The sequence below is a fragment of the Klebsiella sp. A-Nf5 genome, from assembly GCF_002810545.1.
Classification (GTDB): domain Bacteria; phylum Pseudomonadota; class Gammaproteobacteria; order Enterobacterales; family Enterobacteriaceae; genus Klebsiella; species Klebsiella variicola.
The window spans coordinates 1-51,952 of the sequence record NZ_PIOG01000094.1 but is presented as its reverse complement, the minus strand read 5'-3'; the positions used below and the strand labels follow the sequence as shown (position 1 = coordinate 51,952).

At 56.9% G+C, this 51,952-nt stretch carries 48 protein-coding genes; 17 read left to right on the top strand and 31 right to left on the bottom strand.

The window, feature by feature from the left end; translation table 11 throughout:
- Positions 1–426: 426 nt before the first annotated feature.
- Positions 427–993: a D-glycero-beta-D-manno-heptose 1,7-bisphosphate 7-phosphatase gene (gene gmhB / locus CWM53_RS10400; protein WP_074386821.1), complete on the bottom strand. Its 567-nt coding sequence runs from the start codon at positions 991–993 to the stop codon at positions 427–429.
- Positions 994–1,181: 188 nt separating this feature from the next.
- Between gmhB and metN the strand changes: the two genes are divergently transcribed.
- The 7 genes from metN to CWM53_RS10365 all read left to right on the top strand — a co-directional run bounded on the left by metN (position 1,182) and on the right by CWM53_RS10365 (position 7,670).
- Positions 1,182–2,213 carry a methionine ABC transporter ATP-binding protein MetN gene (gene metN, locus CWM53_RS10395; protein ID WP_008807334.1) on the top strand — a complete coding sequence of 344 codons (1,032 nt, stop codon included), beginning with the start codon at positions 1,182–1,184 and terminating at the stop codon, positions 2,211–2,213.
- On the top strand, positions 2,206–2,859 hold the full coding sequence (locus CWM53_RS10390) for a methionine ABC transporter permease MetI (protein ID WP_061155684.1): 654 nt from the start codon (positions 2,206–2,208) through the stop codon (positions 2,857–2,859). The genes metN and CWM53_RS10390 overlap by 8 nt, the downstream gene beginning before the upstream one ends.
- Positions 2,860–2,902: 43 nt before the next feature.
- Positions 2,903–3,718 carry a methionine ABC transporter substrate-binding lipoprotein MetQ gene (metQ, locus tag CWM53_RS10385; protein ID WP_074386822.1) on the top strand — a complete coding sequence of 272 codons (816 nt, stop codon included), beginning with the start codon at positions 2,903–2,905 and terminating at the stop codon, positions 3,716–3,718.
- Between the two features lie 107 nt (positions 3,719–3,825).
- Positions 3,826–4,233 (top strand): Rcs stress response system protein RcsF, encoded by a 408-nt coding sequence (gene rcsF, locus CWM53_RS10380; protein WP_061155686.1) that lies wholly within the window; start codon positions 3,826–3,828, stop codon positions 4,231–4,233.
- On the top strand, positions 4,230–4,937 hold the full coding sequence (gene tsaA / locus CWM53_RS10375) for a tRNA (N6-threonylcarbamoyladenosine(37)-N6)-methyltransferase TrmO (RefSeq protein WP_100631599.1): 708 nt from the start codon (positions 4,230–4,232) through the stop codon (positions 4,935–4,937). The genes rcsF and tsaA overlap by 4 nt, the downstream gene beginning before the upstream one ends.
- A gap of 112 nt (positions 4,938–5,049) precedes the next feature.
- Complete coding sequence (gene proS / locus CWM53_RS10370) at positions 5,050–6,768, top strand: proline--tRNA ligase (protein WP_074386824.1); 1,719 nt, start codon at positions 5,050–5,052, stop codon at positions 6,766–6,768.
- Between the two features lie 59 nt (positions 6,769–6,827).
- Positions 6,828–7,670, top strand: coding sequence for a YaeF family permuted papain-like enzyme (locus CWM53_RS10365; RefSeq protein ID WP_100729965.1), 843 nt, complete (start codon positions 6,828–6,830; stop codon positions 7,668–7,670).
- 130 nt (positions 7,671–7,800) lie between these two features.
- On the opposite strand, the gene nlpE is transcribed toward CWM53_RS10365, so the two are convergent.
- The 3 genes from nlpE to CWM53_RS10350 are packed head-to-tail and all read right to left on the bottom strand — an operon-like array spanning position 7,801 to position 9,497.
- Positions 7,801–8,499 carry an envelope stress response activation lipoprotein NlpE gene (nlpE, locus tag CWM53_RS10360; RefSeq protein WP_074386889.1) on the bottom strand — a complete coding sequence of 233 codons (699 nt, stop codon included), beginning with the start codon at positions 8,497–8,499 and terminating at the stop codon, positions 7,801–7,803.
- Between the two features lie 42 nt (positions 8,500–8,541).
- Positions 8,542–8,955 carry an alternative ribosome rescue aminoacyl-tRNA hydrolase ArfB gene (arfB, locus tag CWM53_RS10355; protein WP_074386826.1) on the bottom strand — a complete coding sequence of 138 codons (414 nt, stop codon included), beginning with the start codon at positions 8,953–8,955 and terminating at the stop codon, positions 8,542–8,544.
- Positions 8,952–9,497: a YaeQ family protein gene (locus CWM53_RS10350; protein WP_074386827.1), complete on the bottom strand. Its 546-nt coding sequence runs from the start codon at positions 9,495–9,497 to the stop codon at positions 8,952–8,954. The genes arfB and CWM53_RS10350 overlap by 4 nt, the downstream gene beginning before the upstream one ends.
- A 196-nt stretch (positions 9,498–9,693) precedes the next feature.
- On the opposite strand from CWM53_RS10350, the gene CWM53_RS10345 reads away from it, so the two are divergent.
- Positions 9,694–9,894, top strand: a complete 201-nt coding sequence (locus tag CWM53_RS10345; RefSeq protein WP_002889429.1) for a YaeP family protein — start codon at positions 9,694–9,696, stop codon at positions 9,892–9,894.
- Positions 9,881–10,141, top strand: coding sequence for a Rho-binding antiterminator (rof, locus tag CWM53_RS10340; RefSeq protein WP_002889424.1), 261 nt, complete (start codon positions 9,881–9,883; stop codon positions 10,139–10,141). Before CWM53_RS10345 ends, rof begins: the two co-directional genes overlap by 14 nt.
- Before the next feature lie 12 nt (positions 10,142–10,153).
- On the opposite strand, the gene tilS is transcribed toward rof, so the two are convergent.
- From tilS to rpsB, 20 genes are all read right to left on the bottom strand, one after another.
- Complete coding sequence (gene tilS / locus CWM53_RS10335; protein ID WP_165785064.1) at positions 10,154–11,479, bottom strand: tRNA lysidine(34) synthetase TilS; 1,326 nt, start codon at positions 11,477–11,479, stop codon at positions 10,154–10,156.
- Positions 11,480–11,532: 53 nt separating this feature from the next.
- Positions 11,533–11,922, bottom strand: a complete 390-nt coding sequence (locus CWM53_RS10330; protein ID WP_002889387.1) for a VOC family protein — start codon at positions 11,920–11,922, stop codon at positions 11,533–11,535.
- A gap of 46 nt (positions 11,923–11,968) precedes the next feature.
- A complete protein-coding gene (locus CWM53_RS10325; protein WP_061156413.1) occupies positions 11,969–14,122 on the bottom strand; it encodes a lysine decarboxylase LdcC in 2,154 nt (717 codons plus the stop codon).
- 113 nt (positions 14,123–14,235) lie between these two features.
- Complete coding sequence (accA, locus tag CWM53_RS10320) at positions 14,236–15,195, bottom strand: acetyl-CoA carboxylase carboxyl transferase subunit alpha (protein ID WP_061155694.1); 960 nt, start codon at positions 15,193–15,195, stop codon at positions 14,236–14,238.
- Between the two features lie 12 nt (positions 15,196–15,207).
- Entirely contained in the window at positions 15,208–18,690 is a 3,483-nt protein-coding gene (gene dnaE / locus CWM53_RS10315) for a DNA polymerase III subunit alpha (protein WP_061155695.1), read from the bottom strand.
- Positions 18,691–18,707: 17 nt separating this feature from the next.
- Positions 18,708–19,307, bottom strand: a complete 600-nt coding sequence (rnhB, locus tag CWM53_RS10310; protein ID WP_012542806.1) for a ribonuclease HII — start codon at positions 19,305–19,307, stop codon at positions 18,708–18,710.
- Entirely contained in the window at positions 19,304–20,455 is a 1,152-nt protein-coding gene (lpxB, locus tag CWM53_RS10305) for a lipid-A-disaccharide synthase (protein ID WP_074386828.1), read from the bottom strand. The genes rnhB and lpxB overlap by 4 nt, the downstream gene beginning before the upstream one ends.
- Positions 20,455–21,243: an acyl-ACP--UDP-N-acetylglucosamine O-acyltransferase gene (lpxA, locus tag CWM53_RS10300; RefSeq protein ID WP_061155697.1), complete on the bottom strand. Its 789-nt coding sequence runs from the start codon at positions 21,241–21,243 to the stop codon at positions 20,455–20,457. The genes lpxB and lpxA overlap by 1 nt, the downstream gene beginning before the upstream one ends.
- Positions 21,244–21,246: 3 nt before the next feature.
- Entirely contained in the window at positions 21,247–21,702 is a 456-nt protein-coding gene (fabZ, locus tag CWM53_RS10295; protein ID WP_061155698.1) for a 3-hydroxyacyl-ACP dehydratase FabZ, read from the bottom strand.
- 105 nt (positions 21,703–21,807) lie between these two features.
- A complete protein-coding gene (lpxD, locus tag CWM53_RS10290; protein ID WP_008807350.1) occupies positions 21,808–22,833 on the bottom strand; it encodes a UDP-3-O-(3-hydroxymyristoyl)glucosamine N-acyltransferase in 1,026 nt (341 codons plus the stop codon).
- A 3-nt stretch (positions 22,834–22,836) separates the two neighbouring features.
- On the bottom strand, positions 22,837–23,322 hold the full coding sequence (gene skp / locus CWM53_RS10285; RefSeq protein ID WP_061155699.1) for a molecular chaperone Skp: 486 nt from the start codon (positions 23,320–23,322) through the stop codon (positions 22,837–22,839).
- A gap of 121 nt (positions 23,323–23,443) precedes the next feature.
- Positions 23,444–25,873, bottom strand: a complete 2,430-nt coding sequence (gene bamA, locus CWM53_RS10280; protein ID WP_061155700.1) for an outer membrane protein assembly factor BamA — start codon at positions 25,871–25,873, stop codon at positions 23,444–23,446.
- A gap of 31 nt (positions 25,874–25,904) precedes the next feature.
- Entirely contained in the window at positions 25,905–27,257 is a 1,353-nt protein-coding gene (rseP, locus tag CWM53_RS10275) for a sigma E protease regulator RseP (protein ID WP_061155701.1), read from the bottom strand.
- Between the two features lie 11 nt (positions 27,258–27,268).
- The gene (cdsA, locus tag CWM53_RS10270) at positions 27,269–28,126 is read right to left on the bottom strand and encodes a phosphatidate cytidylyltransferase (RefSeq protein WP_061155702.1); all 858 of its coding nucleotides are present in this window, start codon (positions 28,124–28,126) and stop codon (positions 27,269–27,271) included.
- A gap of 12 nt (positions 28,127–28,138) precedes the next feature.
- Positions 28,139–28,897: a (2E,6E)-farnesyl-diphosphate-specific ditrans,polycis-undecaprenyl-diphosphate synthase gene (gene ispU, locus CWM53_RS10265; protein WP_012968905.1), complete on the bottom strand. Its 759-nt coding sequence runs from the start codon at positions 28,895–28,897 to the stop codon at positions 28,139–28,141.
- Positions 28,898–29,134: 237 nt separating this feature from the next.
- Positions 29,135–30,337 (bottom strand): 1-deoxy-D-xylulose-5-phosphate reductoisomerase, encoded by a 1,203-nt coding sequence (ispC, locus tag CWM53_RS10255; RefSeq protein ID WP_074386829.1) that lies wholly within the window; start codon positions 30,335–30,337, stop codon positions 29,135–29,137.
- Positions 30,338–30,564: 227 nt separating this feature from the next.
- Complete coding sequence (gene frr / locus CWM53_RS10250) at positions 30,565–31,122, bottom strand: ribosome recycling factor (protein ID WP_061155704.1); 558 nt, start codon at positions 31,120–31,122, stop codon at positions 30,565–30,567.
- Positions 31,123–31,272: 150 nt separating this feature from the next.
- On the bottom strand, positions 31,273–31,998 hold the full coding sequence (pyrH, locus tag CWM53_RS10245; protein WP_004098747.1) for a UMP kinase: 726 nt from the start codon (positions 31,996–31,998) through the stop codon (positions 31,273–31,275).
- A 147-nt stretch (positions 31,999–32,145) separates the two neighbouring features.
- Positions 32,146–32,997 carry a translation elongation factor Ts gene (tsf, locus tag CWM53_RS10240; RefSeq protein ID WP_004151930.1) on the bottom strand — a complete coding sequence of 284 codons (852 nt, stop codon included), beginning with the start codon at positions 32,995–32,997 and terminating at the stop codon, positions 32,146–32,148.
- A gap of 119 nt (positions 32,998–33,116) precedes the next feature.
- Positions 33,117–33,842, bottom strand: a complete 726-nt coding sequence (gene rpsB, locus CWM53_RS10235; RefSeq protein ID WP_061155705.1) for a 30S ribosomal protein S2 — start codon at positions 33,840–33,842, stop codon at positions 33,117–33,119.
- 322 nt (positions 33,843–34,164) lie between these two features.
- Between rpsB and map the strand changes: the two genes are divergently transcribed.
- From map to CWM53_RS10215, 4 genes are all read left to right on the top strand, one after another.
- Positions 34,165–34,959 carry a type I methionyl aminopeptidase gene (gene map, locus CWM53_RS10230; protein ID WP_004204446.1) on the top strand — a complete coding sequence of 265 codons (795 nt, stop codon included), beginning with the start codon at positions 34,165–34,167 and terminating at the stop codon, positions 34,957–34,959.
- Positions 34,960–35,016: 57 nt separating this feature from the next.
- Positions 35,017–37,680 carry a bifunctional uridylyltransferase/uridylyl-removing protein GlnD gene (gene glnD, locus CWM53_RS10225; RefSeq protein WP_100729966.1) on the top strand — a complete coding sequence of 888 codons (2,664 nt, stop codon included), beginning with the start codon at positions 35,017–35,019 and terminating at the stop codon, positions 37,678–37,680.
- Between the two features lie 30 nt (positions 37,681–37,710).
- Complete coding sequence (gene dapD, locus CWM53_RS10220; RefSeq protein ID WP_085551393.1) at positions 37,711–38,535, top strand: 2,3,4,5-tetrahydropyridine-2,6-dicarboxylate N-succinyltransferase; 825 nt, start codon at positions 37,711–37,713, stop codon at positions 38,533–38,535.
- A 107-nt stretch (positions 38,536–38,642) separates the two neighbouring features.
- A complete protein-coding gene (locus CWM53_RS10215; RefSeq protein ID WP_002889292.1) occupies positions 38,643–39,029 on the top strand; it encodes a DUF3461 family protein in 387 nt (128 codons plus the stop codon).
- Between the two features lie 117 nt (positions 39,030–39,146).
- Here CWM53_RS10215 and cdaR read toward each other — a convergent pair whose 3' ends face one another.
- The 3 genes from cdaR to dgt form a co-directional block, all read right to left on the bottom strand.
- Complete coding sequence (gene cdaR, locus CWM53_RS10210) at positions 39,147–40,304, bottom strand: DNA-binding transcriptional regulator CdaR (protein ID WP_100729993.1); 1,158 nt, start codon at positions 40,302–40,304, stop codon at positions 39,147–39,149.
- A gap of 167 nt (positions 40,305–40,471) precedes the next feature.
- Positions 40,472–41,905, bottom strand: coding sequence for a serine endoprotease DegP (degP, locus tag CWM53_RS10205; protein ID WP_008807359.1), 1,434 nt, complete (start codon positions 41,903–41,905; stop codon positions 40,472–40,474).
- Positions 41,906–42,039: 134 nt separating this feature from the next.
- Positions 42,040–43,554: a dGTPase gene (dgt, locus tag CWM53_RS10200; protein WP_100729967.1), complete on the bottom strand. Its 1,515-nt coding sequence runs from the start codon at positions 43,552–43,554 to the stop codon at positions 42,040–42,042.
- Positions 43,555–43,637: 83 nt separating this feature from the next.
- On the opposite strand from dgt, the gene mtnN reads away from it, so the two are divergent.
- Genes mtnN through CWM53_RS10185 form a run of 3 tightly spaced genes read left to right on the top strand, consistent with a single transcriptional unit; the run spans position 43,638 to position 45,789 of the window.
- Positions 43,638–44,336 (top strand): 5'-methylthioadenosine/S-adenosylhomocysteine nucleosidase, encoded by a 699-nt coding sequence (gene mtnN / locus CWM53_RS10195; protein ID WP_008807361.1) that lies wholly within the window; start codon positions 43,638–43,640, stop codon positions 44,334–44,336.
- The gene (btuF, locus tag CWM53_RS10190) at positions 44,329–45,129 is read left to right on the top strand and encodes a vitamin B12 ABC transporter substrate-binding protein BtuF (RefSeq protein WP_061155709.1); all 801 of its coding nucleotides are present in this window, start codon (positions 44,329–44,331) and stop codon (positions 45,127–45,129) included. The genes mtnN and btuF overlap by 8 nt, the downstream gene beginning before the upstream one ends.
- 36 nt (positions 45,130–45,165) lie before the next feature.
- Positions 45,166–45,789 carry a TRIC cation channel family protein gene (locus CWM53_RS10185; RefSeq protein WP_002889277.1) on the top strand — a complete coding sequence of 208 codons (624 nt, stop codon included), beginning with the start codon at positions 45,166–45,168 and terminating at the stop codon, positions 45,787–45,789.
- Between the two features lie 85 nt (positions 45,790–45,874).
- Here the strand turns inward: CWM53_RS10185 and erpA are convergent, their stop codons facing one another.
- Both erpA and clcA read right to left on the bottom strand, forming a co-directional pair.
- Positions 45,875–46,219 (bottom strand): iron-sulfur cluster insertion protein ErpA, encoded by a 345-nt coding sequence (gene erpA, locus CWM53_RS10180; RefSeq protein WP_008807363.1) that lies wholly within the window; start codon positions 46,217–46,219, stop codon positions 45,875–45,877.
- 81 nt (positions 46,220–46,300) lie between these two features.
- A complete protein-coding gene (gene clcA, locus CWM53_RS10175; protein ID WP_100729968.1) occupies positions 46,301–47,719 on the bottom strand; it encodes a H(+)/Cl(-) exchange transporter ClcA in 1,419 nt (472 codons plus the stop codon).
- Positions 47,720–47,899: 180 nt separating this feature from the next.
- On the opposite strand from clcA, the gene hemL reads away from it, so the two are divergent.
- On the top strand, positions 47,900–49,180 hold the full coding sequence (gene hemL, locus CWM53_RS10170) for a glutamate-1-semialdehyde 2,1-aminomutase (RefSeq protein ID WP_016160319.1): 1,281 nt from the start codon (positions 47,900–47,902) through the stop codon (positions 49,178–49,180).
- A gap of 136 nt (positions 49,181–49,316) precedes the next feature.
- Here the strand turns inward: hemL and fhuB are convergent, their stop codons facing one another.
- The gene (gene fhuB, locus CWM53_RS10165) at positions 49,317–51,299 is read right to left on the bottom strand and encodes a Fe(3+)-hydroxamate ABC transporter permease FhuB (RefSeq protein WP_100729969.1); all 1,983 of its coding nucleotides are present in this window, start codon (positions 51,297–51,299) and stop codon (positions 49,317–49,319) included.
- Positions 51,296–51,952: Fe(3+)-hydroxamate ABC transporter substrate-binding protein FhuD (gene fhuD, locus CWM53_RS10160; protein WP_100750783.1), on the bottom strand; the 657-nt coding region annotated here is incomplete at its 5' end. The genes fhuD and fhuB, both read right to left, overlap by 4 nt.

The window sequence follows — 51,952 nt, the reverse complement described above, 5'->3', positions numbered from 1 at the left end:
CATGTGTTAGGCCTGCCGCCAGCGTTCAATCTGAGCCATGATCAAACTCTTCAATTTAAGTTTGATGCTCGTGAATTAAACTTCGTAATGAATTACGTATGTTCACTCAGAGACTTGGTATTCATTTATTGTCCGAAGACATTAAGAATCCATGTCACTTTGAGTGCCCACACAGATTGTCTGATAAATTGTTAAAGAGCAGTTGCGACGCGCTTTAGCGCTCTGTCGCGAGGTGGCGTATATTACGCTTTCCTCTTTCAGAGTCAACCCTGAATTTCAGGATTTTTCTCTTCAACCGAACCGGCTGTTTGTGTGAAGTGATTCACATCTGCCGTGTCGATGGAGGCGCATTATAGGGAGCTCTCCGGGAATGACAAGCGGAAAAATACAATTTTATTTCAACCGCTCATCTTTTAAACGCAACGCTTATTTTTGCTGCTTTTTAATCGCCGCGGGCAGCTCTGCCAGGCTATTTAGCACCCAGTCAGCCACTTTTTCCGCTTCTTCAGTAAGGGGCTTACCGGTACGCACCAACACTTTAGTACCGACATCTGCCGCCGCAGCAGCCTGCATATCTTCCAGTTTGTCCCCTACCATATAGGAAGAAGCCATATCGATATGCAGATAATCGCGGGCGGAGATCAGCATCCCCGGATGCGGTTTACGACAATCACAGGTCTGACGGTACTCCTCCACCGCACCCTGCGGGTGATGCGGGCAATAGTAGATACCGTCCAGGTCGACGCCACGATCGGCCAGAGACCAGTCCATCCATTCGGTCAGCGTTTCAAACTGGGCTTCGGTAAATTTACCGCGAGCAATACCGGACTGGTTAGTGACCAGCACCAGCGCATAGCCCATCTCTTTTAGTTCGCGCATCGCGTCAATGACGCCATCGATAAATTCAAAATTGTCGATTTCGTGGACGTAGCCATGATCGACATTAATAGTGCCGTCACGGTCGAGAAAAATTGCGGGTACTGACTTTGCCACCGGTTTGCTCCTGAAAAAGGCTAGTGCCGTTAGTATCGCATGTTTCAGCATGCAAGAAAGTGCTCATTATAAAGAGTCAGATTGATTTAGACGTCTGGATGCCTTAACATCCATTTCATTGCCAGGCATCGCCTGGATACGGCAGAAGAAAATGCCACGGCAAACGGCTAAACGATAATAAATAACTGATGATTAAACTTTCCAATATCACCAAAGTGTTCCAGCAGGGGAATCGCAGCATTCAGGCGCTGAATAACGTCAGCCTGCATGTCCCTGCCGGACAAATTTATGGCGTCATCGGAGCCTCCGGCGCCGGTAAAAGCACGCTGATTCGCTGCGTCAACCTGCTGGAGCGCCCGACCGAGGGCAGCGTACAGGTTGACGGTCAGGAATTGACTGCACTGTCGGAAAAAGAGCTAACCCGTGCGCGCCGTCAGATTGGCATGATTTTCCAGCATTTTAACCTGCTGGCCTCCCGGACCGTTTTCGGCAACGTCGCGTTGCCCCTGGAACTGGATAACACCCCGCAGGCAGAAATCAAACGCCGTGTGACGGAGCTGCTGGATCTCGTCGGCCTGGGTGATAAGCACGACAGCTACCCAGCTAATCTCTCCGGCGGCCAGAAACAGCGCGTCGCCATTGCCCGCGCACTGGCCAGCAATCCTAAGGTATTGCTGTGCGATGAAGCCACCAGCGCTCTCGACCCGGCCACGACCCGTTCCATTCTCGAACTGCTGAAAGACATTAACCGGCGTCTGGGATTGACCATTCTGCTGATCACCCATGAAATGGATGTGGTGAAGCGCATCTGCGACTGCGTGGCGGTGATTAGCAACGGCCAGCTTATTGAGCAGGACACGGTGAGCGAAGTCTTCTCCCATCCGAAGACGCCGCTGGCCCAGCAGTTCATTCAGTCGACTCTGCACCTGGATATTCCGGATGACTACCAGGCACGCCTGAAACCTACCGCCGCAGCGGACAGTGTACCGATGCTGCGCATGGAATTTACCGGCCACTCCGTCGATGCGCCGCTGCTCTCTGAAACCGCGCGTCGCTTCAATGTGAATAACAACATTATTAGTGCGCAGATGGATTACGCCGGTGGCGTGAAGTTCGGCATCATGCTGACCGAAATGCACGGTACACAGGAAGACACTCAGGCGGCCATCGCCTGGCTGCAGGAACACCATGTAAAAGTAGAGGTATTGGGATATGTCTGAGCCAATGATGTGGCTGCTGTTGCGCGGCGTATGGGAAACGCTGGCAATGACCTTTGTCTCCGGCTTCTTCGGTTTTGTCCTTGGTCTGCCGGTGGGCGTGCTGCTGTATGTCACGCGCCCTGGGCAAATTGCCGCCAATGCCAAACTGTATCGTACCTTGTCGGCGGTGGTGAATATTTTCCGTTCCATCCCGTTCATTATCCTGCTGGTCTGGATGATCCCGTTTACTCGCATAATCGTCGGCACCTCGATCGGCCTGCAGGCGGCGATCGTGCCGTTAACAGTCGGCGCCGCGCCGTTTATCGCCCGCATGGTGGAGAACGCCCTACTGGAGATCCCGACCGGGCTTATCGAAGCTTCCCGCGCGATGGGCGCCACACCGCTGCAGATTGTCCGCAAGGTCCTGCTGCCTGAGGCGCTGCCGGGTCTGGTCAACGCCGCCACCATCACCCTCATTACTCTCGTGGGCTATTCCGCCATGGGCGGTGCGGTGGGCGCCGGTGGTCTGGGGCAGATTGGTTATCAGTACGGTTATATCGGCTACAACGCCACCGTGATGAATACCGTACTGGTATTACTGGTTATTCTGGTTTATCTAATTCAATTCTCTGGCGATCGTATCGTCCGGGCTGTGACTCATAAATAACGTTATTGGCAGACAACACTCATTCTTACAGGAAGGAAATAACATGGCCTTTAATTTCAAAACCTTTGCGGCAGTTGGCGCGTTAATCGGTTCTCTTGCGCTGGTGGGTTGCGGTCAGGATGAAAAAGATCCGAATCATATTAAAGTCGGCGTTATCGTCGGGGCGGAACAGCAGGTCGCTGAAGTTGCGCAGAAAGTGGCAAAAGAGAAGTATGGCCTCGACGTTGAGCTGGTCACCTTTAACGATTATGTGCTGCCAAACGAAGCGCTGAGCAAAGGCGATATCGACGTGAACGCCTTCCAGCATAAACCGTATCTCGACCAGCAGATTAAAGACCGTGGCTATAAGCTGGTCTCCGTTGGCAACACCTTCGTTTATCCGATCGCGGGTTACTCGAAGAAAATCAAATCGCTGGACGAACTGCAGCCGGGCTCGCAGATCGCCGTCCCTAACGATCCGACCAACCTCGGTCGTTCCCTGCTGCTGCTGCAGCAAGTGGGTCTGATTAAACTGAAAGAAGGTGTAGGCCTGCTGCCAACCTCTCTGGATGTGGTAGAGAATCCGAAAAACCTGAAGATTGTTGAGCTGGAAGCGCCGCAGCTGCCGCGTTCTCTGGACGATGCACAGATTGCGCTGGCCGTCATCAACACCACTTACGCCAGCCAGATTGGCCTGACCCCGGCGAAAGACGGTATCTTTGTTGAAGGCAAAGAGTCTCCTTACGTGAACCTGATTGTGGCGCGCGAAGACAATAAAGATGCTGAGAATGTGAAGAAATTCGTTCAGGCTTACCAGAGCGATGAAGTTTACGAAGCGGCGAACAAGATCTTTAACGGTGGCGCAGTGAAAGGCTGGTAATCTTTTCTCACCGTAATATCATTCAGGACGGGCTTCACGCCCGTCTTGTCATTTATGCAAGCACCTGATTCAATAACGCCCTGTTTTTTATTCATTGAGGAAATACTATGCGTGCTTTACCGGTCTGTTTGTTAGCACTCATGTTAAGCGGTTGTTCCATGCTAAGCAGATCCCCTGTTGAACCTGTTCAAAGCACTGCAACCCCCCCGGTTAAATCTGAGCCGAGCAAACCACGCGTAACCCGTCCGGCGCCGGTACGTATTTATACCGATGCGTCAGAGTTGGTGGGAAAACCGTTCCGCGATCTGGGTGAAGTGACTGGTGAGTCATGCCAGGCCTCAAATCAGGATTCCCCACCGAACATCCCAACCGCCCGCAAGCGTCTGCAGGTGAATGCGGCACGCATGAAAGCCAATGCCGTCCTGCTTCACCGCTGCGAAGTGACCAGCGGCACGCCAGGCTGCTACCGTCAGGCGGTTTGTCTGGGCTCGGCGCTTAACGTTTCGGCACAATGAGTGCATTCCAGTTCGCGCAGATAGGCGTTATCCGCTCGCCGTATAAAGAGAAATTTGCCGTTCCTCGCCAGCCTGGGCTGGTTAAGCACGGCGGCGGAGAACTGCATCTGGTCGCGCCCTACAATCAGGCCGACGCCGTGCGTGGCCTGGAAAACTTCAGCCATCTGTGGGTCCTGTTTGTGTTTCATCAGACCATGGAAGGCGGCTGGCGTCCGACGGTGCGCCCTCCCCGACTGGGAGGCAATGCACGGATGGGCGTCTTTGCCACCCGTTCGACGTTTCGCCCTAACCCCATCGGCATGTCGCTGGTTGAGCTGAAAGGCATTCGTTGTCAGAAGGATCAGGTGATCCTGGAACTCGGTAGCCTCGATCTCGTCGACGGGACGCCGGTGGTTGATATCAAACCGTATCTTCCTTTCGCCGAAGCCCTGCCGGATGCCAGCGCCAGCTATGCGCAACAGGCGCCGCTGGCGGGTATGAACGTCAGTTTTACACCGGAAACAGAAGCGCAGTTACTGACCCTGGAAAAACGCTACCCGCATATCAAAGCGTTTATTCGCGAAGTATTGGCACAGGATCCGCGCCCAGCCTACCGTAAAGAGGAAGAAGCAGGAAAAAATTATGCCGTCTGGTTGCTGGATTTCAACGTCCGCTGGCGGGTGATCGCCTCTGGTTTTGAAGTCTTTGCCCTCGAAGCGCGCTAATTTTATTTTCCTCTCTTTTGGCATCTTTGCCACACTGGTAAACTAAACCACTTTTTTTGTTTCAGGCTGGGCAACCAGCCTGTTCCGCTCGTTTAACTGGAACCGTTACAACATGCGTACTAGCCAATATCTGCTCTCCACTCTGAAGGAGACACCTGCCGACGCCGAGGTCATCAGCCACCAGCTGATGCTGCGCGCCGGGATGATCCGCAAGCTGGCCTCCGGGTTATACACCTGGCTGCCGACCGGCGTGCGCGTCCTGAAAAAAGTCGAAAACATCGTGCGTGAAGAAATGAACAACGCCGGTGCGATCGAGGTGTTAATGCCGGTCGTTCAGCCCTCTGAACTGTGGCAGGAGAGCGGTCGCTGGGAGCAGTATGGCCCGGAACTACTGCGCATTGCCGATCGTGGCGATCGCCCGTTCGTCCTCGGTCCAACCCACGAAGAGGTCATTACCGATCTGATTCGCAACGAGCTGAATTCTTATAAGCAGCTGCCGCTGAACTTCTATCAGATTCAGACCAAGTTCCGCGACGAAGTGCGCCCGCGTTTCGGCGTGATGCGCTCCCGTGAATTCCTGATGAAAGATGCTTACTCTTTCCATACCTCTCAGGAATCGCTGCAGGAAACCTACGACGCGATGTATACCGCTTACAGCAAAATCTTCAGTCGTATGGGGCTGGATTTCCGTGCGGTACAGGCTGATACCGGTTCTATCGGCGGCAGCGCCTCTCATGAATTCCAGGTGCTGGCGCAGAGCGGCGAAGACGATGTGATCTTCTCCGACAGCTCCGACTACGCGGCAAACATCGAGTTTGCCGAAGCCGTTGCGCCAAAAGCGCCGCGCGCAGCCGCCACCCAGGAGATGACCCTGGTTGATACGCCGAACGCCAAAACCATCGCCGAACTGGTTGAGCAGTTCAACCTGCCGATCGAAAAAACCGTGAAGACCCTGCTGGTGAAAGCGGTTGAAGGTAGCGCCTTCCCGCTGGTTGCCCTGCTGGTGCGCGGCGATCACGAGCTGAACGAAGTGAAAGCGGAAAAACTGCCGCAGGTCGCCAGCCCGCTGACCTTCGCCACCGAAGAGGAGATCCGCGCTCTGGTGAAAGCCGGTCCGGGCTCCCTGGGTCCGGTGAACCTGCCGATCCCGGTGGTTATCGACCGTACCGTTGCGGTGATGAGCGATTTCGCCGCTGGCGCCAACATCGATGGCAAACACTACTTCGGCATCAACTGGGATCGCGACGTTGCCACGCCGGAAGTCGCCGATATTCGTAACGTCGTCGCTGGCGATCCGAGCCCGGACGGCAAAGGTACCCTGCTTATCAAGCGCGGTATCGAAGTGGGTCACATCTTCCAGTTGGGTACTAAGTACTCTCAGGCGATGAATGCCGCCGTACAGGGCGAAGATGGCCGTAACCAGATCCTGACCATGGGCTGCTACGGTATTGGGGTGACCCGCGTGGTGGCCGCTGCTATCGAGCAGAACTTCGACGATCGCGGGATTATCTGGCCAGACGCCATCGCGCCGTTCCAGGTGGCGATTCTGCCGATGAATATGCACAAGTCCTATCGCGTGCAGGAGCTGGCCGAGAAGCTGTACGCCGAGTTGCGTGCGCATGGCATCGATGTGCTGATGGACGACCGTAAAGAGCGTCCTGGCGTGATGTTCGCTGATATGGAGCTGATCGGTATCCCGCACACTATCGTGCTGGGCGATCGGAACCTCGATAACGATGATATTGAATACAAGTATCGTCGTAACGGTGAGAAGCAGCTGATTAAAACCGGTGATATCGTGGAATATCTGGTTAAAGCGATAAAAGGCTAAGCACCCACCTCAGGGCCCTGAACGGATGTCAGGGCCTTTTTTTTACAAGGACAGTACCCATGACTGCACCTATCCTGAGCAGCGGACTGCTTACTTACGCCCTGCTACTGCTTACCGCCTGCACCGTAGACGTCGGCCGCAGCGCCCCTTCCGTATCCGCTACCGAGGGCCGCTCCCCGCCATGGGCTGTCACCCTCCAGCGTCAAAGCTCGATTGCCGGCAGCGGGCTCCTCGAAATTGGCGAAAGCGACCTCCGTTCCGGCGACCTGCTCTTCTCGTCCAGCCTGGGTATCACTTCGTTTGGGATCCGCGCCTTCAGCGCCTCTTCCGTTAGCCACGTCGCACTGTATCTTGGCGAGGGTCAGATCGCGGAAGCCACCGGCGCCGGTGTGCAGGTGATTTCTGTTCAGCAGGCGCTGGCGCACAGCGATAAACTCTTTGCCCTCAGGGTGCCCGACCTGACGCCGGACCAGGCAACGGCGATGAAAAGTTTTGCCTGGCAGGTCAAAGACAGCGGGTATAACTATCGCGGCATTATTCAGTTTATCCCTTATATGGTCACCAAACCGCTCTGCTCGCTCAACCCTTTCTCGCGGAACTTTCGTCAGCAGTGCGTGAGCGGCCTGGCCAAAGCGCAACTGGGCGATGCGGCAAGCGCCGACAAGAAAGCGTGGTTTTGCTCGGAGTTTGTCAGCGAGGCCTTCGTCAGAGCCGGGCATCCACTGACCCTGGCGCAGGCGGCGTGGATCAGTCCTTCTGATTTGCTGCACATGCGGGAAGGAGACGTCGCCACGTTTAAACCCGAAACGCAGTTGCAGTATGTCGGGCATCTGAAACCAGGCGTTTATCTTCAGGCCGGGAAGCTGGTGGGGCTGAATAAACCGAAGACAGATGTGAAGTGAAAAAACGATTTGCGCTTTTCCGCCAGCCAGACCCACGCTCACTGTTGATGTGACAGGGCGAATCGCAGGAGCAAGCTGGTGGTAGCTGGGGGGATCATCCCCTGCCCGGTCCCGGGCAGGGGCCTGACAATCAGTGGCTGCAGTCTTTTCCTGGGATAAATTTGCCGTCTTTATCTGTCATCAGCGTCTTCATCATTTCGCCGGTGTCCGGGTTCGCCTCGAGGGTAAAGTGCCCCTCCACCACCAGCAGCACCGGTCGTGAATCATTGCCGCGGGCAGCGGCATAATCCCGCTCAAGCTGGGCATTGTTCGCCACCGCGACGCGTTTACCGGTCGCGCAATCGGTAAAGGTTGCCGCATCGGCCATATAGAAATACATGCCGCGCATCGCCATCGGCGTGACCGGCAGGCTGGCCTTCACCGGCTCCAGGGTATAATTGAGAGGAGACTGAACGGGGCTCCCGCTGCGGTCAAGCATCTCCAGCTTGTCGCCCTTCGCGCGAAAATATGATTTCTCACCTTTGCTGTCGGTCAGCACCAGTTTATCCGCTGTGCGAGCCCAGGTGCCATAAGAGGCAAAAGATGACGGTTCACGACGGGCGCCCTGGTAGTGCTCGTTCATCACCCAGGTACCGTCTTTTTCCAGGAACAGCGAGGTTTCAATACCTTCACAATCCGCGCAAGGCAGCACCCCACGCCAGCTTTGCTGCATCGGTTTGAGCTCTTCCATCGCCGCTGGCTGTACGGTGTCAGTCTCGGCGCGATGGTTACAACCAAACAGCGCGAACAGCGAGCAGGCCGCTATCACGGAGAATACGATTTTCTTCACTTTGCTTTCCTTATCATCCATTTCACCCGTTCGCCGACGTCTTCACTGGCGAACTTTCCCACGCAGCGCCTTGACTGAGGACTTCTGTGCCTTGGAAGCAAGGCGTCGCTCTTTGGATGCCCGAGTCGGTCGCGTCTCCCGGCGACTTTTTTGCACTGCGGTTAATTCTTTTATGAGGGCCACCAGCCGCGAGATCGCCGCTTCGCGGTTCATCTCCTGGCTGCGATATTCCTGAGCCTTAATGATAACCACACCGTCAGCAGAAATTAAGTGGTGGCTGGCGGCGAGCAGGCGCTCCTTGTCATGCTCTGGCAAGCTCGAGGCTTTGATATCGAAGCGCAGATGGATCGCCGTCGACGCTTTATTCACATGCTGGCCCCCGGCCCCCTGGGCACGAATGCCTTCCAGCGTGACTTCATCATCGGCAATGGTCACGCTGCGGCTAATGGTAATCATGCTGATGCTTGCCAGGCCGTTAAATGAATTTCCAGATTATTCCGAGCGTCGGATAACCAGATAGCGCCGTCCTGCAGAGTGGCCTGCAGCGTCATGGTGCGATCGGCAAAGGCGCTAAGCTGCGCCAGTTGCGCATCATCAAGATACCAGATGGTCAGCTTCGGGTACGCCGCAAGCTTGTTCTGATTCTGCTGCCACCAGATTTCAGCGGCCCGGCTATTATAGGCAAACAGCGCCACCGCCTGCGCCCGGGAGCAGGCTTTCTTGAGACGTTTCTCGTCCGGCAGCCCCAGCTCAATCCACAGATCGATGCCCAAATGGTCGTTTAGCTGCCACAGCTCCGGTTCATCATCCGAGGATAACCCCCGGGTAAACTGTAGCCGCTCATCGGCATATTTGATCCACGCCAGCAGGCGCAACATCATGCGCTCCTGGGTTTCCGAGGGGTGCTGCGCCAGCGTCAGGTTAGCATCCAGAAACTGGTTGCGATCCAGATCGGCTACATTTACCGCGGCTTTATATATCGTCGCTTTCAGCGCCATGAATAAACTCCTGAAAAGAATGGCGTACATTGTAGCGAAACTGGCGGCAAAAGGCTGTCGTCAATCGCAGCAACCTGTTTCATCCTGCTGAAATTGCTTAAATGACTATGATATAGTTCCCTTGCTAAACAGAGTTTATCTTCGTAGGCTTAAACTTGCATCCCACGGTTGAGTCAGAACGCTGACAGGAGGGCATGTGGACCACTATTGTGAGTTAATACGCAAGCGGTATGCGGAAATAGCCAGCGGAGACTTAGGGTATATCCCGGATGCGCTGGGTTGCGTGTTGAAAGTATTGAATGAGATTGCGGCGGATGAGGCCCTTTCGGAGTCAGTCAGGGAAAAGGCCGCTTATGCGGCAGCAAACTTACTGGTGAGCGATTATGTCAATGAATGATACTTATCAACCCATTAACTGCGACGATTACGACAACCTGGAACTGGCTTGCCAGCATCACCTGGTGCTGACGCTGGCGCTGAAGGATGGTGAACAGCTGCAGGCGAAGGCCAGCGATCTAATCTCGCGTAAAAATATCGAGTATCTGGTGGTCGAACTCGCCGGCAACGTCCGCGAGCTACGCCTGGATAAAATCGCCAGCTTCAGTCACCCGGAAATCGGCACCGTGGTGGTGAGCGAATCCTGAATCAAAACGGGCTTAACCGCCCGTTTTCCTCCATGCCAGCCTGACCCCTTCCCCTTCCCCTTCCCCTTCCATGACGGCACCTTCTTTGGCCACAAACAGATCGTCCGCTGCGGCAATCAGCGTTTCGCCGTAAAACAGCAGCGGCGTGGTGTCTCGTCGCCACGGAGCAACGCCCAGCTCCTGCCAGATCTTCTTCAGCTTACGTCCGCCGTGGCGCCCGACGATATGCAGGCGGCCGCTGGCACGAAAGCGGATAGTGACCGGCTCATCCGCAGACGGCGGGCGCAACGTCCCGCCGGGCTGCAGCATCAGCTCGCCGAGACCGTCTGCCAGCCGCAGCGGCTGGCGCCAGTTGGGCCAGTGCTGGACACTTTCCGTCTGGCCGGGAAGATACTTCACCCAGTACAAACGCTGTTGAAAACGACGAACGGTAAATTCCCCCAGCCGCAGACAAGGGCTGGCATCTTCCCGCGCCAGCGCCACCTCATGCCAGAGGCGCTCAGGCACCTCGCGGGCCGGCATCGGCGCCTGATGCCCGGCGAGCCAGCGACGCAGCAGCGCCGCGCGACGGGGTGGGCTCATCGACGTCAGCGGCGTGATAGCCAGCGAGCCATCTTCGGCCACCAGCGACGCCAGCTCCGCCGCCAGCATTTCGTCCAGCAGTTGTTCCTGCTCGGCGCACAGGCTGGCGCTGCGGGCGACGGCCTCGCTAAAGTGCGGCCAGCGCTCGCGCAGGACCGGGATCACCCGCAGGCGCAGAAAGTTGCGGTCATAGGTATCGTCCTGATTGCTCTCATCTTCAATCCACGAGAGCTGATGGGCGAGTGCCCACTGGCGTAGCGATTCGCGGGTTTCATTGAGGAGAGGACGCAGTAGTCGGCTGCCGGCAAAGGCAGAGGATGCCGCCATCGCCGACAGACCGGTAGGACCGCTGCCGCGTTTTAACGCCAGCAGCAGCGTTTCGCACTGGTCATCCTGGTGCTGGGCGGTCACTAACACCTCGCCGGCGTTGAGCGTATCCTGAAAAGCCTGATAGCGCGCCGCGCGGGCATGGGCCTCCACGCCCAGACCACCCCGGGCTAACGTCACGTGATGCACCACCAGCGGTACCTGCCACTGCTGGCAAATCTGCCGACAATGCGCCACCCAGTCGTCTGCATGGGCGCTCAGGCCGTGGTGAACATGCACTGCCCGCAGCGTCAGCGAGGGATCCTGTTCCCGCAGCAGCACCAGCTGGTGCAGGAGAACCGTCGAATCCAGACCGCCGCTGAAGGCCACCAGCAGCTGGCGATGGGGATGAAGCGTATGCGCAATATCAGCCGTCATATCCACGAACATACCGAGAAGTGATGGCCCGGCACGTTACCGGGCCAGGGTCGCGCTGGCAAGGTTTACTGCTGATATATTTCCAGCGGCAGGTCGTCCGGATCGCTAAAGAAGGTAAAGCGTTTGCCGGTAAAGGGATCGACGCGAATCGCTTCGCACTCGACGCCATGGGCCGTCAGATGCGCCACCGCAGCGTCGATATCATCCACGCTAAAGGCCAGATGACGCAACCCACAGGCTTCGGGGCGACTGGGTCGGGCCGGCGGAAACGGGAACGAGAACAGCTCAATCACGTACTCGCCATTGAGCGCCAGATCGCCCTTCCAGGAGTCGCGCTCGGCGCGATAAAACTCACTTTGCAGCGTAAACCCCAGAATATCGCAATAGAACGCTTTACTGCGGGCGTAGTCCGTCGCAATGATGGCAATATGGTGAACCCGTTTCAAACCCAGCATGGTCAAACTCCTTCTGTTAAGCCAGCCACGTTACTCGTGCGCGCCGTTAACGCGCAAGCCTTTCGTCATTTTTTAAGACTCGTACCCGATACACGCCGTCCTCATCGCGCTTCGCACCGTGAATATCAGTCTCAAAACCCGGGTAATGACGGCCGATGGAGCAGAGCATCAGCAGGAAATCGAGCACTGCCCGACTCTCCTCCGTGATCATCTCTCCCGGCATCAGCAGCGGTACGCCCGGTGGATAAGGGAGGATCATGTTGGCCGAAATCCGGCCCACCAGGTTCTCCAGTTCAATCGTTTCCACCTCACCCTTGATCTGGCGCTGCCAGGCGTGATGCGGCGTCATTTTCATTTCCGGCAGGACGTCAAAGGCGCTGAGCATCAGCTGCGGCAGCTGGTGCTGACGGATCAAGCGGTGGATCCCCTGCGCCAGGTCCTGGATCCGCATGTTGCGGTAGAAGTCGGGATCTTCCGCGTACAGATCCGGCAACATATTTTTCACCCGCAGATTGAGATCGTAGGCGCGTTTGAACTCTGTCAGACCGCGCAACAGCCCCATCGCCCGGGTTTTATCAATACCGATGCTGAACAGGAACAGCAGGTTATAGGGGCCCGTTTTTTCCACCACCACGCCCCGCTCGTCGAGGAACTTCGCCACCAGCGCCGCCGGGATCCCCTCTTCATCCATATTCCCCTGCTCGTCCATGCCCGGCGTCAGAATGGTGACCTTCACCGGATCAAGATACATATGATCCGCATCGGCATCTTTGAAACCGTGCCAGTCTTCGCCAGGCGCCACCGGCCAGCACTCGGCTTTATCCACGGCTTCCGGCTGCCAGATATCAAAGAACCAGCCGTCCGACTCCTCGCGCAGTCGCTGCACCTCTTTGCGGAAGTCCAGCGCTCGCTCAATGGAGCGCTGGATCAGACGCTTACCGGAGTTACCGCGCAGCATCGCCGCTGCGGTCTCAATCGACGCGACGATGGGATAGCTCGGCGACGTAGAGGTATGCATCATAAAGGCTTCATTAAAGGTCTCTTCATCATAGTTGCCCTTAATGTGGATCAGCGAGGCCTGCGACAGCGCGGCCAGCATCTTATGCGTGGACTGCGTCTCGAAGATGACTTTCCCGGGGATCCGCTCACCGCTCATGCCGCTTTTCCCCTGATATATCGGATGGAAATGGGTATAAGGCACCCAGGCGGAATCGAAATGGATCGACGGGACGTCGAGCGTCTCCTTAAGCCAGGTGGTGTTATAGAGCAGGCCATCGTAGGTGGAGTTAGTGATCACCGCATGCACGGGCCACTGCGCCCCGCCCGTGTCGCGCACTTTCTGGTGAATGCTGTCGCGGGTAAATTCGCGCCGGGGGATACCGCCGAGGATCCCCAGCGCGTTGCGGGTCGGCTTCAGCCACAGGGGAACCACATCGCTCATCATCAGCAGATGGGCCAGTGATTTGTGACAGTTACGGTCAATCAGCAGCGTGCTGCCGGCGGGCGCCGAGTACATACCGACAATTTTGTTGGACGTCGAGGTGCCGTTGGTCACCATGTAGCTCTGTTCAGCGCCAAAGGCGCGGGCAATATACTCCTCCGCCTCCAGATGCGGGCCGGTATGATCCAGCAGCGACCCCAGCTCGGTTACCGAAATCGAAACATCCGCCTTTAACGTATTCCCGCCAAAGAAATCATAGAACAGGCAGCCCACCGGGCTTTTCTGATAGGCGCTACCGCCCATATGGCCCGGTGTACAAAAGGTATACTTCCCCTCCTGCACATAGTTGAACAGGGCGCGGGTAAACGGCGGGGTGATATTGTCCAGGTACTCGCGCGTGTACTGCCCGATGCGGGTGGCGATCTCTTCGGAGAGTCCCAGCGCATATTCGAAGAACCACAGCGTCATGCGCAGATCCTGACTACTGACGTCCATCGTCGAGTGGGCGTTAATAAAGGCGTACAGAGGCAGATATTCATTGAGCTGATTAATGTCGCTGCACAGATCGACACTGTATTCATCCCAGTCGAAAATCACCCCACAGATGCGCGGGTTGTGCTCAATAAACTGCAGCAGGTCGGCGCTGTTTTGCGGCCAGATGGTCTGAAAGCCCTGGCGTTGCAGCGCCGCTTCCAGTTCTTTGATCGGTTCGTCTTTGTGATAGACGCCGTGAGGCCCCATGATGGCGATGATATTCACGCTTTCCTCCTGGTATTCACCTAAGTCAAGCATCATAGCAATCCCCTCGGCGCATCGCACATAAAAAAAGGGCCGGAAAATCCGGCCCTTAGTGTTTTGCGCTCGCGAAAAACTTAGGCGTAACCGTAGCTCATCAGGCGCTGATAGCGGCGGTTCAGCAGCTCTTCTTCGCTGAGCAGATCAAGATCGGCCAGGTCTGCCAGCAGCTGCGCTTTCAGGCTCGCTGCCATCACTTCCGGGTTGCGGTGCGCGCCGCCCAGCGGTTCCGGAACGATAGAGTCAATCAGCTTCAGCTCTTTCAGACGCGGCGCGACAATACCCATCGCTTCCGCGGCCAGCGGTGCTTTATCCGCACTTTTCCACAGAATGGACGCGCAGCCTTCCGGCGAAATGACCGAATAGGTGCTGTACTGCAGCATATTGACCTTGTCGCCCACGCCAATCGCCAGCGCGCCGCCGGAGCCGCCTTCACCGATCACGGTGCAGATAACCGGCACGCTCAGACGCGACATTTCACGCAGGTTGCGGGCAATCGCTTCAGACTGGCCGCGCTCTTCCGCACCAACACCCGGGTAGGCGCCAGGGGTGTCGATGAAGGTGATGATCGGCATTTTAAACCGCTCAGCCATCTCCATCAGGCGCAGCGCTTTGCGGTAACCTTCCGGGGCCGGCATACCAAAGTTGCGACGGATCTTCTCTTTGGTTTCGCGACCTTTCTGGTGGCCGATGATCATCACCGGACGACCATCAAGACGCGCAATACCGCCGACAATCGCTTTATCGTCAGCGTAGGCGCGGTCACCGGCCAGTTCGTCAAACTCGTCGAAGGCCAGGCGGACATAATCCAGGGTATAGGGACGACGTGGATGGCGCGCCAGCTGGGCTACCTGCCATGCACCAAGATCGGCGAAGATTTTGCGCGTCAGCTCTACGCTTTTCTCGCGCAGACGATGCACTTCTTCGTCAATGTTAATATCCAGTTTCTCATCCTGACGGCTTACCGCAGTCAGGGAATCGATTTTCGCTTCCAGCTCTGCAATCGGCTGTTCAAAATCTAGGAAATTCAGACTCATAGTATTCCTGTATTAGTCAAACTCCAGTTCCACCTGCTCCGAGCCGATAAGGCCACGCAGATCGTTAAGTAAACGATCGCTCGGAGAGACGCGCCATGTTGCGCCGAAACGCAACCGCGCGCGTGCATCCGCCCTCTGATAGTAGAGGTGCACTGGAATGGTTCCCGAACGGTGGGGTTCCAGAGACTGACGGAGTCGGTTTAAAAGCTGGTCATCAATTTGCCTGTCCGTCAGCGAGATAGCAAGCCCGCGAGCATATTTTTCCCGGGCTTCGTCAATGTCCATGACTTCGCGGGCGGTCATTTTAAGCCCCCCGCTAAAGTCATCAAAGCTGACCTGTCCGCTGACGATAAGTATGCGGTCTTTTTCCAGCAACTGCTGATATTTATCCAGCGCGTCGGTGAACAACATCACCTCCAGACGCCCGGAACGGTCATCCAGCGTACAGATGCCGATACGATTGCCGCGCTTGGTGACCATTACCCGCGCCGCAATCACCAGCCCCGCCGCCGTGGTCACTTTACCACGATCGGTCGGATGCATGTCTTTGAGCCGCACGCCACCGACGTAGCGCTCGATCTCTTTCAGGTACTGGTTAATCGGGTGCCCGGTCAGATACAGCCCCAGGGTTTCCCTTTCACCATCCAGCACCACCTGCTCAGGCCACGGCTGGCAGCTGGCGTAGGACTGTTCAATTTGCTCAGGCTCTTCCGCCAGCACGCCGAACATATCGGCCTGGCCAATGGCCTCCGCTTTCGCGTGCTGGTCGGCGGCTTTTAACGCATCGCCCAGCGAATTCATCAGCGCTGCGCGATGCGGACCGAGACGATCGAACGCCCCGGACATAATCAGTTTTTCCAGCACCCGACGGTTGAGCTTTTTAATATCGGTCCGCGCGCAGAGGTCGAACAGCTCGCGGAAATAACCGCCATTGTTGCGCGCCTCAATGATCGCTTCGATCGGCCCTTCGCCAACGCCTTTGATGGCGCCGATGCCGTAGACGATCTCACCGTCATCATTGACGTGGAAATGGTACAGGCCGGAGTTAATATCCGGGGGCAAAATTTTCAGCCCCATACGCCAGCACTCATCCACCAGACCAACCACCTTCTCAGTGTTGTCCATATCGGCGGTCATTACCGCCGCCATAAACTCAGCCGGATAGTGCGCCTTAAGCCATAGCGTCTGGTAAGAGACCAGCGCGTAGGCAGCGGAGTGCGATTTGTTAAACCCGTAACCGGCGAATTTCTCCACCAGGTCGAAGATTTTTATCGCCAGTTCACCATCAACACCGTTTTTCCTCGCCCCTTCTTCGAAGGTGCCACGCTGCTTGGCCATCTCCTCCGGTTTTTTCTTACCCATCGCACGGCGCAGCATATCTGCGCCGCCGAGGGTATAACCGGAAAGCACCTGGGCAATCTGCATGACCTGTTCCTGATACAGGATAATGCCGTAGGTCGGCTCCAGCACCGGTTTCAGGCTCTCATGCTGCCACTGTACGTCCGGGTAGGAAATCTCTTCGCGGCCGTGCTTACGGTCGATAAAGTTATCTACCATTCCCGACTGCAGCGGGCCCGGACGGAACAGAGCCACCAGCGCGATCATATCTTCGAAGCAGTCAGGCTGCAGACGCTTAATCAGATCTTTCATGCCGCGTGATTCAAGCTGGAAGACCGCGGTGGTTTCCGAGCGCTGCAGCATGTCGAAGCTTTTCTTGTCATCCAGCGGGATAGCGGCAATATCCAACGGCCCTTCGCCGTTCTTCGCCCGCCGCTTGTTGATCATCTCCAGCGCCCAGTTAATGATAGTGAGCGTACGCAGACCGAGGAAGTCGAATTTTACCAGCCCGGCGTATTCGACGTCGTTCTTGTCAAACTGGGTAACCGGATGCAGCCCCTGCTCATCGCAATACAGCGGCGCAAAGTCGGTGATTTTAGTGGGAGCGATAACCACCCCACCGGCGTGTTTACCGGCGTTTCGCGTCACCCCTTCCAGCTTACGCGCCATGTCGATCAGCGCTTTAACTTCTTCGTCCGCCTCGTAGATTTCCGGCAGCTGCGGTTCGGCTTCAAACGCTTTCGCCAGCGTCATGCCCGGATCGGGCGGCACCAGCTTGGAGATACGGTCGACAAAGCCGTACGGGTGACCCAGCACACGGCCCACGTCGCGGATAACCGCTTTCGCCGCCATGGTACCGAAGGTGATGATCTGCGATACCGCATCGCGGCCATACATGTCCGCCACATGCTCAATAACCTGGTCGCGTTTCTCCATGCAGAAATCGACGTCGAAGTCGGGCATCGAGACACGCTCCGGGTTAAGGAAACGTTCGAACAGCAGATCAAATTCCAGCGGATCAAGATCGGTGATTTTCAGCGCGTAGGCCACCAGTGAACCGGCGCCGGAACCGCGGCCCGGGCCAACCGGTACGCCGTTATCCTTCGACCACTGGATAAACTCCATGACGATCAGGAAGTAGCCCGGGAACCCCATCTGGTTGATGACCTGGAGTTCAATATCCAGACGCTCGTCATACGCCGGGCGCTTTTCAGCACGTACGGCAGGATCCGGGAAGAGGAATTCCAGACGCTCTTCCAGACCCTCTTTCGATTTCATGACCAGGAAATCTTCGGTGGTCATATCGCCCGTCGGGAACTGCGGCAGGAAATATTCACCAAGCCGCACGGTGACGTTGCATCGTTTGGCGATCTCAACGCTGTTTTCCAGCGCTTCCGGGATATCGGCGAACAGCTCGCACATCTCCTCCTCACTGCGCATATATTGCTGCGGCGAGTAATTGCGCGGCCGTTTCGGGTCGTCGAGCGTGAAGCCGTCGTGGATCGCGACGCGGATTTCATGGGCGTCGAAATCGCTGGTGTCGAGGAAGCGGACATCGTTGGTCGCCACCACCGGCAGGCCACGCGCTTCCGCCAGCGCCACCGCGGCGTGGAGATAGGACTCTTCATCCTGACGACCGGTGCGGATCAGCTCAAGAAAATAACGGTCCGGGAAATGCTCTTCATAGAACGCGACGCACTGTTCCACTAACGGCATATTGCCGCGGATCAGGCTAACACCAACGTCGCCTTTACGGCCGCCGGAGAGCAGAATCAACCCTTCCTGATGTTCTACCAGCCAGTCGCGGTCAATCCACGGCCCCAGCGCGCCGTAGCCGCGCTGGTAGGCGCGGGAAATGAGCAGCGTCAGATTCTGATAACCCGCATTATTCGCCGCCAGTACAGTCAGCTCGGTAAACTCGTCGCCGAGCAGGTCGCACTGCACGTGAAAGTCGGCGCCGACAATCGGCTTAATGCCCGCGCCGTGTCCCGTCCCGTAGAACTTCACCAGTCCACACAGGTTGGTGAAATCGGTGATCGCCAGCGCCGGCATGCCAAGCGAGGCCGCCTTTTTCACCAGCGGCCCGGTCTTTGCCAGCCCATCGATCATGGAATAGTCGCTGTGCACCCGCAGGTGTACGAAACGTGGTTCAGCCATCTTTAGATCCCGGTGACTTAGTTGGACGCCAGGCCCAGGGCACGCTTCACCGGGCCAAAACTGCGCCGGTGATGCTCTGTTGCGCCGTGTTCCTGCAGCTTCTGCAGGTGAACAGCGGTGGGATAGCCTTTGTGCTGGGCAAAACCGTAGTGGGGAAATGCGAGATCCAGCGTGGCCATTTCGGCGTCACGAGTGACTTTTGCCAGAATAGACGCTGCGCTGATTTCTGCCACCCGGCTGTCGCCTTTCACCACCGCCAGGGAGGGCATCGGCAGCGACGGACAGCGGTTGCCATCGATCAGGACAAACTCAGGAACAATGCTCAGGCCGGCGACGGCGCGCTGCATCGCCAGCATAGTGGCATGCAGAATATTCAGCTCGTCGATTTCGTGCGGCTCGGCGCGCCCCAGGCTCCAGCACAGCGCTTTCTCTTTAATCTCATCGCACAGCGCCAGACGACGCTTCTCGCTGAGTTTTTTGGAATCATTCAGACCCACAATCGGCTTCGCGGGATCGAGGATCACCGCCGCGGTCACTACCGCGCCAACCAGTGGCCCGCGGCCAACTTCATCAACGCCGGCAACCAGATGGGTATGCGGATAGACGAACTCCATCATTGTTTTGCTAACTCCAGTACGGCGTCCGCGGCCTGCTCATCGGCGTTGCAGCGGATCTGCTGATGCAGCGCGCGGAACGTCTCATGCATTTCGTGGCTGGTTTTGCCATCGGCCAGCAGCGGCTTCAGGGCGGCAGCCAGCGCCTGCGGCTCGCATTCATCCTGCAGCAGCTCTTTGACCAGCTCGCGCCCGGCCAGCAGATTCGGCAAGGAGACGTAGTCGGTTTTCACCAGACGCTTTGCCAGCCAGAAGGTGAACGGCTTCATGCGGTAGCCAACCACCATTGGGCACTTCGCCAGCATGCACTCCAGCGCCGCCGTCCCGGAGGCCAGCAGCGCGGCGTCGCTGGCGATCATCGCATCGCGCGCCTGACCATCCAGCATATGCACGATCATATCCGGCGCCGTCTCAGCTTTGATTCGCTCAAACTGCTCCCGCCGTTTGGCATTGACCAGCGGCACCACCACCTGCAGATCGGGATAGGTGACGCGTAACAACTGTGCGGTTTTCAGAAAGTCCGCGCTGAGCATTTCAACTTCCGCGCCGCGGCTGCCGGGCAGCAGCGCCAGACAGCGCACATTGTGCGGGATCCCTAACCGGTCACGCGCAGCGTTCTTGTCGGGATCCAGCGGCATCGCATCCGCCATGGTATGGCCGATAAAGCGGCAAGGGACGTTAAATTTGTCATAAAACGCTTTTTCGAAAGGCAGAAATGCCAGCACCAGATCGGTCGATCTGCCGATTTTGAAAACGCGTTTTTGTCGCCAGGCCCAGACCGACGGGCTGACGTAGTGAATCGTTTTGATGCCCTGCTTTTTCAGATTCCCTTCGAGGGTAATATTGAAGTCAGGGGCGTCGATGCCGACAAAGACATCGGGGCGCAGCTCGCCAAAACGGCGGGTTAAATCGGCGCGAATATGCAGTAAGCGGCGTAAGCGACCAAGCACTTCAACAATGCCCATCACCGCCAGCTCTTCCATTTCGTACCAGGCTTCGCACCCTTCCGCCTGCATCAGCGGCCCCGCCACGCCGACAAAGCGTGCATCAGGGATGCGCGCTTTGAGGGCCCGGATGAGGCCTGCACCAAGAATATCGCCGGAGGTTTCTCCGGCGACCAGGGCAATCGTCAGGGGACGCGGTTCAGCCATTAACGAATCAAGCCGCGAGTGGAACGGGCAAAGAAATCGACAAACGGCTGAACTTCAGGATACTGAGTCGCCAGTTCGGCGATTTCCGGTTTGGCTTCGTCCAGCGTTTTGCCGCTGCGGTACAGCAGTTTATACGCGTTACGAATCGCGGTAATCGCCTCACGGCTAAAGCCGCGGCGTTTCAGCCCTTCGATGTTCACGCCAAACGGGGTGGCGTGGTTACCCTGGGCAATCACGAACGGCGGAACGTCCTGCGCCACGCCGGAGCAACCGCCAACCATGACGTGTGCGCCGATGATGCAGAACTGGTGTACTGCAGTCATGCCGCCGATGATGACGAAATCATCCAGAGATACGTGACCGGCCAAGGTTGCGTTATTGGCCAGAATGCAGCGATCGCCAAGCGTACAATCGTGCGCCACGTGGGCGTTGATCATCAGCAGGTTATCGTTGCCCACCTTTGTTAATCCACCGCCCTGTACTGTGCCGCGATGAATGGTGACGCTTTCGCGGATGCGGTTGCGATCGCCAATTTCCACCCGGGTCGGTTCGCCAGCATATTTCAGATCCTGGTTAACTTCGCCGATGGAAGCGAACTGATAGATCTCATTGTCACGGCCGATTTTGGTGTGGCCGTTAACGACGACATGAGACTTCAGTACGGTGCCTTCGCCAATTTCGACGTTAGCGCCAACAATACAAAACGGACCAATGTGAACGTTAGCGCCAATGACGGCGCCTTCTTCTACAATGGCGGTAGGATGAACAAAAGCGGTTTTATCAATCACGTATCAGGCCTCCCGGCTACGCGCACACATCATCGTCGCTTCGCAAACCACTTTACCGTCAACCATCGCGACGCCCTTAAAGCGGGTCAGGCCACGACGGGTTTTCTCGAAAGTGACTTCCATAATCATCTGATCGCCTGGTACTACCGGACGTTTGAAGCGCGCTTCGTCGATGCCCGCGAAATAGTACAGCTCGCCTGGCTCCAGTTTCCCGACGCTTTTAAATGCCAGAATCCCGGTGGCCTGCGCCATCGCTTCCAGAATCAGCACGCCCGGCAAAATCGGCTTACCAGGGAAGTGACCCTGGAAAAACGGCTCGTTTACAGAAACATTTTTTACTGCGCGCAGAAAACGACCTTCTTCAAAATCCAGCACGCGGTCTACCAGCAGGAACGGGTAACGGTGAGGCAGAAGTTCCAGAATCTCTTCAATGTGCAGAGTATGAGTGTCAGTAGTCAAAATACTCTTCCTGTCTAAATGTACTAAAAGGCAATAATAACACGGCCTGCGGCAATCTTTTAGCGAATGCAACAGGCCGGAAATGTCATGTGACCAAATGATGAATTAGTCTTGTTGATTAACCTTGCGCTCAATCGCTTTCAGGCGCTTGCTCATCTCGTCAATATTCATCACCAGCGCCGCAGTTTTACGCCACGCCTTGTTCGGCTGCAGCGGAATACCGGAGGAGTATACGCCAGGTTCAGAAATAGGACGCATAACCATCCCCATCCCCGTGACGGTGACTTTATCGCAGATTTCCATATGGCCATTAATCACGCTGGCGCCGCCAATCATGCAGTAGCGGCCAATTTTCAGGCTTCCGGCCATGATAACACCGCCGGCAACCGCGGTATTGTCGCCAATCACCACGTTATGCGCAATCTGACACTGATTATCGATAATGACGCCATTACCGATAAGGGTGTCATCCAGCGCGCCGCGATCGATAGTGGTACAGGCGCCGATCTCCACGCGATCGCCAATAATAACGCGACCAAGCTGCGGGATCTTTACCCAGTTGCCACGATCGTTAGCGTAGCCGAAGCCATCCGCGCCGATCACCGTGCTGGACTGGATCAGGCAATTCTCGCCGATCTCAATCTCATGGTAAATGGTCACATTGGCCCACAAACGCGAGCCGGCACCAATTTTCGTATTTTTCCCAACGAAGCAGCCTGCGCCGATCACCACGTTATCGCCCAGCACAACACCGGATTCGATAACGGCGTTAGCACCGATCGCCACGTTGTTACCCAGCTTCGCCGACGGATCGATAACCGCGCTCGGCGCGATATCCTGTGCCGGCTGCGGCGTGGTATCAAGAATTTGAGCCATGCGCGCGTAGGTCAGGTAGGGATTACGCACTACCAGCGCGGCGCTATGGGCAAAAGGCAAATCATCCTGCGTCATGACAACGGCAGAAGCCTGACAAGCGGCCAGGTGTTCACGGTACTTAGGGTTGACCATGAAAGTGATTTGGCCCGTTTTCGCGCTCTGCATGGACGCAACGCCGGTGATGACGATATCGCCATCACCGTGTAATTCTGCATCCAACTGCTGCGCGAGATCAGCCAGTCGAATTGAAGGCATTACTTATTTAACCTGTTTCAGCACATCAGCGGTGATGTCTTTTACATCGCCGCTGTTGTATGCAACGGCATTTGCGTCAACCACCAGATCGATGCTCTGATCTTTCGCTACGCTCTGTACAGCAGTCTGGATGCGGGTAACCAGTTTGCCACGCTCTTCGTTAGAACGACGTGCGCGATCTTGCTCAAATGCCTGCGCTTTCTGGGAGAAGCTCTGGCGCTGAGCCATCACGTCTTTTTCCAGTTTGGTACGATCGGCGCCCGGCTTCATGGACTGCAGACGCTGCATTTTAGACTGCAGGTCGCCTTCCATACGCTGCAGTTCGCTAGCGCGGCCTTTGAACTCGTTTTCCAGCGTGTTGGAAACGCCAGTTTTCTGGGCAACCTGTTGGAACAGGCTGTTCATGTTCACCAGGGCAATTTTATCTGCCGCCTGAGCGGAAGTAACCATTGCCAAACCCAGACCTGCAGCTAATAACCACTTTTTCACAATAAACTCCTTACCATCCCATGAGTACCCAGGGGTACCGTTATTTGCGTGGCGAGGCGATAAACGCGTTATCGCCTACAGTCAGCGCTATACTGCACTTGCATTCCGTTGCCACCTACAATTACCAGGTTTTACCAATGTTAAACTGGAACTGTTCGGCTTTGTCTCCATCGTACTTTTTGAACGGTTGGGCGTAGGAGAAGACCAACGGCCCCAACGGCGACATCCACTGCACGGCAATACCCGCAGACATACGGATGTTGCTCGGATCACTGTAATCCGGATAGCCGCCATAGGCGTTCGAATCCCAGTGAGTATCCCATACGGTACCCATATCCCAGAAGAAGGAAGTACGGACCGAGTTCGCATATTTGTCACTAATAAACGGTGTCGGGGTAATCAGCTCCAGGCTGGCCACCGCCATCGCGTTACCGCCCACCGCATCATCAGATTTACACGGTGCGGATTCGGTGCTCTTACAGTCATTGGTATAACCGCTATCGCCATCATGACGGCTGCTCGACGGGAAGTATACCGCCTTCGGACCGATGGTGTTCGACTGGAAACCACGCACGGTGCTGGAACCACCGGCATAGAAGTTCTCATAGAACGGCATCTCTTTGCCGCCGATACCATCGCCATAGCCAAAGCGGGTACGCCCCAGCACTACCCACTGGTGATCGTTGTCGATCGGCACGTAGGTCGCCGTATCCAGCGTCGCTTTGTAGTATTCGTTGTCTGAGCCCGGAATGGTCACCTTACCGTTCAGGTTGACGCGCGAACCTTCCGTTGGGAAGAAGCCGCGGTCAAGCTTGTTATAGGTCCAACCGTAGTTGAAGGTGAAGTCATTCGCACTGAACGAGTTCCGGTCGTTGGTGTTGTCCGGATACTGGCCCATCGAGTTCAGGTAACGCCACATCGCCACCTGCGGCTGCATATTGGACAGGGAGTTATGGACATAACCGACACCGGCGCGCAGCGTATTGTATTCGTTGACCGGGAAGCCCAGCGTGACGTCTGTACCATAGCTTTTGTTGGTATAGTCAGACAGATCCGCATCGTTCGCATCAAAGTCATTATAGAAGATACGACCGCCGAGGCTCACACCGTCTACGGTGAAGTACGGGTTGGTCACCGACAGTTCGGTATAGGTCTGGTAGTCATTTTTGGTGCCGTTGATCCCGACAGCATAACCCGTACCTAACCAGTTATCCTGCTGGACGCCCGCCTGGAAGCTGACGCCGCTTTCGGTACCGTAGCCGATGCCGAAGTTGAAGCTACCGGTATTACGCTCTTTCACCTTGTAGACAACGTCGACCTGGTCCGGGCTGCCCGGCACGCGCTGGGTATCGGTATCCACCGTTTCGAAGAAGCCTAAACGGTTGAGACGGTCTTTACCCTGATCGACGAGATCGCTCCCCAGCCATGCGCCTTCCATCTGGCGCATTTCGCGGCGCAGTACGGCATCTTTGGAGGTGTCGTTGCCTTCGAAGCGAATTTTACGCACGTAATAGCGGTTACCCGCATCGACGTTGACGTGCAGTTTGACGGTCTTATCGCTGTCGTTGATTTCCGGCTGCGACTGAACGCGCGGGTAGGCGTAACCATAACGACCCAACAGTTTCTTGATGTCGTTTTCCATCTTGGTTACTTTCGCGCCGTTGTACAGTTCGCCCGGCTCGACTTTGGTCAGCGCTTCGATTTCGGCCGAATGGCCCGCGAGATCGCCCGTTACCTGCACCCCGGAAAGCTTGTACTGATCGCCTTCGGTGATGTTGACGGTAATGTAGATCCCTTTCTTGTCCGGCGTCAGGCTAACCTGAGTAGAATCGATGTTGAAACGGGCATAACCGCGATCCAGATAGTAGCTGCGCAGGGTTTCAAGGTCGCCCGCCAGCTTCTGCTTCTGGTATTTACGGTCGCCGACCACGTTCCACCACGGTACCTCATCGCGCAGCTGGAAGTGGGAGATCAGTTCATCGGTCGAAAACGCATGGTTGCCGACGATATTGATCTGCTGAATTTTTGCGGAGACGCCTTCCTGGAAGACCAGCTTCAGATCGACACGGTTACGCGGCAGCGGCGTCACAACCGCTTTGACGCTGGCGCTGTATTTACCGACGCTGTAGTAGAAATCCTCAAGACCCTTCTCGATATCCGCGATGGTCGTGCGGTCAAGCGACTCGCCCACCCGAACACCAGAAGCCTCAAGGTTCTGCTTGAGCATGTCATCTTTCACCGACTTGTTGCCGGAGAAGGTGATGCTGGCGATCGTCGGACGCTCTTTCACCTGCACCAGCAGGGTATCACCGTCGCGCAGGACGCGGACGTCCTCGAAGTTGCCAGTGGCAAACAGCGCGCGAATAGTGTTACTGATATCATCGTCGGTCACCGTATCGCCAGGACGCACTGGCATACTGAGGAGGGCCGCACCAACAGCGACACGCTGCAAGCCTTCGAAATGAATGTCCTTCACCACGAACCCTTCAGCACCGTATACAGTCGCGCTGCTAAACAGCAGCGACGCTATGAGCAACTTTTTCATCGCCATCGTTATTATGCGTTCTTCCTAACAAACTCTCTTATAACCGAGAGAAATCATTGAAAAGTGCAAGCCCCATTAACAGCACCAGCAGTATTGAGCCAATGCGATAACTAAAGTCTTGAACTCGCTCGGATACCGGCCCGCCCTTCAGCTTTTCGATCGCTAAAAACAGCAGATGTCCCCCATCCAGTACGGGCAGTGGGAACAGGTTGATGATTCCGAGGTTCACGCTAATCAGCGCAAGGAACATCAGATAATAAATCAACCCAAACTCCGCTGACATTCCAGCCCCCTGAGCGATAGAGATCGGCCCACTGAGGTTGTTCAGTTTGACATCACCGGTTATCAATTTACCCAGCATCCTGACCGTCAGTGACATCAGCTGCCAGGTTTTATCCGTGGCTTCAGCGATGGCGGCAAACGGTCCGTACTGACGTACTGTCTTGTATTCCTCAGGTAGCGGGATGACCTTTGGCACCACCCCTGCGAACCCTTCTGCCTTACCTTTTACCGTTTTCGCATCCGGCGTCAGGGTTAACGGCAGCGCACTCCCCTGCCGTTCAATCTCCAGCGCCAGCGCTTTGCCCGGATTATCTCGCACCAGATTAACAAACGTCATCCACTGCGTTAACGGTTGACCATCGACTTTAACGATCCGGTCGCCCGCTTGCAAACCCGCTTTCTGGGCCGCCGAGCCCGCCTGGACTTCCGCCAGCACCGTATCAATCTGCGCGCTGCGCGGCTGGATCCCCAGCGAGGTCACGGGATCTTGCTTGTCTGGCTCAAACGCCCAGTGCCGCAGATCGACGATTTTATCCTGGCGCTGATTGGTCCCGAAAGGGGCGACGGTAAGTATTGTTTGCGAGTTGCCGATTTTGGCCACCAGCTGCATACGCACCGCATCCCAATCAGGCGTTTCGATACCATCTATCGCTTTAAGTTCCGTTCCTTTTGCAATTTGTGCTTGCGCGGCAACCGAATTGGGCGTTATTTCACCCACCACCGGCCGCACGCCGGGAACGCCGATGATAAAGACCAGCCAGTAGGCAAAGATTGCGAAAAGGAAGTTAGCGATGGGGCCTGCGGCAATCACCGCCGCACGCTGGCCGACGGTTTTATTGTTGAAAGCGTAGTGGCGCATCTCCGGCGCTACCGCCTCGACGCGCTCGTCCAGCATCTTGACGTAGCCGCCCAGCGGGATCAAAGCAATGACGAACTCCGTGCCCTGCTTATCCATCCGCCGCCACAGCGCTTTGCCAAAGCCAATAGAAAAACGCTCAACCCGGATGCCGCAGCGGCGCGCCACCCAAAAATGGCCAAACTCATGCACCGTAATCAGTACGCCAAGCGCAATGATAAAAGCTGCCAGATTCCAGAGCACGCTCAGCATATAACCTTCCGTCAAATCGTCCTGAAGACCAACAGTAGCAAACAGGCGAAGACCGGTACCGCCGCCGTCAGGCTGTCGATACGATCGAGAATACCGCCGTGTCCGGGAATCAAGTGCCCGCTATCCTTAATGCCGGCCTCGCGCTTAAACATACTTTCCGTCAGGTCGCCCAGCACGGAAGCCAGGGCCGCCACCACGGAACAGACCAGTAGCACCGTCGGCGTGACGTCAAGATGCGCCCACACCCCGTAAGCCCAGGAGATCACGGCCGCCGTCAGCAAACCGCCAAAAAAACCCTGCCAGGTTTTTCCCGGTGAAACCTTCGGCGCCAGCTTATGCTTGCCGAACATTTTGCCAAACATGTAGGCGCCCGAGTCGGCACCCCAGACCAGGATCATGACGTACAGCAGCCACACCGCGCCGCTATAGTGATTATCGGTATAGTGCCAGGCGCGCAGCGCCAACATGCCCCAGAAAAACGGGACGATGGTCAATATGCCGAAGATAAGGCGCAGCACTTTGGAATGGCGCCAGAATGCCGCCGACGCCGGGTACGATAACACCAGTAACAGGGCGACGATCCACCAGGCGAACGAGGCCCATAGTGAACCTTCGACCATCGGTTGATGAACGTCATAATGGTATTCAGGCAGCAGAAAAAGCATGGCAGCCAGCAGAAGGCCGCACAGCACCGCCAGCCAGACCCGCTGCGACGTTGAGTTGAAACCGCTCAGTTGCCCCCACTCCCACGCGGCGAGCATACAGACCACGAGGGTCACGATAGCAAACCCCATCGGCGGCAATAAGAACAGCGCCGCAATGACGACGGGAATTAAGACGAAAGCAGATATCAGGCGATACTTCAGCAAAAGTGACCCCCATCAGGCATGACTGCCACCCGGCTCAGTGCCGCCGAAACGACGCTCTCGATTAACAAAGGCATGGAGTGCACCTTCAAAGTCCTGTTCAGCAAAATCGGGCCAAAGAACATCCGTAAAGTAAAGTTCGGCATAGGCAATTTGCCAAATCAAAAAGTTACTTATTCGGTGCTCTCCCCCGGTCCTAATAACTAAATCAACGGGAGCCAGTTCATGCATGCAGACCTGCTGACTCAGCATCTCTTCCGTGATCTCTTCAGGCAGCAGCGTCCCGTCCTGCACTTGTTTGGCCAGCAGACGAACGCCCTGGGTAATATCCCAGCGACCACCGTAATTTGCCGCAATGTTCAGCGTTAAGCCGGTATTGTTTGCGGTCAACGCTTCCGCTTTGCGGATGCGTTCCTGCAGGCGTGCATTGAAGCGCGTGGTGTCGCCAATCACCCGCAAACGCACATTGTGTCGGTGCAGACTTTTGACTTCGCTATCCAGCGCCCAGACGAACAGTTCCATCAGCGCGCTGACTTCCTGAGCCGGACGATTCCAGTTTTCGCTGCTGAACGCGTATAACGTTAACGCCTCAATTCCATTATTCGCCGCAAAGGAGACCGCACGACGCACGGATTTCGCACCGGCCTTGTGCCCGAAAGCGCGAATTTTACCTTGCCGTTTCGCCCAACGGCCGTTGCCATCCATAATAATGGCGACATGACGGCAGCCATGTGTTGGCGATATTTCGCTGACAGTTTGATTAGCAGACAACATCACGCGTTTTAAGTCCATAATAAGGATTAACTAGCCACCAAACAGAGGCCACCGGGCCGCGCTGGATACGCATTTTTATCCGATGCCGGGGCTGCAGCCAATCGCAGAGAACAACCAAAAGCTTTACGCAAAAAAGCCGTGTTTTGCCACGGCCACCGTAATCTTTAACAACAAAATGCAACGATCGGGTGGCGCAGACTATATCACCGAAGCCTTTCGCCCACAAATACCACCGCGTTACGCCTGCGCGCCCAAACGCTTCAGCTGCTGGTGAGCTACCGCACGAGCGTCAGCGTCGATAACCAGAACGTCATCAATGCTTTGCGGCTCCTGCAGGTTCATCTTATCCAGCACCGCCAGATTCACCGCCGCAATATCGGTAAAGCGGATATCGCCATGCAGAAACGCGGCAACCGACTCTTCATTGGCCGCATTCAGCGCCGTAGTGGCCGCCTGGCCGACATCAAACGCGTCCATCGCCAGCTTCAGGCAAGGATACCGAGTGTAGTCCGGCGCTGAGAAGCTCAGGTTGCTCAGCTGGCAGAAGTCCAGCGGTTTGGCCCCGGAGGTCAGGCGCTGTGGCCAGCCCATGGTATGGGCAATCGGCGTGCGCATATCCGGCTCCCCAAGCTGGGCCAGCACGCTGCCGTCCTGATAGCGAACCATCGAGTGGATCACCGACTGCGGGTGGATCAGCACTTCCATCTGCTGCGCCGAGGCATTGAACAGCCAGCGCGCTTCAATATACTCCAGACCTTTGTTCATCATCGTGGCTGAGTCGACGGAGATCTTACGTCCCATTGACCAGTTTGGATGGCGGCAGGCCTGATCCGGGGTCATCGCCGACAGTTCAGCCACGTCCGTCTCGCGGAAAGGGCCTCCTGAACCGGTCAACAGAATCGACGAAACGCCATTCTGGGTGAGGTCAGCGTATCCCAGATGCTGTTGAATTGTCTCCGGCATACTCTGAAAAATAGCGTTATGTTCGCTATCGACCGGCAGCAATCGCGCCCCCGACCGCTGAACGGCCTCCATGAACAAGCGACCGCAGGTCACCAGCGATTCTTTATTCGCCAACAACACCGTTTTCCCGGCGCGGATCGCCGCCAGCGTCGGCACCAGTCCCGCCGCGCCGACGATAGCCGCCATCACCTGATCGACTTCATCCAGCGCCGCGACCTCAGCTGCCGCCTGCTGGCCGCTCAACACCTCGGTACGGCAGCCATGCTCATGCAGACGGGTGCGCAACCGCTCAGCGCTTTGCGCATCATCCATCACCGCGAAGCGAGGGGTAAATTCCAGGCATTGTTCAACCATGCGGTCAACGTTTTTCCCCGCGACCAGCGCGGCGACGGAAAAGCAACCAGGGTTATGGCGTACCACGTCCAGCGTGCTACAGCCAATGGATCCGGTCGAACCGAGAACGGTTAATTGCTTCATGAGACGTCCAGAAGAAAGGAAACAGAATAAAAAGCAAAACGCCGCCAGCAAGCCCCTACGCGACAACTATCGGGGATAAGACGGCGGCATCAGGCCTTCAACTTAGCGCTAAAGGCTACAAGGCCAGCCGTCTCAACGCAATCCCGAGAATTGAGCGTACAGTCTTCTGTACGGCGTTTCAGATTTTACTCAGGCCAGGAAGTGTCGGCCCGAGCAACAGCAGAGCATCAGAACTGCATCAGTTCCGCTTCTTTATCTGCCAGCGCCGCGTCAACTTTCTTGATGGCGGCGTCAGTCATTTTCTGCACGTCGTCCTGAGAACGGCGATCGTCATCTTCGCTGATCTCTTTCTCTTTGAGCAGAGCTTTAACTTTGTCGTTCGCATCACGGCGAACGTTACGCACGGCGACACGCGCCTGCTCCGCTTCGCCACGCACGATCTTGGTCAGATCTTTACGACGTTCTTCGGTCAGCGGCGGCAGCGGAACACGAATATCGCTGCCGGCAGAGCTTGGGTTCAAACCGAGGTCGGACGCCATGATTGCTTTTTCAACGGCCGGGCTCATGGAGCGGTCAAAGACGTTGATTTTCAGCGTACGGGAGTCTTCTACCGTAACGCTGGCCAGCTGGCGCAGCGGGGTCGGGGTACCGTAGTATTCAACAATAATCCCGTCCAGCAGGCTCGGAGAAGCACGACCCGTGCGAATTTTGCTGATTTGGTTTTTGAATGCTTCAACGCATTTTTCCATGCGGATTTCAGCATCTTTTCTGATATCGCTAATCACGTTACGAATCCTTGAAAGCTTGTCTCAGTCAGACCAGACGGGACACCCGTCGGAAAATGAGCTAAGTATAGTCAGATTTAATGAAAATCACCGGGCAATATCCCCGCGAAAGTAAAGCGGAATATTACCCGGATTTGGCGCTGACGGGAATTATTCCGTGATCAATGTGCCTTCTTTTTCGCCCATGACCACGCGACGCAGGGCGCCAGGTTTGTTCATGTTGAAGACGCGAATCGGCAATTTGTGGTCACGCGCCAGGGTGAAGGCCGCCAGATCCATGACTTTCAGCTCTTTATCCAGCACTTCGCTGTAGGTCAGCTGATCGTACATGGTGGCAGAAGGATCTTTTGCCGGATCCGCGGTAAACACACCGTCAACCTTGGTCGCTTTCAGCACCACGTCGGCTTCAATTTCAATACCACGCAGGCAGGCTGCGGAATCGGTGGTAAAGAACGGGTTGCCGGTACCCGCGGAGAGGATCACCACGCGGTTGTTGCGCAGCAGGCTGATCGCCTCTGCCCAGCTGTAGTTGTCGCACACGCCGTTCAGCGGGATGGCGGACATCAGACGAGCGTTCACATAGGCGCGGTGGAGCGCATCACGCATTGCGAGGCCGTTCATGACCGTTGCCAGCATGCCCATGTGGTCGCCCACAACGCGGTTCATACCCGCTTTCGCCAGACCAGCACCACGGAACAGGTTACCGCCACCAATTACTACGCCAACCTGAATACCCAGCTCAACCAGCTCTTTGATCTCCTGAGCCATGCGGTCAAGTATGCTTGCATCAATACCGAAGCCTTCTGAGCCCTGCAGCGCTTCGCCACTTAATTTCAGCAGAATACGTTTGTAGACGGGTTTTGCATTGGTAGCCATGTTTCTTTCCTGAGACTGTCAACGAATGAGATATGAGAATTCTGGCGACATTGTATGTCGCATTTCAGCGCGGTCACTATACGCAGTTGGCTGAATTTACAAAATGGGCGCAAAAAGAAGCCGCCCTCAGGCGGCTCCTTGTAAAAATTAAGACTGCTTGGACATCGCAGCAACTTCTGCTGCAAAGTCAGTCTCAACTTTCTCGATGCCTTCGCCCACTTCAAAGCGGATGAAGCCAGTCACGTCAGCATTATGCTCTTTCAGCAGCTGACCAACAGATTTGCTCGGCTCCATAACGAAAGGCTGACCCGTCAGAGAAACTTCGCCGGTGAATTTCTTCATGCGGCCTTCAACCATTTTCTCTGCGATTTCTTTCGGCTTACCAGACTGCATCGCGATGTCCAGCTGAACCTGGTACTCTTTTTCTACGACTTCAGCAGACACGTCTTCCGGCTTAACGAATTCCGGCTTGCTTGCTGCAACGTGCATTGCCAGCTGCTTAACCAGCTCTTCGTCAGCGCCTTTAGCGGCAACCAGAACGCCGATGCGCGCACCGTGCTGGTAGCTACCCAGAACGTCGCCTTCCAGAACAGCGATACGACGGATGTTGATGTTCTCACCGATTTTAGCAACCAGCGCAACACGTTCTTCTTCGAACTGCGCTTTCAGAACTTCAACGTCGGAGATTTTACCAGCAACAGCTGCGTCCAGTACTTTGTCAGCAAATGCCTGGAAACCACCATCTTTAGCAACGAAGTCAGTCTGGCAGTTAACTTCCAGAATGTAACCGTAGTTGCCTTCGATTTTGGTTTTGATCACGCCGTCAGCAGCCACGTTGCCTGCTTTCTTCGCCGCTTTGATCGCGCCGGATTTACGCATGTTTTCGATTGCCAGCTCGATGTCGCCATTCGCTTCAGTCAGCGCTTTTTTGCAATCCATCATGCCTGCGCCAGTACGTTCGCGCAGCTCTTTTACCAGGGAAGCGGTAATTTCAGCCATTCTAAAATCCTCGGGAGATGTGGATACTGCCCGGCCAGCGGCCAAACAGCGTAAATTGAAAAAAGGGGCCTGTAATGGGCCCCTATTCATACACGGTACTAATAAGGGCTTAAACCTTATTATTCAGCTTCTACGAAGCTTTCTTCCGCCTGAGAAGCCAGGTCCTGAGAGCGACCTTCACGAACGGTAGCAGCAACAGCGCCCAGGTACAGGGTCACTGCGCGGATTGCATCGTCGTTACCCGGGATAACGAAGTCTACGCCGTCCGGATCAGAGTTGGTATCAACGATAGCAAATACCGGGATACCCAGGTTGTTTGCTTCTTTGATAGCGATGTGCTCGTGGTCAGCGTCGATAACGAACAGTGCGTCCGGCAGGCCGCCCATGTCTTTGATACCGCCCAGGCTGTTTTCCAGCTTGTCCAGCTCACGAGTGCGCATCAGCGCTTCTTTCTTGGTCAGCTTCTCGAAAGTACCGTCCTGGGACTGAGTTTCCAGGTCTTTCAGACGTTTGATGGACTGACGAACGGTTTTCCAGTTAGTCAGCATACCGCCCAGCCAGCGATGGTTCACGAAGAACTGGTCGCAGCTGTTAGCAGCTTCTTTTACCGCTTCGCTTGCAGCGCGCTTAGTACCAACGAACAGGATCTTGCCTTTACGGGCAGAGATTTTGTTCAGCTCAGCCAGAGCTTCGTTGAACATCGGTACCGTTTTCTCAAGGTTGATGATGTGAACTTTGTTACGCGCGCCGAAGATGAAAGGCTTCATTTTCGGGTTCCAGTAACGGGTCTGGTGACCAAAGTGAACACCAGCCTTGAGCATGTCGCGCATGGAAACAGTTGCCATGTTTAAAACCTCTATAGATTAAATTGGGGTTATGCCTCCACGTATCCCATATTACCGACCCCGAAGGGCACCCCGGAATATGTGCCGATACGTGTGTGTTATTTACACAATATGAGTATGTCGCTTACGTCCATCCTTGTGTATCTGAGATGGAACGGAAGTCCGGCGCGCTTTATACCACAAAATCAATCCAGACACCAACTCTTGTTGACGTCACGTGCTGTTAATGATTCTCAATTTGGCACCAGCCTGCCCGGACTGTTACCATTGGCAGGACTTACTCTATTATTGTCGAAAATATCGACACTGCTGGACATACTCCATGGCTATCTCTATCAAGACATCTGAAGACATTGAAAAAATGCGCGTTGCCGGCCGCCTGGCCGCTGAAGTGCTGGAAATGATCGAACCCTGGGTTAAACCGGGCGTCAGCACCGGCGAACTGGACCGCATCTGTAACGACTATATCGTTAACGAGCAGAAGGCCATTTCCGCCTGCCTCGGCTATCACGGCTATCCGAAATCCGTCTGCATTTCCGTCAACGAAGTGGTCTGCCACGGTATTCCTGACGACGGCAAACTGCTGAAAGATGGCGATATCGTTAACATCGACGTGACGGTCATTAAAGATGATTTCCATGGCGACACCTCCAAAATGTTTATCGTCGGTAAACCGACGATTCTCGGTGAGCGCCTGTGCCGCATCACTCAGGAAAGCCTGTATCTGGCGCTGAAAATGGTGAAGCCGGGGATCAACCTGCGCACCATCGGCGCGGCGATCCAGAAATACGTTGAAGCCGAAGGTTTTTCCGTGGTGCGCGAATACTGTGGCCACGGTATCGGCCGCGGCTTCCATGAAGAGCCGCAGGTGCTGCACTACGACTCACCAGAAACCAACGTTGTGCTTAAACCCGGCATGACCTTCACCATCGAGCCGATGGTCAACGCCGGTAAAAAAGAGATCCGCAGCATGAAAGACGGCTGGACGGTGAAAACTAAAGACCGGAGCTTGTCTGCGCAGTACGAGCATACTATTGTGGTGACAGACAACGGCTGCGAAATTCTGACGCTACGCAAGGATGACACCATCCCGGCGATAATCTCGCACGATGAATGATGAAAAGCCGGCGCCCGCCGGCTTTTTTATTAGATAGTTTTTTCTTATGGTGACGCGATGAGCAACTCATTACCTGACACAGCCTCCCCTCTTCTGCCCGTCCCGCCGGAACATCCGGTGAGCTGGCCGCAGGGCGATCTGAACTGTGCTGCAATTAAGGCGCACATCGATACCTTCCAGCACTGGCTGGGCGAGGCGTTTGACTCCGGCATCGCCGCGGAGCAGCTCATTGCGGCGCGCACCGAATTTATCGACCAGCTGCTGCAGCGGTTGTGGATCGCCTGCGGCTTTGAATCCGTCTGCGATCTGGCGCTGGTCGCCGTCGGCGGCTATGGCCGCGGCGAGCTGCATCCGCTCTCTGACGTCGACCTGCTGATCCTCAGCCGCAAAAAGCTGCCGGACGACCAGGCGCAAAAGGTCGGCGAACTGCTGACGCTGCTGTGGGACGTCAAGCTGGAGGTGGGCCACAGCGTACGTACCCTCGAAGAGTGTCTGCTCGAAGGCCTCTCGGATCTCACCGTCGCCACTAACTTGATTGAATCGCGCCTGCTGATCGGCGACGTCGCGCTGTTCCTTGAGCTACAAAAACATATTTTTAGCGACGGCTTCTGGCCATCGGAAAAGTTCTTCGCCGCCAAGGTCGAAGAACAGAACGTCCGTCATCAACGCTATCACGGCACCAGCTATAACCTGGAGCCGGACGTGAAAAGCAGCCCCGGCGGCCTGCGCGACATCCATACGCTACAGTGGGTAGCTCGCCGCCATTTTGGCGCCACCTCAATGGATGAGATGGTCGGCTTCGGCTTTCTGACCGAAGCCGAGCGCAATGAGCTCAACGAGTGCCTGCACCAGCTGTGGCGCATCCGTTTCGCGCTGCATCTCGAGCTCACGCGCTATGACAACCGCCTGCTTTTCGACCGTCAGCTCAGCGTCGCCCGCCGGCTCGGCTACGAAGGCGACGGCAACCAGCCGATTGAGCATATGATGAAGGACTTCTTCCGCGTCACCCGCCGGGTGAGCGAGCTGAACCAGATGCTGCTTCAGCTGTTTGAAGAGGCCATTCTCGCCCTGACCGAGGATGAAAAACCGCGGCCTATTGATGATGACTTCCAGCTGCGCGGCACCCTTATTGATCTGCGTGACGACACGCTGTTTATTCGCGAACCGCAGGCCATTCTGCGCATGTTTTATATGATGGTACGCAACAGCACCATCACCGGCATCTACTCCACGACGTTGCGCCATCTGCGCCATGCCCGGCGCCATCTGACCCAGCCGCTGTGCTATATCCCGGAGGCGCGTACGCTCTTTCTCAGCATGCTGCGCCATCAGGGGGCGGTAAGCCGCGGACTGCTGCCGATGCATCGCCACAGCGTGCTGTGGGCCTATATGCCGCAGTGGTCACATATCGTCGGCCAGATGCAGTTCGACCTGTTTCACGCCTACACCGTCGATGAACACACCATCCGCGTGATGCTGAAGCTGGAGAGCTTTGCCAAAGAAGAGACCCGCAGCCGCCACCCGCTGTGCGTGGAGCTATGGCCGCGCTTAACGCACCCGGAGCTGATTTTAATCGCCGCCCTGTTCCACGACATCGCAAAAGGGCGCGGCGGCGACCACTCGATCCTCGGCGCGCAGGATGTGCTGAAGTTTGCCGAGCTACATGGGCTGAACTCCCGCGAAACGCAGCTGGTCGCCTGGCTGGTGCGTCACCATCTGCTGATGTCGGTCACCGCCCAACGGCGCGACATTCAGGATCCGGAGGTGATTAAGCAGTTCGCCGAGGAAGTGCAAACGGAAAATCGCCTGCGCTATCTGGTGTGCCTGACCGTCGCCGATATCTGCGCCACCAACGAAACGCTGTGGAACAGCTGGAAGCAGAGCCTGCTGCGCGAACTCTATTTCGCAACCGAGAAACAGCTGCGTCGGGGCATGCAAAGCACCCCGGATATGCGCGAACGGGTGCGTCATCATCAGCTGCAGGCGCTGGCCCTGCTGCGGATGGATAATATTAATGAAGAGGCGCTGCATCAGATCTGGAACCGCTGCCGCGCCAACTATTTCGTGCGGCATACGCCGACGCAGCTCGCCTGGCACGCCCGCAACCTGCTGCGCCACGATCTGAATAAGCCGATGATCCTGCTGAGCTCGCAGGCCACCCGCGGCGGTACGGAGATTTTTATCTGGAGCCCGGATCGCCCTTATCTGTTTGCCGCGGTGTGCGGCGAGCTGGACCGCCGCAACCTCAGCGTCCACGACGCGCAGATCTTCACCACCCGCGACGGCATGGCGATGGATACCTTTATTGTCCTCGAACCCGACGGCAGCCCGCTTTCCGCTGATCGCCACGACGCGATTCGCCACGGTCTTGAACAGACGATAACTCAGCGCAGCTGGGAGCCTCCGGCCCCGCGTCGCCAGGCGGCGAAACTGCGTCACTTCTCCGTGGTCACCGAGGTGAATTTCCTGCCAACACACACCGACCGAAAATCGTTTCTGGAGCTGATTGCGCTCGATCAGCCTGGGCTGCTCGCCCGCGTCGGACAGGTGTTCGCCGACCTCGGTATTTCGCTTCACGGGGCGCGAATTACGACAATTGGTGAGCGAGTAGAAGATTTATTTATAATCGCCACCGCCGACCGGCGTGGCCTTAATAATGAGCTACAACAAGAAGTGCAACAACGGTTGACAGAGGCCCTCAATCCAAACGATAAAGGGTGACGTATTTTTTTTAGTGAATGGAAAGAAACAATGCAGCAGTTACAGAACGTTATTGAGTCCGCCTTCGAGCGTCGCGCCGACATCACGCCGGCCAATGTGGATACCGTGACCCGCGAAGCGGTAAACCAGGTTATCGCCCTTCTGGATTCCGGCGCGCTGCGCGTCGCTGAGAAGATCGATGGTCAGTGGGTGACGCATCAATGGCTGAAGAAAGCGGTACTGCTCTCTTTCCGTATTAACGATAACCAGGTTATCGATGGTGCGGAAAGCCGCTACTTCGATAAAGTACCGATGAAATTCGCTGACTACGACGAAGTGCGTTTCCAGAAAGAAGGTTTCCGCGTGGTGCCGCCGGCAGCGGTGCGCCAGGGCGCATTCATCGCCCGCAACACCGTGCTGATGCCGTCCTACGTTAACATCGGCGCCTACGTTGACGAAGGCACCATGGTTGACACCTGGGCTACCGTCGGCTCCTGCGCGCAGATCGGTAAAAACGTTCACCTGTCCGGCGGTGTCGGCATCGGTGGCGTACTGGAGCCGCTGCAGGCGAACCCGACCATCATCGAAGACAACTGCTTTATCGGCGCGCGCTCTGAAGTGGTTGAAGGGGTGATTGTTGAAGAAGGCTCCGTGATCTCCATGGGCGTCTACCTGGGTCAGAGCACCAAAATCTACGATCGCGAAACCGGTGAAGTCTTCTACGGCCGCGTACCGGCTGGCTCGGTGGTCGTGTCAGGCAACCTGCCGTCGAAAGATGGTAAATACAGCCTGTACTGCGCGGTAATCGTTAAGAAAGTCGATGCCAAAACCCGCGGCAAAGTCGGCATTAACGAACTGCTGCGCACCATCGACTAAAGCAAATAAAAAGCGGGAGATATCCCGCTTTTTTTATATTTGATGCTGGCGAAAATGGATTTTTTCGTTAATTATTCAATGGTTATGATGCTATCAAAGGTACCGTTATGTACGATAATCTGAAAAGTCTTGGCATTACCAACCCTGATGAAATCGATCGCTATAGCCTGCGGCAGGAAGCTAACAACGACATCCTGAAAATCTATTTTCAGAAAGACAAAGGCGAATTCTTCGCCAAGAGCGTGAAGTTCAAATACCCGCGTCAGCGCAAAACCGTCGTCGCCGACGGCGTCGGCCAGGGCTACAAAGAGGTCCAGGAGATCAGTCCGAACCTGCGCTACGTCATCGATGAACTGGATCAGATCTGTCAGCGCGATCGCACTGAAATCGATCTCAAGCGTAAAATCCTCGACGACTTACGCCATCTGGAAAGTGTGGTCACCAACAAGATCAGCGAAATCGAAGCCGATCTGGAAAAGCTCACCCGTAAGTAACAGCGTTCCCGGCGGCGCACTGCCTGACCGGGCAAACGATATAATCTGCCGCTTACGCCATGCATCCTCCAGGCCGGGTAAGGCGAAACCGCCTCCCGGCATTTTTATCTCAATACCCTATCGTTGTTCATCCAGCTGCAGGGCAATATAGAGCAGCAGCCGATCGTCAAAGCTGCCGAGATCCAGACCGGTCAGTTCCGAGATACGGTTTAACCGATACTCCAGGGTATTGCGATGAATAAACAGCGCTTTTGACGTCGCCAGCGGCTGCACGTTATGGCGAAACCACGCCTGCAGCGTACGTCGCAGCAAACCGTTGTTATCCATTGCCTTCAGACGCGCCAGTGGACGAGCCAGTTCATTAGCCTGCCAGCCGCCGCGCAGGCTGTCGAGCAGCACCGGCAGCATCAGATCCTGATAGAAATAGCTGCGGCTCTCCGGCATCCGCTGCTTACCCACCATCATTGTCGTCCGTGCGGTACGGTAAGAACGGGCGATGCTCCCGGGGCCGGTGAAGAAGTTGCCCAGCGCCACGCGAAAGCGGAGCTGGCCATTCTCTTTCATCCTGGCGATAAGCTGCTCGACGCGGCGGACGTGATCGTCGGCATCCCAGCGACCAAAGCTGTTCAGCGCCGGTTTCAGCACCACCATTTCCGTGAGTGACACAATGGCCACCAGGTTATTGCGATCGGGGGTGGTCAGCGCGTTCTGCAACTGCTGCAATTCAGCCATCGCACTGTCCACACCGAGCTGGCCGCTGTCAACCTCAATCATCGCCACCACCCGCGGTTGATTAAGATCGATACCTAACCGCTGAGCCCATTCGTTCAGCGCCGGGGTATGCTCTTCCGCCTGAATCAGGTTCATCACCAGCTCTTCGCGCAGTCGGCTGTCCTGCGCCAGGAGATGCATCAGTCGCGACTGCTCCAGCATCATCTCTGCCGTCATGCACACCAGCTCGCCATATTTTCGTAACGATTCAGGCTCGCCCGTCAAGCCGATCACCCCGACGATTTCACCTTCGAGACGCAGCGGCAGGTTGATCCCCTGGCGCACTCCGTGCAGATGGCTAGCGACCGCGTCGTCGATATCCACTACCCGCCCCTGGGAGAGCACCAGCAGCGCGCCTTCGTGCAATTCACCAATCCTTTCGCGATCGCCGCTGCCGATAATCCGCCCGCGGGCATCCATCACGTTGATGTTGGTATCGATGATGCGCATCGTCCGCGCCACAATATCCTGCGCCATTTTGGTATCAAGATGCCAGCCAGCCATGTAATCCTCCCCTATGCAGGGGACCAGCATAAAAGAGTCATCGCCCTGCTGCATTGTGCATATGCCCGAAGGCGGGGCGAGATATGTGGAGTTGTGGAAGCGGTCACAGAACGAAAAAAAGCCCCTGCCCTCGACGAGGGAAGGGGCTATGGTGCTCGCGCTGACGATTACTGCAACAGCAGGTAGATAGAGGCGTCGCCGCGCTGAATGTTCAGCGCCAGTACTGACGGTTTGGCGTCGAAGATTTTCCGCAGATCGGCGATATTTTTCACCGGCTGCTGGTTCGCCCCGACAATAATATCGCCTTTCTTGAGGCCAATCTGCGCCGCCGGAGTACCGGCTTTCACATTATTGACCACCACGCCCTTGTCCTGACCCTTGTTGCTCATTTCCGCCCCTTCAATCCCGTTGAAGATGGTGCTTGAATCAACCTGGGTCTGGTTGCTCTGCTGCAGTTCGACGGTAACGGTGACCGGTTTGCCGTCGCGCAGCAGGCCAAGCTCAACTTTGCTACCGATAGGCATAGTGCCGACCTGAGCACGCAGCGCGGCGAAGCTGCTGATCGCCTTGCCATTGAGGGTAGTGATCACGTCGCCGGCTTTAATACCCGCTTTCGCCGCTGCCGAACCTGGCATCACCTGGCTGACGAAGGCGCCGCGCTGGGCGTCGACTTTCATCGCTTTCGCCAGTTCAGAGTTCAGTTCGGTACCCATGATGCCGAGCTCACCGCGTTTCACCTGGCCATATTTCACCATCTGCTCGGTCAGGTTTTTCACCATGTTGCTCGGGATAGCAAAACCGATACCGATGTTGCCGCCGTCCGGCGCCAGGATGGCAGTGTTAATACCGATCAGCTCACCGTTGAGGTTCACCAGCGCACCGCCGGAGTTCCCGCGGTTAATCGCAGCATCGGTCTGGATAAAGTTTTCGTAGTTTTCCACGTTCAGGCCGCTACGGCCCAGCGCGGAGACAATCCCGGAGGTCACGGTTTCGCCCAGACCGAACGGGTTACCGATAGCCACGGTGTAGTCGCCAACGCGCAGCGCGTCAGAATCAGCCAGCTTAATCGCCGTCAGGTTTTTCGGATCCTGAATCTGAATCAGCGCGATATCGGAGCGCGGATCTTTGCCCACGACTTTAGCATCAAACTTACGGCCATCGCTCAGTTGAACCTTAATCGTGGTGGCGTTGTCCACAACGTGGTTGTTGGTCACCACATACCCTTTGGCCGCATCAATGATGACGCCGGAGCCCAGCGCCATAAATTTCTGCTGCTGGCCGCCGTCAGGCTGACCGCCCTGTCCACCGCCCTGGCAAAACGGTGAACTTTGGAAAGGAGAACCATCCTGGCAGAACGGCGAGTTATCGCCAAAGAACTGCTGGAAGTTACGCGGCATCCGTGGGGTATTAACGGTGGTGCTACCTTCAACGTTAATGCTCACCACCGATGGCATCACCTTCTCCAGCATCGGGGCCAGGCTTGGCATCTGCTGCGCATTAGTCGCCGAAGATGCCGTTTCTGCCGCGCTCGCAGAGAGCGGGGACAACGCCAGACCTAAACTCAGAGCCAGTGCACTCATTGCTAACGTGGTTTTTTTCATCAGTTTCAATCTCAATATCAGATAACGAAAGTTGCTGTGTACGTGACTATCAGAGTCATTTTATAGCGCTAAGTTCCGGAATTAAGATTCTGGAAAAAGTAAAAATTTATTGTCCATCTTTACAAAACTCCAGCCTATTCCACCGCCATCAATCGCCGATATTCATCCCACGCATACAAATCCGTCATTCCGCTGATATAATCCTGGATCAGACGGCAGCGATAATAGTATTCCATCAGCGCAAATTCGGGCGCCGTGCGCACCAGCTTATTTACTGCTTCAACATAGGCCAGCCGGTGACGGGTTGAAAGTTTCTGATACAGCCGGGAGGCAATGGGTAACCGCCGTACCCGCTCCTGCGCCACTAATTCGCTGAAATCCTCCAGAGATAATTTCAGCAGCGGCTGATAGATATCCAGCAGGCCGCTAATCACCCGGTAGCCCTGCAATTCCAGCTGCTCGACATCCGGATGGCTAAAGACCTGTTTCATCGCTACATTTTTATAGAGTTCCAGCAGCTGGCTGCAATCGCTATCGTCCTCGAGCAGCGCATGATTAAAGTCGCCAGTGAAGATGGCCGGCAGGTTATCAATAAATCGGCGCGCCGCGTAGGGCACCAGCTTATTCAGCGTGTTTACCCGCAAATACATAAAGAACTGATCTTCCGCGCTCTGTCGCAGGTAATTAGCTCGCGATTTTTCCCAGGCATTTTCCACCACCTGAGAGAATAACGATCCTTTTTCATGGTTGCCCCAGGCATCGTAAAGATGCTGATAAAGCTGCTCGGCGCTGAAAATACGTTTTTCAACCGCGTCCTCGAGATCCGCGACGCAATATGAGATGTCATCCGCGGCCTCCATAATCCAGGTTAATGGGAATCGATTGTAAGGTGCCAGATCCAGTTCTTTACGCAGGCGCGCGACATACTCTTCTTCGGCTAAATAATAGCCAGGCTTCTTCATTAAATAACTGTGACTGGCTGGCGTCGCTTCGAACCACCACGCCGGTCGGGTATATTTCAGGATACAGCCCACCTGCGCCCAGGTCAGATTCATCCGCATCAGCGTGTGGACCAGACGAATCCCCTGCGCGTTGCCCTCAAAGCTGCAGAGATCCTGGCGCACTTTGCGCCGCAGCGCATTCAGCGCCGTTTCCCCTTCATGCAGGCGTAACGCCTGCACCTCGCAGCGATCGTCGGTCAACGGCTGGCCGAGCGCATCGCCGGGGGCCAGGCGCTGGCGAAACCAGTCGTTAATCGCTGCCTCGCCAAAGTGGCCAAACGGCGGGTTGCCAATGTCGTGCATCAGGCAGGCCATCTCTACCACGCTCTCGAATGGCCCGGTCAGCTCTTCAAGACCATACTCTTCCAGCAGCTTCTGCTCTTTCAGCCGGCTCAGCACCTCTTTGGCGATATAGCGCCCCACCTGCTGCACCTCCAGCGAGTGGGTCAGGCGGGTACGTACCGCTGCGTTGCGCTCCAGCGGGAAGACCTGAGTTTTTTGCTGTAAGCGGCGGATGGCCGCCGAGTTGACGATCCGTCCCCGATCGCTTTCGAAGATCCGCAGGATGTCGCGCTCCGTCTCCACCCGCGGCGGCGAACGGAAGCGTCGATGCCAGTTTATCTTGTTGCGAAAATCAATCTTTGCCATAGCCTCTCCCGCGCGAGCAATACGCTTCCCCTTAAGCGCATGATAGACTATGCAACTAAACCTGACACATCGCGAGTAAATCTATGAAAATTGGCATTATTGGCGCTATGGAAGAGGAAGTTACCCTCCTGCGCGACAAAATCGAAAACCGCCAGACCATCACCATTGGCGGCAGCGAAATCTATACCGGCCAACTTCACGGCGTTGACGTCGCTCTGCTGAAGTCTGGTATCGGGAAAGTGGCGGCGGCGACGGGCGCGACCCTGCTGCTGGAGCGCTGCCAGCCTGACGTGATCATTAATACCGGTTCTGCCGGCGGCCTCGCGCCGACGCTGAAGGTCGGCGATATCGTCGTCTCCGATGAAGCGCGCTACCACGATGCCGACGTCACCGCCTTCGGTTATGAGTATGGCCAGCTGCCTGGCTGCCCGGCGGGCTTTAAAGCGGACGATAAGCTGGTGGCCGCCGCCGAAGACTGCATTAAAGCGTTAGATCTCAATGCCGTTCGCGGCCTGATCGTCAGCGGCGATGCCTTCATTAACGGCTCCGTCGCACTGGCGAAGATCCGCCATAATTTCCCGCAGGCAATTGCCGTGGAAATGGAAGCGACCGCCATCGCTCACGTCTGCCATAACTTCAAAGTTCCCTTCGTGGTGGTTCGCGCCATCTCCGACGTGGCCGACCAGCAGTCCCACCTCAGCTTTGAGGAGTTCCTTGCGGTCGCCGCCAGACAGTCCACCCTGATGGTGGAGAATCTGGTACAGAACCTGGCACGTGGCTAAGTCGCTATCCTTCGCGCTTGCCGCGCTGCTGTTACTCGCCCCGGCGTGGCTACTGGCCGCGCCGCGGGTGGTCACCCTCTCCCCCGCCAATACCGAACTGGCCTTTGCCGCCGGGATCACGCCGGTCGGCGTCAGCAGCTATTCCGATTACCCTCCGCAGGCCAAAACCATAGAACAGGTTGCCAGCTGGCAGGGGATGAACCTGGAGCGCATCGTGGCGCTAAAGCCAGACGTGGTGCTGGCCTGGCGCGGGGGCAATGCCGAACGCCAGGTTAACCAGCTGCAGTCGCTGGGTATTCACGTCCTCTGGGTGCAGACCTCGACGATAGAAGAGATCATCGCCACCCTGCGTCAGTTGGCGCAGTGGAGCCCGCAGCCGGAAAAAGCGCAGCAGGCGGCACAGGCGATGCAGCAGGAATACGATGCGCTGAAAGCGCGCTATGCCAATGCGCCGAAGAAACGCGTCTTCCTGCAGTTCGGATCCACGCCGCTGTTCACCAGTGGTCCCGGTTCGATTCAGGATCAGGTGCTGAGGCTGTGCGGCGGCGAGAATATCTTTGCCACCAGCCGTGTTCCCTGGCCGCAAGTGAGCCGCGAACAGGTGCTGGCCCGCCAGCCGCAGGCGATCGTGGTGACCGGCGACGCCAGCCGCATTGCCGAAGCGCAGCGCTTTTGGCAACATCAGCTCACCATTTCGTTGATTGCGTTACACAGCGACTGGTTTGAACGCGCAAGCCCACGTATTATCCTCGCCGCCAAACAACTTTGTGCGGCGCTTGACCAGGTAAAATAATCATCCGGCACACCGGATGTTCAGTGGGAATCAACGATGCTTGTCTATTGGCTGGATATTATTGGCACGGCTGTCTTCGCGATCTCCGGCGTTCTGCTGGCGGGAAAATTACGCATGGACCCGTTCGGCGTGCTGGTGTTAGGCGTGGTGACGGCGGTGGGCGGCGGGACCATCCGCGACATGGCGCTGGCGAATGGCCCGGTATTCTGGGTCAAAGATCCCACCGATCTGGTGGTGGCGATGGTCACCAGCATGCTGACTATCCTGCTGGTCCGCCAGCCGCGTCGGCTGCCGAAATGGATACTGCCCGTTCTTGATGCCGTTGGTCTGGCGGTGTTTGTCGGCATCGGCGTCAATAAAGCCTTTCTCGCCGGCAGCGGTCCGCTGGTGGCGGTCTGCATGGGGGTGGTCACCGGCGTCGGCGGCGGGATTATTCGTGACGTGCTGGCGCGCGAAATTCCCATGATTCTGCGCACCGAGATCTACGCCACCGCCTGTATTGTCGGCGGCATTGTCCACGCTACAGCGCACGACACCTTTCATCTCCCGCTGGAGAATTCGGCGATGATGGGCATGGTGGTGACGCTGGTGATCCGTCTGGCGGCGATCCGCTGGCACCTGAAGCTGCCGACGTTTGCCCTGGACGATAACGGAAGGTAATAAAAGCAAAACGGTAACCGTAAGGTTACCGTTTTTCGCGTTGACTCCCTCTCTCTGTGGGAGAAGGCAATCGGCCGTACTCTCGTTAAACGCTGAACGAGGACCCGCAGCCGCAGGTGCTTTTCGCGTTCGGGTTGGTCACGATGAAACGCGAACCTTCCAGCCCTTCGGTATAGTCGACGGCGCCGCCAACCAGATACTGCAGGCTCATTGGGTCGACCACCAGGCCGACGCCCTGTTTCTCGATGGTCATATCGCCTTCGTTCACCTGATCGTCAAAGGTGAAGCCATACTGGAAACCGCTGCAACCGCCGCCGGTGATATACACGCGCAGTTTCAGGTTCGGATTATCTTCATCCGCAATCAGGTGTTTTACTTTGTTGGCTGCGGCTTCGGTAAACTCCAGCGGCAACGCTACGTCATCACTCATTTTTTGCTCCCATTGATACTTCCGGCCGGTTAAAGAATAACCGGACCTTTTGAGCCATTATCTAATACCCTGGTAAATCGTTCAAGTATTCTCCCGAGGTGGCTGCTGCGCTTTTGCCGCCTGCTCGGCCTCCTGCTTCGCCAGAGTACGTTGCAGAATGGTCGAATACAAAGGCTTACCGCCGAGGAATTGCGCCAGTAGTGTTGCGCCAAGGCAGGTAATAATCATTGGCAAAATGAGCTGATAGTTATCCGTCATCTCCAGTACCAGCACAATTCCGGTCAGCGGCGCACGTACCGAGGCGGCAAGCAGTGCCCCCATCCCGGCGATAGCGAAGGTGCCGGCATCCAGATGGTAGGCCGGAAACAGCGGAATAGCCGCCATGCCGAACGCCGTGCCCAGCAACGTGCCCAGCGCCAGCATCGGCGCGAAAATGCCCCCCGGCGCGCCGGAAGAGAAGCAGATCAGCGTGGTCACCACGCGGGCGACAAAGATAAACAGCAGCAGACCGACGGAGAAGTTACCGGCGGCAGCGATAGGGATCAGGTTAAAGCCCCCCCCCACCGCGGAGGGCTGCATCAGCCCCAGCAGACCGCAGATCCCGCCGATTAGCCCGCCCATCAACACCCATTTTTTGATATTGCCGCCGTGGATGCGCTGGAACAGATCCTGGGTGCGCAGCACCAGAAAATTAAACAGTGGGCCAAAGCAGCCAAAGAGCATGCCCAGCACCAGATACAGCCACAGGGTATTCACCGGGGCGCTGCTCAGCTTGCCCACCTCAATGATCGCCGCTTCGCCGTTGAAAATACGAAACACAATGCTCGACATGATCACGCCGGTAAATACCGCTTTAATGGAGATCAGGTTGTAGCGAAACTGCGGGCGCATCTCTTCGATGATAAACAGAATACCGGCCAGCGGCGCATTAAAGGCCGCCGAGAGCCCCGACGCCGCACCGGTCGCCAGCAGCGTGTGCCGCGCTTCCGGACTGCGCATACGGAAAATATCCAGCACCATGCGTCCAATGTTGCCGCCAAGCTGCACCATCGGCCCTTCGCGTCCCAGCACCATTCCGGCGCCCAGGGTCCCCATGCCGCCGATGAATTTCACCGGCAGCACGCGCCACCAGCGCACCGGCCGCAGCTCCTCCAGCGCCCCTTCGATTTCCGGGATCCCGGAGCCGCCCGCCTCTGGCGCAAAGCGGCGCACGAGGAAATAACCGACCATTGCCAACAGCGCCGACAAGATAAACGCCAGCGGCCAGACCAGATACCAGTGGTCGGCCACCTGCGCCAGCGCGCCGATCCGCTGGTTCTGCACCCAGTTCACGCTCTTTTCAAACGCCACGCCCACCAGACCGGCCAGCGTGCCAACCACCGCCGCCATCAACAGGACCGCCAGCGGCGTTTTATCACGCTGAATCAAACGGCGCACCGCATCGCCGCGACGCACCCGCACGAACTGATGTGCTTCAAAAGAGGGAGTATCTGCTTTCATGCCATTATCAATTATTGGTAATACAAATGAAGAGAGAGGCATTTTAGCCGCCCCGGCGCGCTGCGTCGTCAAAAAAATGCCCTTGCGGCACATTGTTTCAATTGGGCAAAACTTTCATAACCATCCTGGAATAACTTAGAATAGCCGATAAAACATTTTTCACGAACCAGGACCCTGGCCATGAGCAAATCTGAAAATCTATACCATGCTGCGCGCGAACTGATCCCCGGCGGCGTTAACTCGCCGGTGCGCGCCTTCACCGGCGTCGGCGGCACGCCGCTGTTTATCGAACGCGCGGATGGCGCCTATCTTTATGACGTGGATGGGAAGGCCTATATCGATTATGTCGGCTCCTGGGGTCCGATGGTGCTGGGCCACAACCATCCGGCTATCCGCAACGCGGTGATCGAGGCGGCGTCCCGCGGCCTGAGCTTTGGCGCGCCGACCGAAATGGAAGTGAAAATGGCGGCGCTGGTGACCGAACTGGTACCGACCATGGATATGGTGCGGATGGTGAACTCCGGCACCGAAGCGACCATGAGCGCCATTCGCCTGGCGCGTGGCTTCACCGGCCGCGACAAGATCATTAAGTTCGAAGGTTGCTATCACGGCCATGCCGACTGTCTGCTGGTGAAAGCCGGTTCCGGCGCGCTGACCCTCGGCCAGCCAAATTCGCCGGGCGTGCCAGCCGATTTCGCTAAACATACCCTGACCTGCACCTATAACGACCTCGCCTCGGTACGCGCGGCGTTCGAGCAATATCCACAGGATATCGCCTGCATCATCGTCGAGCCGGTCGCCGGGAATATGAACTGCATTCCGCCGCAGCCGGAGTTCCTGCCGGGCCTGCGCGCGTTGTGCGACGAATTTGGCGCGTTGCTGATTATCGACGAAGTGATGACCGGCTTCCGCGTCGCGCTGGCGGGCGCCCAGGCTTATTACGGCGTGGAGCCGGATCTGACCTGTCTCGGGAAAATCATCGGCGGCGGGATGCCGGTGGGCGCCTTCGGCGGCCGCCGCGAAGTGATGGACGCGCTGGCGCCGACCGGCCCGGTGTACCAGGCTGGTACCCTCTCAGGTAACCCGATCGCCATGGCCGCTGGCTTCGCCTGCTTAAGTGAAGTGGCGCAGCCGGGTGTGCATGAAACCCTGACCGATCTGACCAACCAGCTGGCGGATGGTCTGCTGAACGCGGCGCGCGAAACCGGGATCCCGCTGGTGGTCAATAACGTTGGCGGCATGTTCGGCATTTTCTTTACCGATGCCGAAACCGTCACCTGTTATCAGGACGTGGTGAAGTGCGATGTCGAACGCTTCAAGCGCTTCTTCCACCTGATGCTGGAGGAAGGCGTGTACCTGGCACCGTCGGCGTTTGAAGCCGGCTTTATGTCCATCGCCCACAGCGAAGAGGACATTAACAACACCATCGACGCCGCCCGTCGGGTGTTTGCCAAACTGTAAGGTGCTTGAATGCCTGGTGGCGCAGGGATTTTCCCGGAGGCGGCGCATTGCGCCTTATCCGGGCTACCAAATCGCACAGCACTGTAGCCCCGGTAAGCGCTAGCGCCACCGGGGATGTTGAGGCCATCCGGGATCGTTAGCGGCTCTGCTTTCTCAGCAAATAGATAAAGTACGGCGCGCCGATAAAGGTCGACAACAGCCCCGCGGGAATTTGGTAGGGGAACATGATCATTCGCCCGCACCAGTCGGCGAACACCAGTAGCATCCCGCCCGTCAGCCCGGAAATCACCATATGCGGCATCGTCCGGCGGAATCCCAGCATCCTCGCAATGTGCGGTGCCATCAGGCCAACGAAACTTAACGGCCCTATGGTGAGCGTCGCCGTCGCCGTCAGGCTCGCCGCCAGCAGCAGCAACCCGATACGCGATGGCGTCAGCGCCATCCCCACCGCCCGCGCCTCCTCGCCGCCCAGCGGCAGGATGGTCAGCCAGCGGCGGCAGAGCGGCGCCAGCGCCAGCAGCGCCAGCATCACCACACCGCTACGCAGCACCATTTCCGGCGTCGCGCTATAGGTCGAACCGGACATCCACGTCAGGATCTGCGCCATGCGCGGATCGCCGCTGGCCTGCAGCATCATCAGCAGCATGGTGAAAGCGGTACTCAGCGCCATCCCCGCCAGCAGCATCCGGTGCGGCGAGAAACCGCCGCGCCCGGCGGCGATCAGGATAACCAGCAGCGTCGCCGCCGCGCCAAGGCTGCCGGCAGGCAGCAGCCAGACAAAGGCGTTGCCCGGCACGAAGAACAGCATCAATACCACGCCGAAGGCCGCGCCAGAGCTGATGCCCAGTACTTCCGGGCTGGCCATCGGGTTGCCGGTCAGGCGTTGAATGATGCAGCCCGCGACCGCCAGCATCACCCCGGCGAACAGCGCCGAGAGCACTCGTGGCCAGCGCCAGGGCATCAGTTGCGCCAGCAGATCGCCGCTGGCCCACTGCCAGCTATGGGCATCGCGGCCAAAGGTTAGCGCGGCGGTTACCGCCAACAGCAGCAGCGCTAAGCCGCCCAGCGCGAACCACAGCACGTGGCGGCGCTCGATCAGCGCTTTATCGCCGCCGTTCATCACCGGGGCGCTGATGCTGCGCAGCCGCGGCAGCAGCCACAGCAATAAAGGCGCGCCAATCAGCGCGGTGACTGACCCGGTCGAGACTTCCCGCCAGACCCGGCTGAGCCAGAGAATAATTTGGTCGGAAAGCCACAGGATCAGCGCGCCGATCAGCGCCGCCAGCAGCAGCCGCGGCAGCAGGCGGCGGGCGCCGAGCATTTTCGCCAGCAGCGGCGCGAACAGACCGATAAAGCCGATAATGCCGACCGCGTTAACCAGCAGCGCGCTGATGACAATCGCCAGCGTCAGCACGCCAAGCCGCGCCAGAGACAACGCCAGCCCAAGGTTACGCGCCACGCCATCATCAAGCCCCATCAGGGTTAACGGGCGTAGCAACAACAGCGTCAACATCGCGCCGCCGAGCAGCTGCGGCCACAGACGCTGCACCACGCTCCAGTCGGTCTGCGTCAGGGTGCCGGTACTCCACAGGAACATGCTTTGCAGCTGGTCATGATGGAAAATCACCATCAGCTGATTGACCGCGCCGCAATAGAGACTCACCACCAGGCCGGCCAGGATCAGCGTCACCGGCGACAAACGTTTGCCCCACGAGACGCCGAACACCAGCGCCCCCACCAGACAAGCCCCAGCCAGCGCGGCAAACTGTGACGCCAGCACGCCGGGGATCGCCCATAATGTGGTGACGGTCATTCCCAACTGCGCGCCGGTGGCGACGCCAAGCGTGGTCGGCTCCGCCAGCGGGTTACGCAGCACCTGCTGGAACAGCACGCCGACGAGGCCCAGCCCGGCGCCGACCAGCAGCGATATCGCCAGCCTCGGCAGCAGGCTGTAATGGAACAGCATCTGGGCGATATTATCGATATCCGGCTGCCACAGCGCCTGACGCCATTGCGCGTAAGGTAAAGCGACATTGAGGTTGACGATGCTCAGCGCGAAAGCGGCAACCAGCAGCCCGGTCAGCAGGAGAATGGCTAACGGCGAGAGACGCGCGTTCATACCGCCGCCCTCCCCTGCGCATCGGCCAGCACGCGGGCGAAATGCATCGCCGACAACGTCGCGCCATAGAACCACACCGCCGGAACCCGCTGGAAACGCCCCGCGCGCACGAACGGCATCGCCTGCCACAGCGGCGTCGCCAACAGCTGGGCCATCTCCCGATCGTTGCCATGATCGAAACAGATCACATCGGCCTCGTTAAATGCCGCCAGCCGGTCAATACCGACGGTGATGCTGCCCCAGAACGCCGCTTCGCCGCGCCAGGCGTTTTGAATGCCAAAGCGATCGAGCACTTCCTGGAACAGGCAGTTCTCACCGAATACCAGTACGTGGCGGGCATCGAGCAGCGAAATCATCAGCAGTGGGCGATCAGCACGCCCGGCAAAACGCGGACGCAGGTTCTCCATCAGCGCGTCGAACTCCGCCAGGTGGTGCTTCGCCTGCTGTTGTTTACCCAGCAGGTCGGCCATTTCCAGCAGCGAACGCTGGGCCATCGCCAGCGGCCGTTTGCCGTCGCTGAAGGTGAAACCGCGGCCGGGTGCGATACGCGCCAGCTTTTCCGGCGACGGGCCATAGCCTGCCGACCAGACGATAAACGACGGTTTCATCTGCGTCAGCAGCTCAAGATTGGGTTCGGTGCGCAGGCCGACATC

Excerpts from the sequence above, each read along its gene's own strand:
- metN (WP_008807334.1), top strand. The coding sequence starts at position 1,182 with ATGATTAAACTTTCCAATATCACCAAAGTGTTCCAGCAGGGGAATCGC.
- CWM53_RS10390 (WP_061155684.1), top strand. The coding sequence starts at position 2,206 with ATGTCTGAGCCAATGATGTGGCTGCTGTTGCGCGGCGTATGGGAAACG.
- metQ (WP_074386822.1), top strand. The coding sequence starts at position 2,903 with ATGGCCTTTAATTTCAAAACCTTTGCGGCAGTTGGCGCGTTAATCGGT.
- rcsF (WP_061155686.1), top strand. The coding sequence starts at position 3,826 with ATGCGTGCTTTACCGGTCTGTTTGTTAGCACTCATGTTAAGCGGTTGT.
- tsaA (WP_100631599.1), top strand. The coding sequence starts at position 4,230 with ATGAGTGCATTCCAGTTCGCGCAGATAGGCGTTATCCGCTCGCCGTAT.
- proS (WP_074386824.1), top strand. The coding sequence starts at position 5,050 with ATGCGTACTAGCCAATATCTGCTCTCCACTCTGAAGGAGACACCTGCC.
- CWM53_RS10365 (WP_100729965.1), top strand. The coding sequence starts at position 6,828 with ATGACTGCACCTATCCTGAGCAGCGGACTGCTTACTTACGCCCTGCTA.
- arfB (WP_074386826.1), bottom strand. The coding sequence starts at position 8,955 with ATGATTACCATTAGCCGCAGCGTGACCATTGCCGATGATGAAGTCACG.
- CWM53_RS10350 (WP_074386827.1), bottom strand. The coding sequence starts at position 9,497 with ATGGCGCTGAAAGCGACGATATATAAAGCCGCGGTAAATGTAGCCGAT.
- rof (WP_002889424.1), top strand. The coding sequence starts at position 9,881 with ATGTCAATGAATGATACTTATCAACCCATTAACTGCGACGATTACGAC.
- tilS (WP_165785064.1), bottom strand. The coding sequence starts at position 11,479 with ATGTTCGTGGATATGACGGCTGATATTGCGCATACGCTTCATCCCCAT.
- CWM53_RS10330 (WP_002889387.1), bottom strand. The coding sequence starts at position 11,922 with ATGCTGGGTTTGAAACGGGTTCACCATATTGCCATCATTGCGACGGAC.
- accA (WP_061155694.1), bottom strand. The coding sequence starts at position 15,195 with ATGAGTCTGAATTTCCTAGATTTTGAACAGCCGATTGCAGAGCTGGAA.
- dnaE (WP_061155695.1), bottom strand. The coding sequence starts at position 18,690 with ATGGCTGAACCACGTTTCGTACACCTGCGGGTGCACAGCGACTATTCC.
- rnhB (WP_012542806.1), bottom strand. The coding sequence starts at position 19,307 with ATGATGGAGTTCGTCTATCCGCATACCCATCTGGTTGCCGGCGTTGAT.
- lpxB (WP_074386828.1), bottom strand. The coding sequence starts at position 20,455 with ATGGCTGAACCGCGTCCCCTGACGATTGCCCTGGTCGCCGGAGAAACC.
- lpxD (WP_008807350.1), bottom strand. The coding sequence starts at position 22,833 with ATGCCTTCAATTCGACTGGCTGATCTCGCGCAGCAGTTGGATGCAGAA.
- bamA (WP_061155700.1), bottom strand. The coding sequence starts at position 25,873 with ATGGCGATGAAAAAGTTGCTCATAGCGTCGCTGCTGTTTAGCAGCGCG.
- rseP (WP_061155701.1), bottom strand. The coding sequence starts at position 27,257 with ATGCTGAGCGTGCTCTGGAATCTGGCAGCTTTTATCATTGCGCTTGGC.
- ispU (WP_012968905.1), bottom strand. The coding sequence starts at position 28,897 with ATGTTGTCTGCTAATCAAACTGTCAGCGAAATATCGCCAACACATGGC.
- ispC (WP_074386829.1), bottom strand. The coding sequence starts at position 30,337 with ATGAAGCAATTAACCGTTCTCGGTTCGACCGGATCCATTGGCTGTAGC.
- pyrH (WP_004098747.1), bottom strand. The coding sequence starts at position 31,998 with ATGGCTACCAATGCAAAACCCGTCTACAAACGTATTCTGCTGAAATTA.
- tsf (WP_004151930.1), bottom strand. The coding sequence starts at position 32,997 with ATGGCTGAAATTACCGCTTCCCTGGTAAAAGAGCTGCGCGAACGTACT.
- rpsB (WP_061155705.1), bottom strand. The coding sequence starts at position 33,842 with ATGGCAACTGTTTCCATGCGCGACATGCTCAAGGCTGGTGTTCACTTT.
- map (WP_004204446.1), top strand. The coding sequence starts at position 34,165 with ATGGCTATCTCTATCAAGACATCTGAAGACATTGAAAAAATGCGCGTT.
- glnD (WP_100729966.1), top strand. The coding sequence starts at position 35,017 with ATGAGCAACTCATTACCTGACACAGCCTCCCCTCTTCTGCCCGTCCCG.
- dapD (WP_085551393.1), top strand. The coding sequence starts at position 37,711 with ATGCAGCAGTTACAGAACGTTATTGAGTCCGCCTTCGAGCGTCGCGCC.
- CWM53_RS10215 (WP_002889292.1), top strand. The coding sequence starts at position 38,643 with ATGTACGATAATCTGAAAAGTCTTGGCATTACCAACCCTGATGAAATC.
- cdaR (WP_100729993.1), bottom strand. The coding sequence starts at position 40,304 with ATGGCTGGCTGGCATCTTGATACCAAAATGGCGCAGGATATTGTGGCG.
- degP (WP_008807359.1), bottom strand. The coding sequence starts at position 41,905 with ATGAAAAAAACCACGTTAGCAATGAGTGCACTGGCTCTGAGTTTAGGT.
- dgt (WP_100729967.1), bottom strand. The coding sequence starts at position 43,554 with ATGGCAAAGATTGATTTTCGCAACAAGATAAACTGGCATCGACGCTTC.
- mtnN (WP_008807361.1), top strand. The coding sequence starts at position 43,638 with ATGAAAATTGGCATTATTGGCGCTATGGAAGAGGAAGTTACCCTCCTG.
- CWM53_RS10185 (WP_002889277.1), top strand. The coding sequence starts at position 45,166 with ATGCTTGTCTATTGGCTGGATATTATTGGCACGGCTGTCTTCGCGATC.
- erpA (WP_008807363.1), bottom strand. The coding sequence starts at position 46,219 with ATGAGTGATGACGTAGCGTTGCCGCTGGAGTTTACCGAAGCCGCAGCC.
- clcA (WP_100729968.1), bottom strand. The coding sequence starts at position 47,719 with ATGAAAGCAGATACTCCCTCTTTTGAAGCACATCAGTTCGTGCGGGTG.
- hemL (WP_016160319.1), top strand. The coding sequence starts at position 47,900 with ATGAGCAAATCTGAAAATCTATACCATGCTGCGCGCGAACTGATCCCC.
- fhuB (WP_100729969.1), bottom strand. The coding sequence starts at position 51,299 with ATGAACGCGCGTCTCTCGCCGTTAGCCATTCTCCTGCTGACCGGGCTG.